56 protein-coding genes, 2 tRNA genes and 3 pseudogenes (1 of these 61 running past the window's edge) are annotated in these 55,910 nt (G+C 62.0%); 30 read left to right on the forward strand and 31 right to left on the reverse strand.

What is annotated here, in order from left to right; genetic code table 11:
• Nucleotides 1-255, reverse strand: a pseudogene (locus HAQ05_RS00005) (tyrosine--tRNA ligase); the annotation flags it as partial.
• Between the two features lie 216 nt (nt 256-471).
• On the opposite strand from HAQ05_RS00005, the gene HAQ05_RS00010 reads away from it, so the two are divergent.
• Together HAQ05_RS00010 and HAQ05_RS00015 are read left to right on the forward strand one after the other, a co-directional pair.
• On the forward strand, nt 472-1,890 hold the full coding sequence (locus HAQ05_RS00010; protein ID WP_190416534.1) for a peptidoglycan DD-metalloendopeptidase family protein: 1,419 nt from the start codon (nt 472-474) through the stop codon (nt 1,888-1,890).
• A gap of 1 nt (nt 1,891) precedes the next feature.
• Nucleotides 1,892-2,983 (forward strand): anhydro-N-acetylmuramic acid kinase, encoded by a 1,092-nt coding sequence (locus HAQ05_RS00015; RefSeq protein WP_190416535.1) that lies wholly within the window; start codon nt 1,892-1,894, stop codon nt 2,981-2,983.
• Between the two features lie 21 nt (nt 2,984-3,004).
• Here HAQ05_RS00015 and erpA read toward each other — a convergent pair whose 3' ends face one another.
• Entirely contained in the window at nt 3,005-3,355 is a 351-nt protein-coding gene (erpA, locus tag HAQ05_RS00020; protein ID WP_190416536.1) for an iron-sulfur cluster insertion protein ErpA, read from the reverse strand.
• Nucleotides 3,356-3,512: 157 nt separating this feature from the next.
• On the opposite strand from erpA, the gene hemJ reads away from it, so the two are divergent.
• The 5 genes from hemJ (at nt 3,513) to coq7 (ending at nt 6,489) form a co-directional block, all read left to right on the forward strand.
• Complete coding sequence (gene hemJ / locus HAQ05_RS00025; RefSeq protein ID WP_190416537.1) at nt 3,513-3,938, forward strand: protoporphyrinogen oxidase HemJ; 426 nt, start codon at nt 3,513-3,515, stop codon at nt 3,936-3,938.
• 69 nt (nt 3,939-4,007) lie between these two features.
• On the forward strand, nt 4,008-4,511 hold the full coding sequence (locus HAQ05_RS00030) for a DUF805 domain-containing protein (protein WP_190416538.1): 504 nt from the start codon (nt 4,008-4,010) through the stop codon (nt 4,509-4,511).
• Nucleotides 4,512-4,593: 82 nt separating this feature from the next.
• Nucleotides 4,594-5,367 (forward strand): SDR family NAD(P)-dependent oxidoreductase, encoded by a 774-nt coding sequence (locus tag HAQ05_RS00035; protein ID WP_190416539.1) that lies wholly within the window; start codon nt 4,594-4,596, stop codon nt 5,365-5,367.
• Nucleotides 5,368-5,439: 72 nt separating this feature from the next.
• Entirely contained in the window at nt 5,440-5,778 is a 339-nt protein-coding gene (locus tag HAQ05_RS00040; RefSeq protein WP_190416540.1) for an HIT domain-containing protein, read from the forward strand.
• 63 nt (nt 5,779-5,841) lie between these two features.
• Nucleotides 5,842-6,489, forward strand: a complete 648-nt coding sequence (gene coq7, locus HAQ05_RS00045; RefSeq protein ID WP_190416541.1) for a 2-polyprenyl-3-methyl-6-methoxy-1,4-benzoquinone monooxygenase — start codon at nt 5,842-5,844, stop codon at nt 6,487-6,489.
• 163 nt (nt 6,490-6,652) lie between these two features.
• On the opposite strand, the gene speD is transcribed toward coq7, so the two are convergent.
• Nucleotides 6,653-7,444: an adenosylmethionine decarboxylase gene (speD, locus tag HAQ05_RS00050; RefSeq protein ID WP_190416542.1), complete on the reverse strand. Its 792-nt coding sequence runs from the start codon at nt 7,442-7,444 to the stop codon at nt 6,653-6,655.
• Nucleotides 7,445-7,685: 241 nt separating this feature from the next.
• Entirely contained in the window at nt 7,686-8,108 is a 423-nt protein-coding gene (locus tag HAQ05_RS00055; RefSeq protein ID WP_190416543.1) for an OsmC family protein, read from the reverse strand.
• A gap of 156 nt (nt 8,109-8,264) precedes the next feature.
• Between HAQ05_RS00055 and crp the strand changes: the two genes are divergently transcribed.
• Complete coding sequence (crp, locus tag HAQ05_RS00060; protein ID WP_190416544.1) at nt 8,265-8,903, forward strand: cAMP-activated global transcriptional regulator CRP; 639 nt, start codon at nt 8,265-8,267, stop codon at nt 8,901-8,903.
• Here the strand turns inward: crp and HAQ05_RS00065 are convergent.
• The 7 genes from HAQ05_RS00065 to rpe form a co-directional block, all read right to left on the reverse strand.
• Nucleotides 8,888-9,604, reverse strand: coding sequence for a lipoate--protein ligase family protein (locus tag HAQ05_RS00065; protein WP_190416545.1), 717 nt, complete (start codon nt 9,602-9,604; stop codon nt 8,888-8,890). The two genes, crp and HAQ05_RS00065, sit on opposite strands and share 16 nt — an antisense overlap.
• 1 nt (nt 9,605) lies before the next feature.
• Nucleotides 9,606-10,439 (reverse strand): indole-3-glycerol phosphate synthase TrpC, encoded by an 834-nt coding sequence (gene trpC, locus HAQ05_RS00070; protein ID WP_190416546.1) that lies wholly within the window; start codon nt 10,437-10,439, stop codon nt 9,606-9,608.
• Entirely contained in the window at nt 10,436-11,485 is a 1,050-nt protein-coding gene (gene trpD, locus HAQ05_RS00075) for an anthranilate phosphoribosyltransferase (protein ID WP_190416547.1), read from the reverse strand. The genes trpC and trpD overlap by 4 nt, the downstream gene beginning before the upstream one ends.
• Before the next feature lie 9 nt (nt 11,486-11,494).
• On the reverse strand, nt 11,495-12,094 hold the full coding sequence (locus HAQ05_RS00080) for an aminodeoxychorismate/anthranilate synthase component II (RefSeq protein WP_190416548.1): 600 nt from the start codon (nt 12,092-12,094) through the stop codon (nt 11,495-11,497).
• A gap of 83 nt (nt 12,095-12,177) precedes the next feature.
• Entirely contained in the window at nt 12,178-13,659 is a 1,482-nt protein-coding gene (gene trpE, locus HAQ05_RS00085; protein WP_190416549.1) for an anthranilate synthase component I, read from the reverse strand.
• 67 nt (nt 13,660-13,726) lie between these two features.
• Entirely contained in the window at nt 13,727-14,545 is an 819-nt protein-coding gene (locus HAQ05_RS00090) for a phosphoglycolate phosphatase (RefSeq protein WP_190416550.1), read from the reverse strand.
• Entirely contained in the window at nt 14,542-15,216 is a 675-nt protein-coding gene (rpe, locus tag HAQ05_RS00095; RefSeq protein WP_190416551.1) for a ribulose-phosphate 3-epimerase, read from the reverse strand. The genes HAQ05_RS00090 and rpe overlap by 4 nt, the downstream gene beginning before the upstream one ends.
• Nucleotides 15,217-15,418: 202 nt before the next feature.
• Between rpe and HAQ05_RS00100 the strand changes: the two genes are divergently transcribed.
• Nucleotides 15,419-16,396, forward strand: coding sequence for an alpha/beta hydrolase family protein (locus HAQ05_RS00100; RefSeq protein ID WP_190416552.1), 978 nt, complete (start codon nt 15,419-15,421; stop codon nt 16,394-16,396).
• A gap of 125 nt (nt 16,397-16,521) precedes the next feature.
• Here the strand turns inward: HAQ05_RS00100 and HAQ05_RS00105 are convergent, their stop codons facing one another.
• From HAQ05_RS00105 to HAQ05_RS00115, 3 genes are read right to left on the reverse strand one after another with little or no spacing between them, the layout of a single operon-like run.
• Nucleotides 16,522-17,289, reverse strand: coding sequence for a TerB family tellurite resistance protein (locus HAQ05_RS00105; RefSeq protein ID WP_190416553.1), 768 nt, complete (start codon nt 17,287-17,289; stop codon nt 16,522-16,524).
• Complete coding sequence (gene murU, locus HAQ05_RS00110) at nt 17,289-17,960, reverse strand: N-acetylmuramate alpha-1-phosphate uridylyltransferase MurU (protein WP_190416554.1); 672 nt, start codon at nt 17,958-17,960, stop codon at nt 17,289-17,291. Before murU ends, HAQ05_RS00105 begins: the two co-directional genes overlap by 1 nt.
• Nucleotides 17,957-18,973 carry an aminoglycoside phosphotransferase family protein gene (locus HAQ05_RS00115; protein WP_190416555.1) on the reverse strand — a complete coding sequence of 339 codons (1,017 nt, stop codon included), beginning with the start codon at nt 18,971-18,973 and terminating at the stop codon, nt 17,957-17,959. Before HAQ05_RS00115 ends, murU begins: the two co-directional genes overlap by 4 nt.
• Nucleotides 18,974-19,101: 128 nt before the next feature.
• On the opposite strand from HAQ05_RS00115, the gene HAQ05_RS00120 reads away from it, so the two are divergent.
• The 11 genes from HAQ05_RS00120 (at nt 19,102) to HAQ05_RS00170 (ending at nt 32,899) form a co-directional block, all read left to right on the forward strand.
• Nucleotides 19,102-21,873, forward strand: a complete 2,772-nt coding sequence (locus HAQ05_RS00120; protein ID WP_190416556.1) for an LPS-assembly protein LptD — start codon at nt 19,102-19,104, stop codon at nt 21,871-21,873.
• Nucleotides 21,848-23,146: a peptidylprolyl isomerase gene (locus HAQ05_RS00125; RefSeq protein WP_190416557.1), complete on the forward strand. Its 1,299-nt coding sequence runs from the start codon at nt 21,848-21,850 to the stop codon at nt 23,144-23,146. The genes HAQ05_RS00120 and HAQ05_RS00125 overlap by 26 nt, the downstream gene beginning before the upstream one ends.
• The gene (pdxA, locus tag HAQ05_RS00130; RefSeq protein WP_190416558.1) at nt 23,143-24,129 is read left to right on the forward strand and encodes a 4-hydroxythreonine-4-phosphate dehydrogenase PdxA; all 987 of its coding nucleotides are present in this window, start codon (nt 23,143-23,145) and stop codon (nt 24,127-24,129) included. Before HAQ05_RS00125 ends, pdxA begins: the two co-directional genes overlap by 4 nt.
• Nucleotides 24,129-24,968 (forward strand): 16S rRNA (adenine(1518)-N(6)/adenine(1519)-N(6))-dimethyltransferase RsmA, encoded by an 840-nt coding sequence (rsmA, locus tag HAQ05_RS00135; RefSeq protein WP_190416559.1) that lies wholly within the window; start codon nt 24,129-24,131, stop codon nt 24,966-24,968. Before pdxA ends, rsmA begins: the two co-directional genes overlap by 1 nt.
• A gap of 85 nt (nt 24,969-25,053) precedes the next feature.
• Nucleotides 25,054-25,434, forward strand: coding sequence for a Co2+/Mg2+ efflux protein ApaG (gene apaG, locus HAQ05_RS00140; RefSeq protein WP_190416560.1), 381 nt, complete (start codon nt 25,054-25,056; stop codon nt 25,432-25,434).
• Nucleotides 25,434-26,243, forward strand: a complete 810-nt coding sequence (locus HAQ05_RS00145) for a symmetrical bis(5'-nucleosyl)-tetraphosphatase (RefSeq protein ID WP_190416561.1) — start codon at nt 25,434-25,436, stop codon at nt 26,241-26,243. Before apaG ends, HAQ05_RS00145 begins: the two co-directional genes overlap by 1 nt.
• Nucleotides 26,244-26,284: 41 nt before the next feature.
• A complete protein-coding gene (gene glpE, locus HAQ05_RS00150) occupies nt 26,285-26,614 on the forward strand; it encodes a thiosulfate sulfurtransferase GlpE (RefSeq protein WP_190416562.1) in 330 nt (109 codons plus the stop codon).
• Between the two features lie 282 nt (nt 26,615-26,896).
• The gene (locus tag HAQ05_RS00155) at nt 26,897-28,819 is read left to right on the forward strand and encodes a PrkA family serine protein kinase (RefSeq protein ID WP_190416563.1); all 1,923 of its coding nucleotides are present in this window, start codon (nt 26,897-26,899) and stop codon (nt 28,817-28,819) included.
• A gap of 112 nt (nt 28,820-28,931) precedes the next feature.
• A complete protein-coding gene (locus tag HAQ05_RS00160) occupies nt 28,932-30,206 on the forward strand; it encodes a YeaH/YhbH family protein (RefSeq protein ID WP_190416564.1) in 1,275 nt (424 codons plus the stop codon).
• Entirely contained in the window at nt 30,203-31,765 is a 1,563-nt protein-coding gene (locus tag HAQ05_RS00165; protein WP_190416565.1) for a SpoVR family protein, read from the forward strand. The genes HAQ05_RS00160 and HAQ05_RS00165 overlap by 4 nt, the downstream gene beginning before the upstream one ends.
• Nucleotides 31,766-31,807: 42 nt before the next feature.
• On the forward strand, nt 31,808-32,899 hold the full coding sequence (locus tag HAQ05_RS00170; RefSeq protein ID WP_190416566.1) for a multifunctional CCA addition/repair protein: 1,092 nt from the start codon (nt 31,808-31,810) through the stop codon (nt 32,897-32,899).
• Here the strand turns inward: HAQ05_RS00170 and folK are convergent.
• Both folK and folB read right to left on the reverse strand, forming a co-directional pair.
• On the reverse strand, nt 32,896-33,420 hold the full coding sequence (gene folK, locus HAQ05_RS00175) for a 2-amino-4-hydroxy-6-hydroxymethyldihydropteridine diphosphokinase (protein ID WP_190416567.1): 525 nt from the start codon (nt 33,418-33,420) through the stop codon (nt 32,896-32,898). The two genes, HAQ05_RS00170 and folK, sit on opposite strands and share 4 nt — an antisense overlap.
• Complete coding sequence (gene folB, locus HAQ05_RS00180; RefSeq protein WP_190416568.1) at nt 33,411-33,764, reverse strand: dihydroneopterin aldolase; 354 nt, start codon at nt 33,762-33,764, stop codon at nt 33,411-33,413. The genes folK and folB overlap by 10 nt, the downstream gene beginning before the upstream one ends.
• Nucleotides 33,765-33,839: 75 nt before the next feature.
• On the opposite strand from folB, the gene plsY reads away from it, so the two are divergent.
• A complete protein-coding gene (plsY, locus tag HAQ05_RS00185) occupies nt 33,840-34,409 on the forward strand; it encodes a glycerol-3-phosphate 1-O-acyltransferase PlsY (RefSeq protein WP_190416569.1) in 570 nt (189 codons plus the stop codon).
• Nucleotides 34,410-34,475: 66 nt separating this feature from the next.
• Here plsY and tsaD read toward each other — a convergent pair whose 3' ends face one another.
• Nucleotides 34,476-35,501 carry a tRNA (adenosine(37)-N6)-threonylcarbamoyltransferase complex transferase subunit TsaD gene (gene tsaD / locus HAQ05_RS00190; RefSeq protein WP_190416766.1) on the reverse strand — a complete coding sequence of 342 codons (1,026 nt, stop codon included), beginning with the start codon at nt 35,499-35,501 and terminating at the stop codon, nt 34,476-34,478.
• 199 nt (nt 35,502-35,700) lie between these two features.
• Between tsaD and rpsU the strand changes: the two genes are divergently transcribed.
• The 5 genes and pseudogenes from rpsU to HAQ05_RS00215 form a co-directional block, all read left to right on the forward strand.
• Complete coding sequence (rpsU, locus tag HAQ05_RS00195; RefSeq protein WP_002551877.1) at nt 35,701-35,916, forward strand: 30S ribosomal protein S21; 216 nt, start codon at nt 35,701-35,703, stop codon at nt 35,914-35,916.
• A gap of 186 nt (nt 35,917-36,102) precedes the next feature.
• Entirely contained in the window at nt 36,103-38,079 is a 1,977-nt protein-coding gene (gene dnaG, locus HAQ05_RS00200; RefSeq protein ID WP_190416570.1) for a DNA primase, read from the forward strand.
• Nucleotides 38,080-38,145: 66 nt separating this feature from the next.
• Nucleotides 38,146-39,993, forward strand: a complete 1,848-nt coding sequence (rpoD, locus tag HAQ05_RS00205; RefSeq protein WP_190416571.1) for an RNA polymerase sigma factor RpoD — start codon at nt 38,146-38,148, stop codon at nt 39,991-39,993.
• Nucleotides 39,994-40,219: 226 nt separating this feature from the next.
• Nucleotides 40,220-40,296 (forward strand) — tRNA-Ile (locus HAQ05_RS00210).
• Nucleotides 40,297-40,423: 127 nt separating this feature from the next.
• A pseudogene (locus tag HAQ05_RS00215) lies at nt 40,424-40,806 on the forward strand (site-specific integrase); the annotation flags it as partial.
• Nucleotides 40,807-40,842: 36 nt separating this feature from the next.
• Here HAQ05_RS00215 and HAQ05_RS00220 read toward each other — a convergent pair.
• Genes HAQ05_RS00220 through HAQ05_RS00260 form a run of 9 tightly spaced genes read right to left on the reverse strand, consistent with a single transcriptional unit; the run spans nt 40,843 to nt 49,586 of the window.
• Nucleotides 40,843-41,592, reverse strand: a complete 750-nt coding sequence (locus HAQ05_RS00220; RefSeq protein ID WP_190416572.1) for a fumarylacetoacetate hydrolase family protein — start codon at nt 41,590-41,592, stop codon at nt 40,843-40,845.
• Nucleotides 41,589-43,025, reverse strand: a complete 1,437-nt coding sequence (gene hydA / locus HAQ05_RS00225) for a dihydropyrimidinase (protein WP_190416573.1) — start codon at nt 43,023-43,025, stop codon at nt 41,589-41,591. Before hydA ends, HAQ05_RS00220 begins: the two co-directional genes overlap by 4 nt.
• Nucleotide 43,026: 1 nt before the next feature.
• A complete protein-coding gene (locus HAQ05_RS00230) occupies nt 43,027-43,755 on the reverse strand; it encodes a maleate cis-trans isomerase family protein (RefSeq protein WP_190416574.1) in 729 nt (242 codons plus the stop codon).
• On the reverse strand, nt 43,752-45,134 hold the full coding sequence (locus tag HAQ05_RS00235) for an amidohydrolase family protein (RefSeq protein WP_190416575.1): 1,383 nt from the start codon (nt 45,132-45,134) through the stop codon (nt 43,752-43,754). Before HAQ05_RS00235 ends, HAQ05_RS00230 begins: the two co-directional genes overlap by 4 nt.
• A complete protein-coding gene (locus tag HAQ05_RS00240) occupies nt 45,131-45,928 on the reverse strand; it encodes an SDR family NAD(P)-dependent oxidoreductase (RefSeq protein ID WP_202988022.1) in 798 nt (265 codons plus the stop codon). Before HAQ05_RS00240 ends, HAQ05_RS00235 begins: the two co-directional genes overlap by 4 nt.
• Nucleotides 45,925-46,923, reverse strand: coding sequence for an NAD-dependent epimerase/dehydratase family protein (locus tag HAQ05_RS00245; RefSeq protein WP_190416576.1), 999 nt, complete (start codon nt 46,921-46,923; stop codon nt 45,925-45,927). Before HAQ05_RS00245 ends, HAQ05_RS00240 begins: the two co-directional genes overlap by 4 nt.
• A 1-nt stretch (nt 46,924) precedes the next feature.
• Nucleotides 46,925-47,695 (reverse strand): ABC transporter ATP-binding protein, encoded by a 771-nt coding sequence (locus HAQ05_RS00250; RefSeq protein ID WP_190416577.1) that lies wholly within the window; start codon nt 47,693-47,695, stop codon nt 46,925-46,927.
• A 3-nt stretch (nt 47,696-47,698) separates the two neighbouring features.
• Nucleotides 47,699-48,544 carry an ABC transporter permease gene (locus HAQ05_RS00255; RefSeq protein ID WP_202988023.1) on the reverse strand — a complete coding sequence of 282 codons (846 nt, stop codon included), beginning with the start codon at nt 48,542-48,544 and terminating at the stop codon, nt 47,699-47,701.
• Between the two features lie 16 nt (nt 48,545-48,560).
• Nucleotides 48,561-49,586: an ABC transporter substrate-binding protein gene (locus tag HAQ05_RS00260; protein WP_190416578.1), complete on the reverse strand. Its 1,026-nt coding sequence runs from the start codon at nt 49,584-49,586 to the stop codon at nt 48,561-48,563.
• A 318-nt stretch (nt 49,587-49,904) separates the two neighbouring features.
• Between HAQ05_RS00260 and HAQ05_RS00265 the strand changes: the two genes are divergently transcribed.
• Complete coding sequence (locus HAQ05_RS00265; protein WP_190416579.1) at nt 49,905-50,636, forward strand: FCD domain-containing protein; 732 nt, start codon at nt 49,905-49,907, stop codon at nt 50,634-50,636.
• Nucleotides 50,637-50,686: 50 nt separating this feature from the next.
• Nucleotides 50,687-51,430, forward strand: coding sequence for an aspartate/glutamate racemase family protein (locus HAQ05_RS00270; protein WP_190416580.1), 744 nt, complete (start codon nt 50,687-50,689; stop codon nt 51,428-51,430).
• 259 nt (nt 51,431-51,689) lie between these two features.
• On the opposite strand, the gene HAQ05_RS29035 is transcribed toward HAQ05_RS00270, so the two are convergent.
• Nucleotides 51,690-51,815 carry a hypothetical protein gene (locus tag HAQ05_RS29035; RefSeq protein WP_274601954.1) on the reverse strand — a complete coding sequence of 42 codons (126 nt, stop codon included), beginning with the start codon at nt 51,813-51,815 and terminating at the stop codon, nt 51,690-51,692.
• A 247-nt stretch (nt 51,816-52,062) separates the two neighbouring features.
• Here HAQ05_RS29035 and HAQ05_RS00280 point away from each other — a divergent pair.
• Both HAQ05_RS00280 and HAQ05_RS28520 read left to right on the forward strand, forming a co-directional pair.
• Nucleotides 52,063-52,177 (forward strand) — tRNA-OTHER (locus tag HAQ05_RS00280).
• 126 nt (nt 52,178-52,303) lie between these two features.
• Nucleotides 52,304-52,654 (forward strand): annotated as a pseudogene (locus HAQ05_RS28520) (site-specific integrase); the annotation flags it as partial.
• Here the strand turns inward: HAQ05_RS28520 and HAQ05_RS00285 are convergent.
• The 4 genes in view from HAQ05_RS00285 to HAQ05_RS00300 are tightly spaced (at most 25 nt apart) and all read right to left on the reverse strand, a layout consistent with a single transcriptional unit that may run on beyond the window.
• Nucleotides 52,630-53,025 (reverse strand): RidA family protein, encoded by a 396-nt coding sequence (locus HAQ05_RS00285; RefSeq protein ID WP_190416582.1) that lies wholly within the window; start codon nt 53,023-53,025, stop codon nt 52,630-52,632. The pseudogene HAQ05_RS28520 and the gene HAQ05_RS00285 overlap by 25 nt on opposite strands.
• 9 nt (nt 53,026-53,034) lie before the next feature.
• Nucleotides 53,035-54,486, reverse strand: a complete 1,452-nt coding sequence (locus HAQ05_RS00290) for an NAD-dependent succinate-semialdehyde dehydrogenase (RefSeq protein ID WP_190416583.1) — start codon at nt 54,484-54,486, stop codon at nt 53,035-53,037.
• Nucleotides 54,486-55,868 carry an aspartate aminotransferase family protein gene (locus HAQ05_RS00295; RefSeq protein WP_190416584.1) on the reverse strand — a complete coding sequence of 461 codons (1,383 nt, stop codon included), beginning with the start codon at nt 55,866-55,868 and terminating at the stop codon, nt 54,486-54,488. Before HAQ05_RS00295 ends, HAQ05_RS00290 begins: the two co-directional genes overlap by 1 nt.
• A gap of 25 nt (nt 55,869-55,893) precedes the next feature.
• A protein-coding gene (locus HAQ05_RS00300; protein WP_190416585.1) for an ABC transporter ATP-binding protein crosses the window boundary here: on the reverse strand, nt 55,894-55,910 show its final stretch. 1,045 nt of this gene lie beyond the right edge of the window; only the last 17 of its 1,062 coding nucleotides appear in the window; its start codon lies beyond the right edge, outside the window; the stop codon is at nt 55,894-55,896.

Here is a 55,910-nt window from a genome sequence, read left to right on the forward strand (position 1 = left end):
CTTGCCGCTGGGGTCGCCGATCATGCCGGTGAAGTCGCCAATCAGGAAGATAACCTGGTGCCCCAACGCTTGGAACTGGCGAAGCTTGTTGATCAACACCGTATGGCCCAGGTGTAGGTCAGGCGCGGTAGGGTCGAAACCGGCCTTGATCCTTAGCGGCTGCCCACGCTTGAGCTTCTCGACCAGTTCGGCCTCGACCAATAGTTCATCCGCGCCGCGCTTGATCAGCGCGAGTTGCTCATCTACCGACTTCATAGGGGGCCCGCAAGGTTCAGACTCAAAGGGAGCAAACATACAAGATTGCCCCTTCAGGGCCAAGGCCTGCTCAAAATGTGACTTGGCGCATGCCCGGCGACGTCTGCGAGGGTTGCCTTAACGTGATTTTGGTTATATTTTATACAGTTATTTCATCATCTTCATCGTCATGTTCACCATTTCCCGTCCATCTATTTCATTTTCAAAGCCAAAATCATGACCAACGTATCGCCGAAAGCCCCCCCGTTTGACCCCAAAAGCCACCTCTTGGCCGCCAGCGGCATCGCCGCCTTACTCAGCTTGGCCCTGTTGGTATTCCCTACCAGCGAAGTAGAAGCCAAACGCACATCGAGGGCCTTGGACATGGAGTCCCCGGCCGACACCCTAAAGGACCAGCCCACGCCCGACGAAGGCGTGGCCAGCCCTAGCGAGCCGTCCCCGTTTGCACAGATAGAAGGCGACACCCCCGCCGATGACGGGAGCGCCGAGCAGGCGCCGGCGCAAAAGGCCATGGAGCAAGCCCAGGACGCCGGGCTGCACCGCCAGGTCTTGGTCGCCAAAGGCGACACGCTTTCCACGCTGTTCCAAAAGGTCGGGCTGTCGGCGGCAGAAGTGCAAGCCGCATTGGACAGCGACCCACAAGCCCGGAAGTTCACCCACCTCAAGCATGGGCAGGTTCTGCAGTTCGAACTCACGCCCGAGGGCCAATTACAAAGCCTGCACACCCAGTTGAGCCACTTGGAAACCATTCGCTTGCAGCGCAACGCCACCGGCTTTGCGTTCGAGCGCACGGTCGAAAAGCCGGTCATGCGCAATGCCTACGCGCACGGGGTGATCAACAGCTCATTATCGCTGTCGGCGCAAAAAGCCGGGCTTTCCCATGGGCAGATCATGGACTTGGCCAATATCTTTGGCTATGACTTGGATTTCACCCAGGACATTCACCCAGGCGACCAGTTCGACGTGATCTATGAGCAGCAGGTGCTCGACGGTAAGGTTATCGGCAATGGCAACATCGTTGCCGCGCGCTTCGCCAGCCGGGGGAAGAATTACACCGCCGTGCGCTATACCAACAAACAGGGTAATAGCAGTTACTACACGGCCGAAGGCAACAGCATGCGCAAAGCGTTCGTGCGCTCCCCGGTGGATTACGCCCGGATCAGCTCGCGCTTCTCCGGCGCGCGCCAGCACCCGATCCTCAATACCATCCGCGCGCACCAAGGCGTGGACTACGCCGCAGCGCGTGGCACGCCGATCAAGGCCACCGGCGATGGCAAGGTGATCCTCGCCGGTCGCAAGGGCGGTTATGGCAACACCGTAATCATCCAGCACGGCGCCACTTACCGGACCCTCTATGGCCACATGCAGGGCTTTGCCAGAGGGATTGGCAGCGGTGCTACGGTTAAACAAGGCCAGGTGATCGGTTATATAGGCACCACGGGGTTGGCCACCGGGCCTCACGTGCACTATGAGTTCCAGGTCAATGGAACCCACGTCGATCCATTGGGGCAAAAGTTGCCGATGGCTGAACCCATCGCCCGTAGCGAGCGTGGGCGCTTTACGCAGCTAAGCCAGACCCTGATGGCGCAGATGGACCAGGAGCGTGCAACGTTGCTGGCCTCGAACAAACGCTGAAATGGCACTGTATCTGGGCGTGATGTCCGGTACCAGCCTGGATGGGCTGGACATTGCCTTGGTTGATCAGCAAACCGGGCATTTACAGCTATTGGCCAGCCATTACCTGCCCATGCCGCCTACGCTCCGCCAGAGCCTACTGGCCTTATGCACCCCCGGTGGCGACGAAATTGCCCGTGCCGCACTTGCGGAAAACGCCTGGGCGCGCCTCGCCGCCCAGGGCATAAGGCGATTACTGGCGCAGCAGCAGCTTGAGCCTTCACACGTCCGCGCCATCGGCAGCCATGGGCAAACCATACGCCATGAGCCGGCCCGGGGCTTTACGGTGCAAATAGGCAACCCAGCCTTACTGGCAGAATTAACCGGTATCGACGTTGTGGCCGACTTCCGCCGCCGCGACGTGGCCGCCGAGGGCCAGGGCGCACCGCTGGCGCCCGCCTTCCATGATTGGCTGTTTCGTGACCTGGCCAGCCATGTGGCTGTGCTTAACGTAGGGGGCTTTACCAATGTGAGCCTCATCGATGACGGCCAAGCGGTCCGAGGTTTCGATTGCGGCCCCGGCAATGTGCTGATGGACGCCTGGATTCAACAGCAAAAGGGCGCGGCCTTCGACCAGGCTGGCCAGTGGGCCGCCAGCGGCCAGGTACACCCGCCCTTGCTGGCACGCTTGCTGGCCGCCCCGTTTTTTTCCGGTACCGGGCCCAAAAGCACGGGGCGCGAGGTGTTCAACCTGCCCTGGCTGCAACAGCAATTGAACGGGTTACAGGTGGCAGCGCACGACGTGCAAGCCACGTTGCTGGAACTGACCGCGCGCAGCGTAGTAGATGCACTGAAACGGGCGCAAAACGAAACTTCGCACGTGTTGGTGTGTGGCGGAGGGGCACACAACGGCGCATTGATGCAGCGGCTACAAACCCTGCTACCCGGCGCCCAAGTAGCCAGCACTCAGGCCTGGGGGGTGGACCCCGATTGGATGGAGGCCATGGCATTCGCTTGGTTGGCCCATTGCTGCCTGGAGCGCATCGCCGGCAATCGGCCGACAGTCACTGGCGCTAAGGGCCTGCGGGTGCTTGGCGCACTTTACCCCGCCTGACAACCGGGGTAACGCCGGCCCTCAGATCGAAAACGACTGGCCACAGCCGCAAGTGGTGGTGGCATTGGGGTTGTTGATCACGAAACGCGAGCCTTCCAAGCCCTCCTGGTAGTCCACCTCGGCACCGGCCAGGTACTGGTAGCTCATTGGGTCCACCACCAGGCTCACGCCCTCGCGTTCCACAAGGGTGTCATCCTCGGCAATGTCTTCGTCGAAGGTAAAACCGTATTGGAAGCCCGAGCAGCCGCCCCCCGTGACGAACACGCGTAACTTCAGGCGCTCGTTACCTTCTTCCTCGACCAGGGTCTTCACCTTGTGCGCGGCACCCTGGGTGAATTGCAAAGCCGTTGGGGTAAAGGACTCGACGCTCATGTTGACTCTCTCCCGGCGCTAGCCGACGTGTTGCGAAAAGGCTGGCATTATCCGCTTGCCTGAGTAAATTGGTCAAGAATCAACCACTCATTGAGAAGTGGCGCCCGCCGCCCGTGGCGTCTACCATCGGCGCACCGTGACCCTGGAATACACCACTATGCTCTATCTTTGGCTAAAGGCCCTGCATATCGTCGCCGTCGTTTGCTGGTTCGCCGGCCTGTTCTACCTACCCCGCCTGTTCGTTTACCACGCCATGAGCGAAGACGCCACCAGCCGCGACCGCTTCAAGGTCATGGAGCGCAAGCTTTACCGCGGCATCATGGGGCCTTCGATGATCGCTACCCTGCTGATCGGCGGCTGGATGCTCTACCTCAACCCTGGCTGGCTGAGCCAGGGCTGGTTGCACGCCAAGTTGGCGCTGGTGGTGGTATTGATCGGCTACCACCATGTGTGCGGTGCCCAGCTCAAGCGATTCGCCCGTGACGAAAACCGACGCAGCCACACCTTTTACCGCTGGTTCAACGAGTTGCCCGTGCTGATATTACTGGCCGTAGTCATATTGGCGGTAGTAAAACCGTTCTGACCGTCAGTGGAAAGCGGCGCTGCGACCTTGTATCTTGCGCCGCTCGTCAGATGACAAGGACTTGTCGACATGCAGCCTCCCTCCCCATTCGAGCCGCCCAAGGCCGACCTTGTAACGACCCCAGTGTACGCCGAACTCAACTGGACAACCCGCAACGGCCGTATTGGCAGGTTGCGCTACCTGGCCTGGACATTCGTCTTCATGCTGGTGGGGTTTCCCATCACATTGGCCCTATTGAAGGTGGTGTATTCGCTCAACGCCGCGGTAAGCCTGCTGCTCCTTGGCACGGTGGGGGTAGCCGCACTGGTTGTCGGGGTTCGCATCTGTGCCCAGCGGCTGCACGACATTGGCTGGTCTGCCTGGTGGTTGCTGCTCTATCTAGTGCCATTGGGTAACAATATCTTCGCGCTGGTGATGCTGGTGATGCCTGGCGACCCTGGGCGTAACCGTTTCGGCCCACCGCCGCCACCGAACAACACGGCAGTGAAGCTGTTGGCGGTACTGGGCCTGGCGGCGTTCATCGGCCTATTCTTGCTCGCGGTTCTTGGCGACCTACCTTCGCTCTTGCGCTGATGCCTGCGTGGGGCCGCCGTTGCGATTACACTGGCCGGGGTAGAGGCGCCGCTTCGGTAGCGCCCGGCTGGAGAACCTTGCAATGCCCCCTTACGCTTTGATCACCGGTGCGTCCAGCGGCCTTGGCCTGGCCTTGGCCGAGGCGCTGGCACGCCAGGGCCGCTCGCTGATCCTCGTCGCCCGCCAGCGTGATGCGCTGGAAACCATTGCCCTGGAGCTTACCCAACGCTTCGGTGTCGAGGTGCTGTTCCGGGCCTGTGACCTGGGCGAGCCGCTGCGCCTGTCGGGCTTCTTGCTCGAGCTTGAAGAAAACCAAACCCGCATCAACCTGCTGGTCAATTGCGCTGGGGTACGCTCCCATGGGCACTTCCTGGCGCAAGATTGGGGCCAGGAACAGGACCTGCTCGAGCTCAACGTGCTGGCCCTTGCCCGCCTGCGCCATGCCCTGGGTAACAGCATGGCGGTGCAGGGTGGCGGGCAGATTCTCAACGTTGCGTCGGCCGCCGCCTTCCAGCCGGGGCCGTGGATGAGCAGCTATGCGGCCAGCAAAGCCTTCGTGCTGCATTTTTCCGAAGGCCTTCGCGAGGAGCTCAAGCAAACGGGCATTCGGGTGTCGGTGCTTTGCCCCGGCCCGGTTCGGTCGCCGCTGCGCAACACCCCTCGATTAGAACGCAGCGCCTGGCCGCAGCGCGCCGACGAAGTGGCACTTTACACAGTGCGGGCATTGGCCAAAAATCGCGCGCTGATCATTCCCGGCTGGCGTAACCGTTGGCTGCTGCGTGCCGGGTGCCTTGGCCCACGCTGGCTGCGTCGCAAGCTGGCTGCCTGGGCCAACCGCCGGTACGCACCGTATTGACGCAAAGCACTGGGCGGCGCAGCCTGGGCTCAGTACACTGGGGGCACTAACATCCACCCTGGAGGACCCGCTGTGGATACTCTCTTCACCAAGATCATCAACCGGGAAATACCGGCGAAGTTCATCTACGAAGACGATCAAGTGGTCGCCTTCCACGATATAGCCCCACAGGCGCCGGTGCATTTTTTGGTCGTGCCGAAACAGCACATCAGAACCCTGGCCGACGTCACCGAGCAGGATATACCCTTGCTCGGCCATATCGTTTTTACCGCCCAGCGCCTGGCCAAAGAACTGGGTTGCGAAGAGGGCTTCAGGGTTGTGATGAATACCAACGAAGACGGTGGCCAAACGGTCTACCACATTCATATGCACGTGCTCGGCCAGCGCCAGATGCACTGGCCGCCGGGCTGACCGCCCTCTTCGCGCCGCGCATCGCTTGCGCGGCTTCGCCAGCCTTGCCCAACGGAGGTTCTCGTGGCCGTCGAACGCCAGTATTCCCCTCTCGATAAACTGCTGCTTCAGGCCGATACTGCGGCCCGCACACTGCTGCCCTTCAGTGGCCAGCCGGCACGGCCTTCACCGGCGGTGCTGCAACCCAACGCCGACATGAGCGAACGCGACAGCCGCCATGCGGCCGGCCTGATGCGCATCAACCACACCGGCGAGGTGTGTGCGCAAGCGCTGTACCAGGGCCAAGCCCTGACCGCCACGCTGCCCACCGTGCGCAACGCGATGGAGCATGCAGCCGCGGAAGAAGTCGACCACCTGGCCTGGTGCGAGCAGCGGATTCGCCAACTGGGCGGCCGCCCTAGTGTGCTTAACCCGCTGTTCTACGGTATGTCGTTTGGTCTCGGCGCGTTAGCCGGGTTGATCAGCGACAAGGTCAGCCTTGGGTTCGTGGCGGCCACCGAGCATCAGGTGTGCAAGCACCTGGATGAACACCTGCAAAAGCTGCCAGCCGAAGACCGCCAGTCGCGGGCGATTCTCGAGCAGATGCGCCTTGATGAAGCCCAGCACGCCGAAGTGGCACTGGGCGCCGGTGGCCTGCGCTTCGCCGCGCCGGTCAAGTTCGGCATGAGCTTGTTGGCCAAGGTGATGACCACCACCACCTACCGCGTATAACGTGGCGCCTCAGAAGTTGGCTGTGCCTTTTACTGCGAGGCCGCATCATCGCTGCCCTTGCGGCAGCAGCGTCACGCGATAACACCTGTGCGTGCTTCAAGGCGTGCCACGCATATGAAAAAAGCCCAGGGCAATGCCTGGGCTTTTTCGTTTGGGCGAGACGTCAGGCGACGTTGCGGCCATAAAAGATTTCGAGCATTTCGTGGCGTACACGTTCAGTGACCTGCTCGCGCTGCTGCGAGGATAAATTGTTGGTGGCATCACCAAACAGGTAGTTATCCAGTTCGAATTGCTTGAGCAGCATCTTGGTGTGAAACAGGTTTTCCTGGTACACGTTCACGTCAAGCATCTGGTAGGCGCCCCGGGTATCGTCCGAAAGGTAATTCTGAATAGAATTGATCTCATGGTCGATGAAATGCTTGCGCCCCTCGATGTCGCGGGTAAAGCCGCGTACGCGATAATCCACGGTAACGATGTCTGAATCGAATTGATGGATCAGGTAATTCAATGCCTTAAGCGGCGAAATCACCCCACAGGTCGACACATCGATGTCGACACGGAATGTGGCGATGCCGTTGTCCGGGTGAATTTCCGGGTAGGTATGAACGGTGATATGGCTTTTATCCAGATGCGCCAGAATAGTATCGGGCAATGGGCCCGGCGATTCCTCGATCTGGCTATCGGTCGGGGTGACCGGTTGCTCGGAGATCAGGATGGTCACACTGGCGCCTTGCGGTTCGTAATCCTGCCGGGCGATATTCAGGATATTGGCACCAATGATATCTACAACATCAGTCAGAATCTGCGTCAGGCGCGCGGCGTCGTACTCTTGGTTGATGTACTCCACATACGCCTGTTGGTCTTGCGGAGTTTGCGCATAGCAGATGTCATAGATGTTGAAGCTCAAGGTCTTGGTCAGGTTGTTGAACCCGTGGAGCTTGAGTTTGCTTTTCACCGTTTAAAACTCTCTGTGCAAGTGCGGCCTGGCCGCGTGATCGAGCATGCCCGTCAGGTGTGTACTGCACACCTGCGTAGGGCGATTTACACCTCTTCGCATTGGCGATTTTGGTTGTTTGGCCGGACACCGTCCGATCGGGGCCCGGCGTGCAACCGGGCCTCGAAAAAGGGGCGCATTATGCAGCCGCCGGCCACGCACTGCTAGAGCATCGGGTACTTTTATGACCGGTGTGTATCACTCAGCCCAATTCGACGATTTCGTAGGTGTGGGTAATCTCGACGCCGGCGCGGCCGAGCATGATCGAAGCCGAGCAATACTTCTCGGCAGACAACTCCACCGCACGCTTGACCTGGGCCTCTTTCAGGCCGCGGCCCTTGACCACAAAGTGAAGGTGCACCTTGGTGAACACCTTAGGGTCTTCGCCCGCGCGCTCGGCTTCGACGAACGCCTCACAGCTCTCCACCGGTTGGCGAGCCTTCTTGAGGATGCTCACCACGTCGAAGTTGCTGCAGCCGCCCAGGCCGATCAGCACCATTTCCATGGGCCGCACGCCGAGGTTGCGCCCGCCGGCTTCGGGCGGGCCGTCCATCACCACCACGTGGCCGCTGCCGGATTCACCCAAAAACATGGCCTCGCCGGCCCATTGAATACGCGCCTTCATATCGGCCTCCTCTGGGAAAAATGCGCCAGCTTAGCACAGCGCGCTCCCCGAGCATTTGCCCAGGCTCGCCGTATCGCATCGCGCATCGATTCTGATACAGTGGTGCCAATTTGATGGCGCCAAACATGCATACACAGCACTAGCCGAGACCCCGCGATGGCCCTCCCAGCTTCGAAGATCAAGTGCATCGATAAGTTATTGGCCTACAGCCAGCGCCGCCGGTATGCGGCCAAAAGCAACTTGATCTGCGCAGGGAATCAATCACAAACCCTTTCGTACATCATCAAGGGCTCGGTCACCGTGCTGATCGAGGATGACGAGGGCCGCGAAATGATTATCGCCTACCTCAATGCTGGCGACTTCGTAGGCGAACTGGGCTTGTTCGATCCGCCGCCAGGCGACGGACAGCGCAGCGCCTGGGTCCGCACCCGAACCGAATGCGAGGTGGCCGAGATCAGCTATGGGCGCTTTCGCGAACTGGCCGAGCAGGAACCTGACATGCTTTACGCCATCAGCGGTCAAATAGCCCAGCGCCTGCGCAACACCACCCGCAAGGTGGGCGATTTGGCGTTCTTCGATGTAACCGGCCGGGTCGCACGCTGCCTGCTCGAATTGTGCAAGCAGCCTGATGCCATGACCCACCCCGACGGTATGCAGATCAAAATCACCCGCCAGGAAATTGGCCGGATCGTCGGCTGCTCTCGGGAAATGGTCGGCCGGGTGCTAAAAGACCTGGAAATGCAGCGCCTGATCGCCGTGAAGGGCAAAACGATGGTGGTTTACGGCACGCGCTGAGGCATGGCCCGCAGTGTTTCGAGCAACGCCTGGTAGGCATGCGCTAAGGGTTGCACCACCTGGGCAGCGGGGAACCGTTCCCAGAGGCCAATGTGGCTGGCGGCGTTGCAGCGCTGGGGTAGCCCACACACGTGGTTGAAGCGGTTGACCGCCGCCACCATCGCTTGGCGCTCGTCGCCCATCAGCATGGCGCCGTGCGCTAATACCACCGGCCGTGAACCGCTGAGCCCCTGCCGCCAGCGCTGGGCCGTACCCACCCACTTGCGCCCGCCCAGGTTTACGTTGTAACGGCCGTCGCAAAAGGCTCCGGGCACCTCGCCCACGGTTGGCTCCCCACCCAGGCTGTGCAGCAGCTGGCACAGTGGTTGGCAGAGCCGTTCATAGGCGGCCTCGATACGGTTGCGATCACCCTCGCTGCGTGGGGCGGCATACACCAAGGCCACATTGATCGTCGCCGCCGACTGCGGTACCGGTTCACCGCCGGTTTCACGCAACAGCACCGGCCAACCGGTGGCTGCCACGGCGGCGCTGGCCGCATCGAAGCCCTCCAGCCGGCTCATACGCCGCGGCATCACCAGCGCCCGGTCCGTGGCTTGCCAGAACAACACGCCATCGGTGGCTTTACCGGCACACACGTCCGCCAGCAGCTGTTGTTCAGCAGCCAAGCCCGCCTCGGTGGTTACCCGCAGCACCGGCGCCATGTCAATCCAACGGCTTGGGCAGGGCCGAAGGCACCTGCTCGGGAAAGAACAAGCGCTGCAGTTCCAGCCCGGGGTTTTCTGCACGCATGAACGCCTCGCCTACCAGGAAGGCATACACGTCATTGATTTCCATCAGCTCGACATCGGCGCGGTTGACGATGCCACTCTCGGTGATCACCAGCCGATCACGTGGGATACGCGGCAGCAGATCGAGGGTGTTTTCAAGGCTTACATCGAACGTATGCAAGTTGCGGTTATTGATTCCCACCAGCGGCGTGTCGAGCTTGAGCGCACGCTCCAGTTCATCGCCATTGTGCACCTCGACCAACACGTCCAGGCCATGTGCCTTGGCAACGGCAGCGAGTTCGGCCATGCGTGCGTCTTCAAGTGCAGCCACGATCAGCAGAATGCAGTCGGCGCCCAGGGCCCGTGCCTCGGCAACCTGGTACGGGTCGATCATGAAATCCTTACGAATCACCGGCAAGTCGCAGGCGCCCCGCGCTTGCTGCAAGTAGGCATCGGCACCTTGGAAAAAGTCGATGTCGGTGAGCACCGACAAGCACGTCGCGCCGCCTTTGGCATAGCTTTGGGCAATGGCTTGCGGTACGAAATGTTCACGAATCACGCCTTTGCTCGGCGATGCCTTCTTCACCTCGGCGATCACCGCCGGCTGCTTGCGCGCCGCCTGGGCTCGCAGCGCCTGGGCAAAGCCGCGCACCGGGCTTGCCGCGGCGGCCAGGCGTTCGACTTCAGCCAGGCTGATCCGGCCGCGGCGCTCGGCGACTTCCTCAGCCTTGCGGGTGAGGATTTTCTCCAACACCGTGGGCACACTCATGCTTGGTTCTCCTGCTTGAATACGGCGGTGAATGCGCCTAGCTCTTCGAGTTTTTCCCGGGCAAGGCCGGTGTGCAACGCGTCATGGGCCAAGGCCACGCCTTCTTTGAGGGTTTTGGCATGGTCGGCGGCGTAGAGCGCCGCGCCGGCGTTGAGCACGATCATCTCGGCGGCCTTCTGCCCACTCGGCGTTTTGCGCCGGCCCAGGGCATCGCGAATGAGCGCCAGGGAAGCCTGCGGGCTGGCTACGTCCAGGCCGTAGAGGCTTTGGCTCTGGATGCCCAGGTCTTCAGGCTGCACCCAGTACTCGGCCACCTCGCCACCTTTGAGTTCCACCACAAAGGTGGGCGCCGCCAAGCTGAATTCGTCCAGGCCGTCTTTGGAATGCACCACCAGCACATGCTTGCTGCCCAGGCGCAGCAACACCTCGGCAACCGGGCGGCACAGCGCCTGGGTGAACACACCGACCACCTGATGCACGACCCCGGCCGGGTTGGTCAGCGGGCCGAGCATGTTGAACAGCGTGCGCAAGCCCAGCTCCCGGCGCGGCCCGGCGGCATACTTCATTGCGCCATGGTGGGCCTGGGCAAACATGAAACCCACCCCGACGCTTTCAATGCAGCGCGCCACTTGCACCGGTTCAAGGTTCAAGTACACCCCGGCAGCTTCGAGTAAATCGGCGCTGCCACTTTTACCCGACACCGCCCGGTTGCCATGCTTGGCCACGGTGCAGCCGGCGGCGGCAGCCACCAACGCCGACGCGGTGGACACATTGAAGATATTGGCCCCATCGCCACCGGTGCCCACGATATCGACCACGCGGTCCAGCGATTGCAAGTGAACCTTGCCGGCGAGCTCTCGCATGGCCGACACCGCACCGACGATCTCATCGATGCTTTCACTTTTCATCCGCAAGCCCATCAGCAGGGCGCCAACCTGCGCATCGGTGCATTGGCCGGTCATGATCTGGCCCATTACATCGCGCATTTCGTCCGTGCTCAGGTCCAACTGCTCGACGACACGGGCCAGGGCGCTCTTGATATCCATGCTCGCTCCTTAAGCTTGGCGTGCGCCGCCGGCTTGCTTGAGAAAATTGGCCAGCAGGGCGTGGCCCTGCTCGGTCAGAATCGACTCGGGGTGGAATTGTACGCCCTCGACGTTAAGCGTTTTGTGGCGCAGGCCCATGATCTCGTCGAAGCTGCCATCGGCGTGCTGGGTCCAGGCGGTCACCTCCAGGCACGGGGGCAAGGTGCTGTGCTTGACCACGAGCGAATGGTAGCGCGTCACGGTCACGGGGTTGTTCAAACCGCTGAACACGCCCAGGCCCTTATGGTAAACGGGGCTGGTTTTGCCGTGCATCACTTGGCGCGCACGCACCACCTCGCCACCGTAGGCCTGGCCAATGGCCTGGTGGCCCAGGCATACACCCAGGATCGGTAGCTTGCCGGCAAAGTGCAGAATGGCCTCTATGGAAACGCCCGCCTCGGTGGGCGTGCACGGCCCAGGAGACACGACGATGCGCTCCGGCGCCATGGCCTCGATGTCGGCAATGCTCACCTCATCGTTGCGCACTACTTTCACCTCGGCCCCTAGCTCGCCCAGGTACTGCACCACGTTGTAGGTAAAGGAGTCGTAGTTGTCGATCATCAGCAACATCGGGTTAACCTCTTGAATCGTCTGACTGTGGCTTGGCGCCTTCGAATACGTGCGGCGGGCGATGCCCCGTGCCGTGTTCGGATTCAACCACCCGGGGTTTGCTCGGCCAAGGCCACGGCACGGAACATCGCCCGCCGCTTGTTCAGGGTTTCTTCCCATTCCAAGGCCGGCACCGAGTCGGCGACGATACCCCCACCGGCCTGCACGTGCAGTTGCCCTTGCTTGATGACCGCGGTGCGAATCGCGATCGCGGTATCCATGTTGCCGTTCCACGCGAAGTACCCCACCGCACCGCCATAAACCCCACGCTTGACCGGCTCGAGCTCGTCGATGATTTCCATTGCGCGGACTTTCGGCGCGCCCGACAGCGTACCCGCCGGCAAGATCGCCCGCAGCGCGTCCATCGCCGTCAACCCCGCCTTGAGCTTGCCGGTCACGTTCGACACGATGTGCATCACGTTCGAGTAACGCTCGATCACCATCTTCTCGGTCAAACGCACGCTGCCCACTTCCGATACGCGGCCCGTATCGTTACGGCCCAGGTCGATCAGCATCAGGTGCTCGGCGATTTCCTTATCGTCGCTGAGCAGGTCCACCTCCAGCGCTTGGTCGGCCTCCTCGGTGGCGCCGCGTGGGCGGGTACCCGCGATAGGACGCACCGTTACATCGCCCTCTTCCACCCTTACCAATACCTCCGGCGAGCTTCCCACTACGTGGAAGTCGCCGAAGTTGAAGAAGTACATGTACGGGGTGGGGTTAAAGCAACGAAGCGCCCGGTACAGGTCGATGGGCGCGGCGCTAAAGTCGATCGACATCCGCTGTGAAGGCACCACCTGCATGCAGTCGCCAGCGAGGATGTACTGCTTGATCGTGCCCACCGCGCGCTCGTAGTCGGCCTGGGTAAAACTCGAACGGAAGGCCGGTTCGGCCGCTGCGGCCTTGGCAAAGTCCAAGCCCAGCCGTGGCGCCATCGGCTGGCGCAGTTGTTCCAGCAAGCCGTCCAGGCGTGCCTGGCCCGCCTCGAAGGCGCCAGCCTCGGCGGGGTCGGCCAAAACGATCGCATGCATCTTGCCGGCCAGGTTATCGAACACCACCACCGCGTCAGACACCATCAGCAGAATATCAGGTACGCCGATCGGGTCTGGGTTCGGGCATTTACCCAGGCGGGTTTCCACGTAACGAACGCAGTCGTAACCGAAGTAGCCCACCAACCCACCATTGAAGCGCGGCAAGCCGGGCAGGGACGGCACATTGTAACGGGCCTTGAACTGCTCGACGAATGCCAACGGGTCGGCCACCTCGGCGTGCTCGATCACTTCGCCGTCGCGGCTCACTTCGATACGGTGGTCGTTAACCCGCAATACCGTGCGGCATGCCAGGCCGATGATCGAATAACGGCCCCACTTTTCACCGCCCTGCACAGACTCCAGCAGATAGGTGTTGGGTTGGTCTGCCAGCTTCAAGTAGATGGACAGCGGGGTGTCGAAGTCAGCGAGAGTTTCGCGGGCGAGCGGAATGCGGTTGTAGCCGGCCTCGGCCAGGTGCAGGAATTCTTCGCGGGTCATGATCTGCCTCGTGGCGGATAAAAGGGACAATCAGGCAAACGCGCCGGCCAGGCCGGCAAGGCAAACGTCAAGCGCGCCAGCGCCAACGGGCCAGAGCCTTGATCACTTTCATCCAGAGTTTGCAGGTGCCCGCCACGATAGGTTCCCGGCCAGGTTGAGCATTGAGGTCGGCCAACGTTACCTGAGTGGGCGAGGCCAGGCAACCGGGCAACAACTGGCGCAGGTCGCCGAGCACCAGCGCCGGCCCCTCTTCGGCAATCGGCCGACCATGGTTATAGCCATAGGTAAGCCCGACACTGGCCACGCCCGCGGCCTTGGCAGCGAGGATGTCGTTGCGTGAATCGCCTACGAACAACGACTGCTCGGGGGTAACGCCGGCCATTTTCATCACGAAGAACAACGCTGCCGGGTCTGGCTTTTGCTGTGCCAAGGTATCGCCGCCGATGATCCAACGGAAATACCGCCCCAGCTTGAGCTGGTCGAGCAAAGGCGCTACAAATTGTTCCGGTTTGTTGGTGATCAGGGCCATTTCCACACCCTGGCCCTTCAACCACTTGAGGGTTTCGCGCACGCCGGGGTACACCTCGGTGTGCGCATGGTCGCCGGCGTATGCCTGCATGAACAGCGCCAGCGCCTGCTCGGCCTCGGCATCATCTACGGCGCTGTGGTCGAGACCTCCGGCCAGGGCGCGGCGTACCAGCACCTTGGCGCCATTGCCGATCCACAGTTTGACCCGCTCGATACCCGCGGGCTCGCGGCCCATTTGCCGTAAGGTGGCATCCACGGCGGCGGCCAAATCCGGCACCGAATCGACCAGTGTGCCATCGAGATCGAACATCACCAGGCGCGGCAACTGCCCGGCACACAACCGCTCGAAGCCGCTCATTGGCGCGCCAGAGCCAGTTCGGCATGCATGCTGGCGATCACCGCCGCGTAATCCGGGGCGGTGAAAATCGCCGAGCCGGCCACGAAGGTGTCGGCACCTGCTTCGGCAATGTCCCGGATGTTGTGCAGGTTCACCCCGCCGTCGATTTCCAGGCGAATATCGCGCCCGCTGGCGTCGATGAGTGCGCGCGCTTCGCGCAGCTTGTTCAACATGCCGGGAATGAACTTTTGCCCGCCAAAGCCTGGGTTGACGCTCATGATCAGGATCATATCGACCTTGTCCATCACATATTCAAGCAGGCCCAACGGCGTTGCCGGGTTGAACACCAACCCCGACTTGCAGCCGCCCTCACGCACCAACTGCAGCGAGCGGTCGACATGCTGGGTGGCCTCAGGATGAAAGGTGATATAGCTGGCGCCCGCTTCGATGAAGTCGCCGACGATGCGGTCAACCGGGCTGACCATCAGGTGCACGTCGATCGGTGCCGTTACGCCATATTTGCGCAGCGCCGAACATACCATCGGGCCGATGGTGAGGTTGGGCACGTAGTGGTTGTCCATCACGTCGAAATGGATAATGTCGGCGCCAGCGGCAAGAACGTTGTTCACTTCCTCGCCTAAACGGGCGAAGTCAGCGGAAAGAATGGACGGAGCAATGGCATAAGGTTGCATGACGCACCTGCTGGCTAGGTTCACAGTGCCGCGCATTGTACCCCAGCCACCCACCTGGGGCGATGACGCACCTCGACCGGCCATGCGGGCAAACCGCGGCAAGACTGCTGCCCGGCCAAAGGCAGCGCAACAGCGTTTTGGGTTGTCTCATTTATCAATAGCCGTAGTAGGCTCGGCAAACCAAGTTGACCAGGAAAGCTCGATGCCCCCCATTCGACGTTTGACCCTTTGCGCGGTATGCCTGGGCTTGGCCCTCCCGCTGCCCCCGCTGGCACTGGCCGAAGACGCCCCGGCCAAGCCCGCTACCGAAGTGCCCGTGCCACGCGCACCGCTGGCCGAACGCAGCGATGAACAGGCCCAAGACCTCACCCGCTTGCTGCCCAGCGACGAACAGCAGCAGTTGCAAGCGGGGGGCGACACCTTCCTGGCCCTGTGGAAACCGGCCAACGCACCCGACAGCGATGGCGTTGTGATCATTCTGCCTGGCGCGGGCGAAAGCGCCGACTGGCCAGCGGTGGTGGCACCGATGCGTAATCGCCTGCCTGATGTGAAATGGGCCAGCCTCAGCCTGAGCCTACCCGACGCGCTCAACGACGCGGTACAACCGCGCGGCGCCGACACCCAGCCGGCACCACCGAAGGCGGCCAGCACCGCCTCCCCACCCGATGCCAATGCGCCAATCGAAGCCGCGGCGGCGGCGGGCAGCGAAGGCAGCCCCAGCAGCGGCGGCGAAAGCACCGACGAGCAACTGCAAACCGATGCCCAACGCATTTTCGCTCGCATCGATGCGGGCATTGCCTTTGCCGGCCAGCAAAAAGCCCGCAGCATCGTATTGCTCGGCCATGGCACCGGTGCTTATTGGGCAGCCCGCTACCTCAGTGAGCGCCAGCCCTCTCGGGCACAAAAGCTCGCCCTGGTAGAGCCTCGTACCCCTGGCTCCGCGCCCCAAGGCCTGGATGCCCTGGTAGGCGGGCTGAAGCTCCCAGTGGCCGACTTCTACTACCCCAGCAGCCCAACGCTGACCAACGCCGCCAAAGCCCGCTTGCAAGCCAGCCGCCGGCAACAGGGCAGCCATTACACCCAGGTAGAAATGACCGCCATGCCTGGAAACCCAGACGCGCAAGAGCAATTGTTCCGCCGGGTACGGGGCTGGCTCACGCCAAAAGCCAACACGGACTAATGGGCGGTTTCAGGGCTCGCCGCACCACTTTGTGTGCGTGCTTTTGCGCCCAGGCCGCGTCGCAACGCCTTACCCGGCAGCAAGGTTTACACGCCAAAGCGTGTGTAAGCCCCAAGGGCGCCGCCTCAAAACCCCTCCCGCTCGCGAATCAGCGCATAGGCGTCGTGCAACCGGCGGGTGTATTCGGTGGCCTCGCGCACGCGGCCGTCGCTGGCGCCGGCCCCTTCGAGCTTGTCGGGGTGGTGCTTACTGAGCAGGCGGCGATAGGCGCGCTTAACCTGGTCGGGCTCTGCCGCCGCCGGCACGCCCAGCAGCCGCAGCGCAGCCTGGTATGGTTCGTCGCGCCGCGCCAATGGTTGGCGTTGCTGCGGTTCGTAATCGGCACTGAGGGCATGCACCTGGGCGGTCGACCAGCCCATGCAGTGGCCACAGTCTACCAACCACTCACACTCCACCGGGTGGGCGCGGTAATCCGCCCATACCATCCGCCAGCCAGCGCGCAACAAGCCCTCGGCGGCGGTCGGCTTGCGCTGCAAGGCACGCAAGTAAGGCCGCAGCGACCGCTTGCCGTCACGCCCGCGGTTGAATGCCTCGATGGCCCGTGCGGTGGCGGCTGCGTTCAGGCCCAGGCGCTGCATTTCCAGGCGCGCCTGCTCGATATGGCTTTGATCCACCCGGCCATTGACCTTGGCCAACCGGCCCAAGAAGGTGAACAACAGCTCGTCCTGCTCCATCGCCGGCTTGCCGCCCAGGCGTTCGCGTAGCTGCGGCCAGCTGTATAGCTCTAACCGGCGATCGACCACCTGGCCAAGCAGGGCCCCGAGAATAGCACCGGGGATATTCGCCACGGCAAAGCCGAGCAGCAGCCCCAACAGAGTCACTGGCCACAACATCAGGGGCGCTCGCTCAACACGGTTTCGACCTCGGCCAGCCGTTCATGGGTACCCACATCGACCCAGCGCCCAGCAAAACGTTCACCGCTGACCTGGCCATGGGCCATGGCCCGGCGCAGCAGTGGGGCGAGCTTGAAGGCGCCGGGCGCGCAGCCTTCGAATAACCGCGGGTGCAGTACGGCGATGCCGCTGTAGGTTAGCCGCGGCGCTGGCGCAAGCGGGTCGCTGACCTGTCCATCGACCAGGGCGAAGTCACCTTGGGGATGATGTGCGGGGTTGTCGACCAGCACCAGGTGCGCCAGCCCTGGCGCCGGTGCACGCAATCGGGCGAAGTCGAATTCGCACCATATATCGCCGTTGACCACCACGAATGGCTGCGCGCCCAGCAAGGGCAACGCATGCTGGATACCACCGCCGGTTTCCAATGGCTCGCTTTCAGGCGACCAAGCGATACGCACGCCGAACCGCGCGCCGTTGCCCAGGTAGGTTTCGAGCTGCTGGCCCAGCCATGCATGGTTGATCACCAACTCGGTGAAGCCGGCGCCGGCCAGTGCCCTGATGTGGTACTCGATCAGTGGCACCCCGCCGGCACGCACCAAGGGCTTGGGGGTATGCAGCGTCAACGGGCGCAGGCGTTCGCCTTTACCGGCGGCCAAGATCATCGCCTTCATTCGCCGGCCTCCAACAGGCTACCCAATAACCAACTCAGCTCGGCCAATTCTGGCCGGCGTGCCAGCACCGCTCGAATATAGTCGAGAAAACGCGGCACATCGGCCACGTAACGCGGCTTGCCATCTCGGTGGCAAATCCGCGCGAAAATACCGATCACCTTCAGGTGGCGCTGCACGCCCATCAAATCGCTGGCACGCAGAAAGTCACCTAACTGGGCTTGCACCGGTATGCCACGCTCCCGCGCTTTGTGCCAATAACCTTCGAGCCACTGGCGTACTCGCGGCTCTGGCCAACTCAAGAAGGCATCCTTGAACAGGCAGGTAATGTCATAGGTGACCGGGCCATATACCGCGTCCTGGAAGTCAAGCACCCCAGGGTTAGGTTGGCTGAGCATCAGGTTGCGCGGCATGAAATCGCGGTGCACCAGCACCGTGGGCTGGGCCAGGGCGCTGTCGATAAGCACTGCGCAGACACGCTCCCAGGCCGCCTGCTGGTCGGCGTCGAACACCTTGCCCAGATGCTGGCCGACGTACCACTGCGGGAACAACTCCAGCTCGCGGCGCAACAACGCCGCATCGTAGGTAGGAAGGGGCGCCTCCATCGGCAGTTGCTGGTACACCAACAGCGCCTCGATGGCCACCTCGAACAGGGCGCCGGCGTTGTTTTCGTCGAGCACCTCCAGGTAGGTTTGCCGGCCCAGGTCGCTCAGCAGTAAAAAGCCGTTTTCCAGATCTTGGGCATGGATGCACGGCACATGCACACCGGCGCCCCCGAGTAACTGCGCAATGGCGACGAATGCCCGGCAGTTCTCTTGCGGCGGCGGGGCATCCATTATGATGAAACTTTGCCCAGCACCCTCCCAGCGAAAATAACGGCGAAAACTTGCGTCGCTGCTGGCAGGGGTCAATTGGCCCTGCGGCACATCGCCCAAGCCCTCACGGGCAAAGCGTTGCAGCAATTGCTCGGCCAGCCAGGGCTTGAGCATTTCCAGGCGTACATCATGTTGTGGCATTTATACAGGTCTCCGACGGCGCTAGCCGTCAAGCGGGGCATGCTTTATTATCCAGCATCTTTTTCAGACCATCGAGAGGCGTGCACCCCGCGCGGGAAGATGGCACGCAGGAAGCCCGGATTATAAAGATGGCATTGAAATCGCCCGCGTTTCGTAGAAAGTTCCCGTTGCTCATTACCGGCAGTTTGCTGGCGATGCAACCCCTGGCCGTGTTGCATGTGGCCGCCGCTGAGCAGTATGACTGCCAGGTAGCCGCCGGAGGCGGCTGGGCCTGCGCTACCAAGGATACTGCCGCCGCCCTGCCACCACGCCCTGCCCATGATGCCAGTTCGGTCAGCACGCTGTCTCAGCCCGTCGACGGCCAAGTCGTCGACAGCAACGGCAAAGCCCAAGGCCCGTTGCTGGTCACTGAGAGCAAAGGCCGCGGCCTGAGGTCGCGCAGCGCCGACTACAGCCACCTGGACTGGGTGCCTCGGGAAAAACTCACCCCCGCGCAACTGGCCGAAACCGGCCCGTACTGCTCAGGCACCTACGTCGAGCCCATTCGCCCGGGCATGAACGACACCACGTCCAAGCAGGACGCGCCAACCTACCTGAACGCCAAGGCGTCGCGCTACCAGCAGGCAGAACAGGTCGCGACGCTGGCCGGCGATGTGGTGATGCGCCAGGGCAGCATGCAGGTCGAAGCCGACGAGGCTAGCTTGCACCAAGCCGAGAACCGCGGTGAGCTCAACGGTAACGTGAGGCTGCGCGACAACGGCGCGCTGCTCGTGGGCGACCACGCCGAGGTACAACTCGACAGCGGTGCCGCACAGATCGACAACGCCGAATACGTGCTGCACAAGCAACGTGTGCGGGGTAACGCGTTGTATGCCAAGCGCGCGGAAGACGCCATCATTCGCTTGAAAGACGGCACCTACACCAGTTGCGAGCCGTCGAGCAACGCCTGGATGGTCAAGGGCAACAACATCACGTTGAACCCGGCCACCGGTTTCGGCACGGCGACCAACGCCACGCTGCGGGTCAAGGACGTTCCAATCTTCTACACCCCGTATATTTACTTCCCGATCGATGACCGTCGACAGTCCGGTTTCCTGCCGCCCAGCTTCTCGACCAGCAGCGATAACGGCTTCACCCTGGTCACGCCGTACTATTTCAACCTGGCGCCGAACTACGACGCCACACTGTACCCGCACTTCATGGCCAAGCGCGGCACCCAGCTCGAAGGCGAGTTCCGCTACCTGACCCCCACCAGCGAAGGGCAGCTCGGCGGTAGTTTCCTGAGCGACGAGAGCGATGAACGCGACAAGCAGTCCGATTACAACAAAGACCGCTGGATGGTGAACTGGCAGCACAAGGGGGGCCTGGACTCCCGGCTGTCCAGCTTCGTCGACTACACGAAAATCAGTGACCCGTATTACTACCAAGACCTGCAATCCGACCAGATTGGCATCGAAAGCCGTGACTTCGTCAACCAGCAGGGCATGCTCACCTACCGTGGCGAGCAGGGCTATACCGCGCAGTTGAACGTACAGCAGTTCCAGTTGGCCAGCGTCTCGGACATCACGCCCTATGGCCGGTTGCCGCAGCTCACCCTGGATGGGAGCTTGCCCTTCAACCCAGGCGGCTTGAAGTTTGACTATCATACCGAGTTGGTGCGCTTCGACCGTGATCTGCGTAACGGCAACTATTTCGACCAAGACGGGGTGGGTACACCACGTCTCGACCAAAATATCGCCGGTTTGAACCGCGCCAATGGCGACCGCTTCGACGCGGAGCCGGCGGTGAGCCTGCCCATGAACTGGGCCTGGGGTTTCATCACACCGAAGCTCAAGTACAAGTACACCCAGTACGAGCTAGACCTCGACAGCCGCGGCAAGCAGCAACTCGGTGGCGACTATGACAAGTCGCCCAGCATTAGCGTCCCGATCGCCAGCGTAGACAGCGGCCTGTACTTCGACCGTAACACCACGATGTTCGGCACCCCCTACCGGCAAACCCTCGAACCGAGGCTGTTCTACCTCTACGTGCCGTATAAGAATCAGGACGACATCCCCGCTTTCGACACCGGCGAGACGCCGTTCAGCTTCGCCTCGCTGTTCCGTGACAACCGCTTCAGCGGCTCGGACCGCATCGGTGACGAGAACAAGCTGTCACTGGGGGTAACCAGCCGCTGGATTCAGGAAAACGGCTTCGAACGCCAGCGCTTCAGCATCGGCCAGGCGTATTACTTCAAGGACCGCAAGGTTCAGTTGCCAGACATGTCATACCGCGACCGCGACGATTCGCAGTCCGACGTGTCACCCTATGCGCTGGAGTATGAATATCACTTCAACCGCGACTGGCGCTTCACCTCGGACTTCAACTGGGACCCCGACAGCCGCAGCACCCGTTCGGGCAGCGGGATGTTCCATTACCAGCCTGAAGACAACCCGAACAAAGTGGTCAACTTCGGCTACCGCTACCGTGATGACATCGTTCACTACGACAGCGCCACCGGCCGTTGGCAGTATGGCGGCGACTATGGCACGCCAGGCCAAGCTAACTACGTGAAGGACTACTACAAGATCCAGCAGCACGACTTCTCGGTGATGTGGCCGATCGTCCCGCAATGGAGCCTGATCAGCCGCTGGCAGTACGACTACAACCGCAACCGCACGTTGGAAGCCTTCGGCGGGTTCGAGTACGACAACTGCTGCTGGAAGCTGCGGCTAATCAACCGTTACTGGGTCGATTACGACGAGTACAGCCAAGACGCCCCGGAAAACGAAAAAGGCGACCATGGCGTCTTCCTGCAAATCGTGCTCAAAGGCCTTGGCGGCGTTGTGGGCAACAAGGTCGAGGGTTTCCTCGATAAAGGCATTCAGGGTTATCGTGAACGTGAAGACCAAGCTATGTAATCTGTTGCGCCCAGCCTTGCTGGGCGCCTTGCTCGCCACTGGCAGCGCTCATGCGCAGCTTCAACAACTGGATCGCGTAGTGGCCATCGTCGATAACGACGTGATCATGCAAAGCCAACTCGACCAACGCATGAGCACCATCGAACAAGACCTCGCCAAGCGTGGCGGCCCTCAGCCGCCGCGCGACGTGTTGCAAAAGCAGGTGCTCGACCGGCTGATCCTCGACAATCTGCAACTGCAGATTGGCGAGCGCTCCGGCATCCGCGTCACCGACGAAGAGCTCAACGACGCCATTGGCACCATCGCCCAACGCAATAACATGACCGTGGATCAATTCCGCGCAGCCCTGGCCCATGACGGCTTGAGCTACGAACAAACCCGCAGCCAGGTACGCGATCAGATCATCATCAGCCGCGTACGCCAACGCCGCGTGGCCGATCGTATTCAAGTGTCGGAGCAGGAGGTAAAAAACTTCCTCGCCTCCGACCTGGGTAAGGCGCAGTTGTCCGAGGAATACCACTTGGCCAACATCACCATCCCGCTGCCGCAGAACGCCAACTCGCAGCAGATCCAGGAAGCCGCGCAGCAGGCGACGGATACGTACCAGCAGCTCAAGCAAGGCGCCGACTTCGGCCAGATGGCCCTGGCACGCTCGGCGGCGGACAACGCACTGGACCGCGGCGACATGGGCTGGCGCCAGGCCGCTCAATTGCCACCGCCCTTCGATCGCCTGCTCGCGACCCTGCAGCCGGGCGACATCACTCAGCCGGTGCGGGCCCCCGGTGGCTTCATCATCGTCAAGCTGGTTGAAACCCGTGGCAACTCCGCCGAAGTTCGCGATGAAGTGCACGTTCGCCACATTCTGATCAAGCCCAGCGAGATCCGCAGTTCCACCGAAACCAAGGTACTGATCGATCGCATCTACCAGCGCCTGATGGATGGCGAAGACTTCGCCGCGCTGGCCAAGGCCTTCTCCGAAGACCCAGGCTCCGCGCTCAACGGCGGCGACATGGGCTGGATCGACCCGGCCTCGGTGGTGCCACAGTTCCGCGACGTGATGGCACAAACCGCTACCGAGGAAGTGTCCAAGCCGTTCCAGTCGCAATATGGCTGGCACATCTTGCAGGTGCTGGGCCGCCGCGCCACAGACATGACCCAGCAGGCGCGGGAGCAGCAGGCCATGAATATCCTGCGCAGCCGCAAGTACGATGAAGAGCTGCAGAATTGGCTGCGTCAGATCCGTGACGAGGCCTACGTAGAAATCAAGCAGTGAAGCCATTGCGCTTTGCGTTGACCCCCGGCGAGCCAGCGGGGATAGGGCCCGACCTGTGCCTGCTGCTCGCTTCGCAACCCCAGCCATACCCGTTGGTCGCCATCACCAGCCGTGACCTGCTCACCGAGCGGGCAGCGCAGTTGGGCCTGGCCGTTACCCTGCTGGCGGTCACGCCCGGCCAACTACCCGACCAACCAGCCCCCGCCGGTTGCCTTTATGTCTGGGACACCCCCCTGGCGGCCCCGGTGCAGGCCGGCGTGCTGAACCGTGCCAATGGCCCGTTCGTGATCGAAACCCTCACCCGCGCCGGCCTGGGCTGCCTGAACGGCCAGTTCAACGGGATGATTACCGCACCGGTGCACAAAGGCGTGATCAACGATGCCGGGGTTCCGTTCTCTGGGCATACGGAGTTTCTCGCCGAACTTACCGGCACCGAGCAAGTGGTGATGATGCTCGCCACCGGCGGGCTGCGTGTGGCCCTGGTGACCACGCACCTGCCGCTGCGCGAGGTGGCCGACGCCATCACCGGCGAGCGCCTGCTGCGCGTGGCGCGCATTCTGCATGCCGACCTGGTGCACAAGTTCGGCCTGGCACAGCCGCGCATTCTTGTTTGCGGCCTGAACCCCCATGCCGGCGAAGGCGGCCATCTGGGCCGGGAAGAGATCGACGTCATCGAGCCAGCATTGGCCCAACTGCGCGCCGAAGGCATCGACCTGATTGGCCCGCTGCCGGCCGACACACTGTTCACCCCGAAATACCTCGAGCACTGCGACGCGGTACTTGCCATGTACCATGACCAGGGCCTGCCGGTGCTCAAGTACAAAGGCTTCGGCGCCGCGGTCAACGTCACCCTCGGGCTGCCCATCGTGCGCACCTCGGTCGACCATGGCACTGCCCTGGACCTGGCCGGCACCGGCAAGGTCGACACCGGCAGCCTGCAGGTCGCCCTTCACACTGCCTACCAAATGGCCGAGACACCCTGATGAGCGAGCGAGACCGCGAGCACCACCGCGAGCGAAACCCCGAACAATACCAACACCGGGCGCGCAAGCGCTTCGGCCAAAACTTCTTGCACGATGCCGGCGTGATCGATCGCATCTTGCGCGCCATCCGCCCGCGCGAAGGCGAGCGGCTGTTGGAGATCGGCCCAGGCCAGGGCGCCCTCACCGAAGGGTTGCTAAGCAGTGGCGCACAATTGGACGTCATCGAACTGGACAAAGACCTGGTGCCGATTTTGCAGCACCAGTTCGCGGGGCATGGCCATTTCAACCTGCACCAGGGCGACGCGCTGAAGTTTGACTTCAATACCTTGGGTGCCGCACCCCGCAGCCTGCGGGTAGTCGGCAACCTGCCATACAATATTTCCACACCGCTGATTTTCCACTTGCTCAGCCACGCCGCGCTGATCCGCGATATGCATTTCATGCTGCAGAAGGAAGTGGTCGAACGCCTGGCCGCGGGCCCTGGCGGTGGCGACTGGGGCCGGCTGTCGATCATGGTGCAATACCATTGCCGGGTCGAGCATTTGTTTAACGTAGGCCCAGGTGCATTCAACCCGCCGCCGAAGGTCGAGTCGGCTATCGTAAGGCTGGTACCGCACACCACCCTGCCCCACCCCGCCAAAGACCATCGGCTGCTTGAGCGGGTGGTGCGCGAAGCGTTCAACCAACGCCGCAAAACCTTGCGTAATGCGCTCAAGGCCCTGCTCGGCGCCGACCAGATCGAAGCCGCCGGGGTAGACGGCAGCCTGCGCCCAGAGCAATTGGACCTGGCCGCCTTCGTGCGCCTGGCAGACAGCCTCGCCCAGCCCACCAACGCCTGACCCACTTCCTGCTGCTTGGCGGCGGCGCAAAGTGGCCTAGACTCATGCATGCCGCCTGCAGCGCCGCTGATAAGAAGGTTCCACCATGTCTGACCCGCGTTACCGCATCGATGTCAGTGTCACTACCCGTTTTCTTGAGGACCAGTCCAGCCCGGAGCAGGGGCGCTACGCCTTCGCCTACACCATCACAGTCAACAATAATGGCCAATTGCCTGCGCAGCTGCTTTCGCGCCATTGGGTCATCACCGACGGCGACGGCAAGGTCGAACAGGTGCGTGGTGCCGGCGTGGTAGGCAAACAACCGCTGATCGGCGTAGGCGAAAGCCACACCTACACCAGCGGTACCGTCATGCCCACCCCGGTCGGCACCATGCAGGGCACCTACCAGATGCGCGCGGCAGATGGCACGCGCTTCGATGCACTCATCGAGCCATTCCGCCTGGCCGTGCCGGGGGCACTGCACTGATGGCCAGCTACGCCGTGGGCGACCTGCAGGGCTGCCTTGATCCACTCAAATGCCTGTTGGAACGGGTTCACTTCGAGCCCGCCCACGACACCCTGTGGCTGGTGGGTGACCTCGTGAACCGTGGGCCTCAATCGCTCGAAACCTTGCGCTACCTCTACAGCATCCGCCAGGCGCTGGTGTGCGTGCTGGGCAACCACGACCTGCATTTGCTGGCGGTGGCGCACGGGTGCCAACCGCTCAAGCGCGGCGACACCCTTAAAGAAACCCTCGATGCGCCCGACGCTGGCGACCTGCTACAGTGGCTACGCTTGCAAAAACTGTTGCACTTTGACGCACCACGCAACCTGGCGATGGTCCACGCGGGCATCCCACCCCAATGGAACATCGCCCAGGCCCTGCGCCTGGCGGCAGAAGTGCACGCCACCCTGCGCGATGACGGGCAATTGGAGGCTTTCCTGGCCGGCATGTATGGCAACGAACCCAGCCAATGGGACGACCAACTGCATGGGGTGGAGCGCCTAAGGGTAATCACCAACTACTTTACCCGCATGCGCTTCTGTACCGCCGACGGGCGCCTGGAGCTCAAGGCAAAGGAAGGTGCCGATACCGCCCCGCCAGGCTTCGCCCCTTGGTTCAGCCATGCTGGGCGCAAGGCGGCCGAGGTGAACATTATCTTCGGCCACTGGGCGGCGCTCGAAGGGCGCTGCGATGCACCTGGCGTGTTCGCCCTCGATACCGGCTGCGTATGGGGCGGCAAGATGACCTTGATGGACCTTGACACCCGGCAGTTGCATCAGTGCAGTTGCTGACCCACCTTTGCAATGCCGCGAGGCAACACCCGGAGCCCACGATGCCCGAATTCAAACATATCACCCCGGCCGATGCACAAGCACTACGGGAAAACGGCGCGGTGTTCGTCGATATCCGCGACCCGCAAACTTTCGCCAGCGGCCACATCAGTGGGGCGCGCCACCTGGACAACCACTCGGTGCAAGCCTTTATCGACGCGGCCGACCTCGACGCCCCGCTGGTGGTGGTGTGCTACCACGGGAATTCAAGCCAAAGTGCTGCTGCTTACCTGGCCAGCCAAGGTTTCTCCGAGGTGTACAGCCTTGACGGAGGTTTCGAACAGTGGCGTAGCACCTTCGCCCAGCACATCGAACAAGGCACGCCCGAATAATTTTTTTAGGGCCACGGTGGCCCGTGCCAAGCGGCCCTGAGCACACCTGACGAACGGTTGGGCGCACTTTAATGTGCGCAAGCCCTTGAACTCCTGGATAACCATCTATTCTTAAGCTCAGGCCATCCAGAATAGGGGAGAGCCGGTACACCGGCGCGCGGGTCATCGGTAGCAATTATAGGTGCATTGGGGGATAACGAATGGGTGGAGGACTCACCCATTCGCCAGCATCAGCTGTGTGACCCGGCGTCGGCTCCACGTATCGAGCGAGGTGACGCGTCCATGAGTATTTTTAGCCACTTCCAGCAACGTTTCGAAACTACTCGGCAGGAAGAACTCTCCCTGCAAGAGTATCTCGAGCTCTGCAAAAAGGACCGCAGCGCTTACGCTTCTGCAGCCGAACGTATCCTTATGGCCATCGGGGAACCCGAATTGGTCGATACGTCGGTCGATTCACGGCTGTCGCGGATCTTCTCCAACAAGGTGATCCGCCGCTACCCTGCGTTTCAGGACTTCCACGGTATGGAAGACTGCATCGAGCAGATCGTTTCTTACTTCCGCCATGCGGCACAGGGCTTGGAAGAAAAGAAACAGATCCTTTATCTACTTGGCCCGGTGGGTGGTGGTAAATCTTCGCTGGCCGAAAAACTCAAGCAACTGATGGAGAGGGTGCCCTTCTACGCCATCAAGGGCTCACCGGTGTTCGAATCGCCGTTGGGGCTGTTCAATCCGGCCGAAGACGCCGACATCCTCTATGAAGACTTCGGTATCGATCGCCGCTACCTGACCTCGATCATGTCGCCGTGGGCATCCAAGCGCCTGGCCGAATTTGGTGGCGACATCAGCCAGTTCAGAGTCGTCAAGCTATTCCCTTCGATCCTCAACCAAACCGCGATCGCCAAAACCGAACCGGGGGACGAGAACAACCAAGACATCTCTGCCCTGGTGGGCAAGGTGGATATTCGCAAGCTCGAGGAATACCCGCAAAACGACGCCGATGCCTACAGCTACTCCGGCGCGCTATGCCGTGCCAACCAAGGCATGATGGAATTCGTCGAAATGTTCAAGGCACCGATCAAGGTGCTGCACCCATTGTTGACGGCCACCCAGGAAGGCAACTACAACAGCACCGAAGGCCTTGGGGCCATCCCCTATTCCGGCATCCTGCTGGCACACTCGAACGAATCGGAATGGCACACCTTCCGCAATAATAAGAACAACGAAGCGTTCATCGACCGGATCTACATCGTCAAGGTGCCCTACTGCCTACGGGTGAGCGACGAAATCCGCATCTACGAGAAGCTATTGACCAGCAGTTCGCTGTTGAACGCCCACTGCGCCCCCGATACGCTGAAAATGTTGGCGCAATTTACCGTGCTGTCTCGGCTCAAAGAGCCCGACAACTCCAACATCTACTCCAAGATGCGCGTGTACGACGGCGAAAACCTCAAGGATACCGACCCCAAAGCCAAATCGATCCAGGAATACCGTGATACCGCCGGGGTAGACGAGGGCATGAACGGCCTGTCGACCCGCTTCGCGTTCAAGATCCTCTCGAAGGTGTTCAACTTCGACCCCCATGAGGTGGCGGCCAACCCGGTTCACCTGCTGTACGTGCTGGAAAACCAGATCGAACAGGAGCAATTCCCGGCCGAGGTTCGCGAGCGTTACGTACGGTTTCTCAAGGAATACCTGGCCCCGCGTTACATCGAGTTCATCGGCAAGGAGATCCAAACCGCCTACCTGGAATCCTACAGCGAGTACGGCCAGAACATTTTCGACCGATACGTGCTGTATGCCGATTTCTGGATCCAGGACCAGGAATATCGCGACCCGGAAACCGGCGAAATCCTCAACCGGGTGGCCCTTAACGAAGAACTGGAAAAAATCGAGAAACCGGCGGGCATCAGCAACCCGAAGGACTTCCGCAACGAGATCGTCAATTTCGTGTTGCGCGCCCGTGCCAACAACAATGGCAAAAACCCCGCTTGGCTCAGCTATGAAAAACTACGGGTGGTAATCGAGAAGAAAATGTTCTCCAACACCGAAGACCTGCTACCGGTGATCAGTTTCAACGCCAAGGCCAGCAAAGAGGACCAGAAGAAACACAACGACTTCGTGACGCGCATGGTCGAACGCGGGTATACCGAGAAACAGGTTCGCCTGCTTTCCGAGTGGTACCTGCGGGTGCGTAAGTCGCAATAAAGCTTCAAGCGGCAAGCATCAAGCGGCTACTGGCCAGCCAGGCTGGCCCGTTGCTGCCTGAACCATACTTGCAGCTCGAAGCTTGCGCTTCGAGCTGCCCCCGGAGGGGCCCATGAGCTACGTGATCGACCGACGCCTTAACGGCAAGAACAAAAGCACGGTGAACCGCCAGCGCTTTTTGCGACGGTACCGTGAACACATCAAGAAGGCAGTCGAGGAGGCCGTCAGCCGGCGCTCCATTACCGACATGGAACACGGCGAACAGATCAGCATTCCCGGCCGGGACATCGACGAGCCGGTGCTGCATCACGGCCGTGGCGGCAACCAGACCATCGTCCACCCTGGCAACAAGGAATTCACCGCCGGCGAGCATATCGCTCGCCCACAGGGCGGCGGTGGCAGCGGCGGTGGCAAGGGTAAGCCGGGCAACTCCGGCGAAGGCATGGACGAGTTCGTGTTCCAGATCACCCAGGAAGAGTTCCTCGAATTCATGTTCGAAGACCTCGAATTGCCCAACTTGGTCAAGCGCAACCTGGCCGGCATGGACACCTTTAAAACCGTGCGTGCCGGTATTGCCAACGAAGGCAACCCGTCACGGATCAATATCGTTCGCACGTTGCGTTCGGCGCACGCCCGGCGCATCGCCCTGACCGGCAGTAGCCGCGCGAAACTGCGGGAAGTGAAAGCTGAACTTGAGCGCCTGCGGCGTGAAGAGCCCGACAATTTTGGCGACATCAAGGCCCTTGAAGCCGAGGTCGAGCGGTTGTCGGCGCGAATTCACCGGCTGCCCTTCCTTGATACCTTCGACCTTAAGTACAACCTGCTGGTGAAGCACCCCAACCCCAGTTCCAAGGCCGTGATGTTCTGCCTGATGGACGTGTCCGGTTCGATGACGCAGGCCACCAAGGACATCGCCAAGCGCTTTTTCATCTTGCTGTACCTGTTCCTGAAGCGTAACTACGACAAGATCGAGGTGGTGTTCATCCGCCACCACACCAGTGCCCGCGAGGTCGATGAAGAGGAATTCTTTTATTCACGGGAAACGGGCGGCACCATCGTTTCCAGCGCCTTGAAGCTGATGCAGGAAATCATGGCCGAGCGTTACCCCGCCAACGAATGGAACATCTACGCCGCACAGGCCTCGGACGGCGATAACTGGAACGACGATTCGCCCATTTGCCGGGATATCCTGGCCAAACAGATCATGCCGTTCGTGCAATATTACACTTACGTCGAAATCACCCCCAGGGAACACCAGGCGCTGTGGTTCGAATATGAGCGCATCGGCGAACAATTCGCCGATGCCTTCGCCCAGCAGCAACTGGTTACGGCCGCGGACATCTACCCGGTCTTCCGTGAACTCTTCCAGCGCAGGTTAGTGACATGACCGCTCAAGAGCAAAAACGCCAACCGTTGTCCGTTGGCTCGGAATGGACCTTCGAGCTTATCCAAACCTACGACCGCGAGATCAGCCGTATCGCCGAGCGTTATGCGCTCGACACCTACCCCAACCAGATCGAGGTCATCACCGCCGAGCAGATGATGGACGCCTACGCGTCGGTGGGCATGCCGCTGGGCTACCATCACTGGTCGTATGGCAAGCACTTCCTCAGCACGGAAAAGTCCTACACCCGCGGGCAAATGGGGCTGGCCTACGAGATCGTGATCAATTCCGACCCGTGTATCGCCTATTTGATGGAAGAAAACACCATGTGCATGCAGGCACTGGTGATCGCCCATGCTTGCTATGGCCATAACAGCTTCTTCAAGGGCAACTACCTATTCCGCACGTGGACCGACGCCAGCTCGATCATCGATTACCTGGTGTTCGCCAAGCAGTACATCATGCAATGCGAGGAGCGCCACGGCGTCGATGCTGTAGAAGAACTACTCGACTCCTGCCATGCCTTGATGAACTACGGCGTAGACCGCTACAAGCGGCCTTACCCGATATCGGCCGAAGAAGAGCGGCGCCGGCAAAAGGACCGCGAAGAGCACCTGCAGCGGCAGATCAACGACCTGTGGCGAACCATCCCCCGCAGCGCCGGGAAAGCCCATGATGCCGACGAAGGCCGCTTCCCCGCCGAGCCCCAGGAAAACATCCTGTACTTCATCGAGAAGCATGCGCCACTGCTGGAACCCTGGCAGCGCGAGGTGGTTCGCATCGTGCGCAAGATCGCCCAGTATTTCTACCCGCAGCGCCAAACGCAGGTGATGAACGAAGGCTGGGCTACCTTTTGGCATTACACGCTGCTCAACGACCTGTACGACGAAGGTTTGGTCACCGACGGCTTCATGATGGAGTTTCTACAATCGCATACCAGCGTGGTGTACCAACCGGGCTATGACAGCCCCTATTACAGCGGCATCAACCCTTACGCACTGGGTTTCGCCATGTTTCGCGACATCCGCCGCATTTGCGAGCACCCCGACGAGGAAGACCGCCAATGGTTCCCCGATATCGCCGGCAGCGACTGGCTTTCGACGCTGAAGTTCGCGATGGGCAGCTTCAAAGATGAGAGTTTTATCTTGCAGTTCCTCTCGCCCAAGGTGATCCGCGACCTGAAGTTGTTCAGCATCTTGGATGACGACCAGCGCGATGACCTGCTGGTACCGGCCATTCATGACGAAACGGGCTACCGGCAAATCCGCGAGGCGCTGGCGGCGCAGTACAACCTCGGCAACCGTGAGCCGAACATACAGATTTGGCGCGTCGACCGCCGTTGTGACCGGTCGCTGACGCTGCGCCATACCCAATACAACCGCAAACCGCTGGGCGAGTCGACCGAAGACGTGTTGCGCCACCTGCACCGGCTATGGGGCTTCGATGTACACCTGGAAACCGTGCAAGGCGACCAGGTGGTGAAAACTCACCACATGCCGCCGCGCAGTGATGCCAGTGAGGGCGACTACGGGCGCATGGACATGGCCGTGGTTCATCTCTGAGCGGCCGTAGGGGTATCCTGTCGCCCCTACGGAGGTATCCCCATGCAAATCTACAAAGTCGGCGGGGCGGTGCGTGATCGCCTGCTCGGCCTGCCTGTCACCGATATCGACTGGGTAGTGGTGGGCGCGAGCGCCGAACAGATGCAAGCGCTGGGCTATCGCCCAGTGGGCGCTGACTTCCCGGTGTTCCTCCACCCCCGCAGTGGTGATGAATATGCCTTGGCCCGAACCGAACGCAAGAACGGCCGCGGCTACGCAGGTTTCACCTTCCATGCCAGCCCTAGCGTAACGCTGGAAGAAGACCTGGCACGGCGCGACCTTACCATCAATGCCATGGCCGAAGACGAACATGGCCAACTCATCGACCCCTACAACGGCCAACGTGACCTGCAACAGCGCGTGCTGCGCCATGTAGCGCCAGCCTTTGCCGAAGACCCGCTGCGAGTGCTGCGGGTGGCCCGCTTCGCCGCACGGTATGCCTCGCTGGGCTTTACCGTCGCCGCGCCCACCCTGGAACTGATGCGCCAACTCAGCGCGTCCGGGGAGTTACAAGCGTTGACCGCCGAGCGCTGCTGGAAAGAAATCTCCCGCGCGCTCATGGAGACCAGCCCGCAGGTGTTCATCGACGTGTTGCAGGCCTGTGGCGCGCTGGCGCAGCTGATACCGGAACTGGCGCCGCATTGGGGGCCTGAGCGTGCGCAGGTGCTGGCCCGTGCGGCCGCCGAACGACAGCCGTTGCCGGTGCGCTGGGCGTGCCTGCTGCATGGGCTGGGAAACCCCGTGCAGCCTGTGTGCGAACGCCTCAAGGTGCCGCGCGAATGCCAAGCGTTGGCCCAGCTGCTGGAACGCTACCTTGGCACCGCGCAACGCGCCGCCAGCCTCGCCCCCGGCGAGTTGGTCGAGCTGCTTCAGCATTTCGATGTGCTGCGCAGGCCACAGCGCCTGGAAGCCTTCTTAGCCGCCGCGACGCTGCTGCAGCATGGCCCGTTCCCTGGGGCCGAACGCCTGCGCCAGGCGGCGCGGGCCATGCAGGCGGTGGATGCCCAGCCGTTGATCGCCCAGGGGTTCAAGGGCCAGGCCCTGGGCGATGCATTGCAGCAGGCGCGGTTGCAGGCCGTCGGCGCTACGCGCTAAACGGCTTGGAGGCCGGCTGGCGTCAACTGGCGCCCTTGCCAGTTAAAGGGCACCGGCGCCAGTTGTTGATCGATATGCGCCTGTTGCCATAACTGCGCGAACGTTTCGCCAACGCCCGGATGCACTTGGGTGGGTGCCAGCAGGCTCAACGGCCAGAGCACGAAGGCATTCTTGAGGATTTCCGCGCGCGGCAGCACCAACCCATCGAAGTTGCCGACCTGCTCGCCAAACATCAGCACGTCGATATCGAGCGGCAAACCTACCCGGCTGGGTGCATAACGGCCATTATCGGCCTCGATGAACTTGAGTTTGCGATCGAGCGTCATCAGCGGCAGGTCGGTCAGGCCGGTGACCACCAAGTTGTAGAAAGGCCCGCTACGAATGCCCACCGGCTGGCTTTCGAACACCGGCGAACAGGCCATGGTTTGAAGAAACTGCGCCAACGCATCGAGCCCTGCGCATACATGGCGATGGCGGTCGATGTTACTGCCGACCCCCAGGTAAACCCGTGTCAGCGGCATCCGCGCTCGATCTCCACGCCCACACCCCGGGCAGCGGCCACTGCGCCGGGCTTGGTGAGCTTAACCCGCAGCCAGGTAATGCCAAACTCTTGCATCAGCACCTCGGCCAACCGCTCGGCGAAGGTTTCGACCAGTTGGAACCGAGCCTGCCCGGCGAACGCTTGGACTCGCTCGGCCACCTTGGCGTAATCGAGGGCCTTGGCCAAGTCGTCGGCGGCCGCCGGCGCGCGGTTATCCCAGGCAAAAACGAGGTCCAGGCACAAGCATTGGCGGATCTCCCGCTCCCAGTCGTAGGCACCGATCACGGTGTCGACTTCCAGCCTTTCGATGAACACTTTGTCCAAACACTTAACTCCACTGCACGACACAGGCGCCAGGCGCCGTTAGAATCGGGGCGTACCCTGCCCGGAATAGTACGCATGTTTTGGCTACTGGCACTGATCGCCTACCTGCTCGGCTCGCTGTCCTTTGCCATACTGTTGAGCCGCCTGGCTGGGATGCCCGACCCCCGCGACGCCGGCTCCGGCAATGCCGGCGCCACTAACATGCTGCGCCTGGCCGGCAAGCGCCTGGCCATTCTCACATTGTTCGGCGACTTGGCCAAAGGTTTACTGCCGGTGCTGTTTGCCAGGTTATGCGGCTTGCCGCTGCAAGCGCAGGCCTGGATTGGCCTGTGCGCGGTACTCGGGCACATGTTCCCGGTGTATTTTCGCTTTCGCGGTGGCAAAGGCGTGGCCACCGCCGCCGGCATGCTATTGGGCCTATACCCGCCGGCATTGCTCCTGGCCGTGGCCATCTGGCTATTGGCGTTCTACCTGCGCCGCACCAGCTCGCTGGCCGCGCTGCTGGCCATCCCTCTGACCCTGCCCTTACTGGCGTGGCAAGCGCCCCAGGCGCTGGTGCCAATGACCGTGCTCACCGCGCTGATCGTGTGGCGGCACCGGGCCAACCTGCGGGACCTGTTCGCCGGGCGCGAACGGCACTTCTAAACCCGGCCCCAGGCGTATCCAAGGCCCCAGGCCGAACCCGCCGCGTCTACCCGCCAGGGCGGCTATTCATACCGGCGGCAGCTGTTCCATGGGCCAACGCGCCTGCACGTGAATCCCCAGCCCTTCGCGCTGCCCCGCCATAAGGCGCTGGCAACCGGCATAGGCGATCATCGCGCCGTTATCGGTGCAAAACCGCGGGCGGGCATAGAACACGCTGCCCTCCAACGCCGCGGTCACCCCTTCCAGCGCGGTGCGCAGGGCTTGGTTGGCGCTGACGCCGCCGGCGATCACCAAGTGTTTCAAGCCGGTTTGCTTGAGCGCGCGCCGGCATTTGATGGCCAAGGTGTCGACCACCGCCTGCTGGAACGCCAACGCGATGTCACAGCGCGTCTGCTCACCGTTATCGCCAGCCGCCTGGCAGGCCTGCCAGGTATTGAGGGTAAAGGTTTTGAGGCCACTGAAGCTGAAGTCCAGGCCAGGGCGGTCGGTCATCGGCCGTGGAAACACAAAGCGCCCGGCCTCACCCTGTTCGGCCAAATGGGCGATTTCCGGCCCCCCCGGGTACGGCAGGCCCATCAGCTTGGCGGTTTTATCGAAGGCTTCACCGGCTGCGTCGTCCAGGCTTTCGCCGAGCAATTGGTATTGGCCAATGCCGTCGACCCGCACCAATTGGGTATGGCCACCCGATACCAATAGGGCGACGAACGGAAACCGCGGCGGTTGCGCTTCGAGCATCGGCGCCAACAGGTGGCCCTCCATGTGGTGCACACCCAACGCCGGAATACCCCAGGCAAACGCCAGCGCCTGTGCACAGCAAGCCCCTACCAACAGCGCACCCACCAGCCCAGGGCCGGCCGTGTAAGCTACCGCGTCGATATCGCCGGCCACACGGCCGGCGTCGCCCAAGACTTGGCGGATCAGCGGCAGCATGCGCTTGGCGTGATCACGCGAAGCGAGTTCCGGCACCACACCGCCGTAGACACGGTGCAGGTCGATCTGGCTGAATAATGCATCTGCCAACAGGCCGCGCTCACTGTCGTATAGCGCGACACCGGTTTCATCGCAGGATGTTTCCAAACCCAGTACTAGCATGGGGTGTGTGGCCTTGGCGCGCTTGGTGTCGAAGGCGCGCATGATAGTCGCCGCCCACCGCGCCGACCAGTGGTTTTCGATCAGAGGCTTTGCAAAGCCCTGGTTCTAAGGGTACTATTCGCAACCCTTAAAAACCGACGTATCCAGAGCGAGTCCGCCATGGGGTACGTTGCCCCGGAATGAATGAAGGTAGCTCTGGATGCCAGCCGTCAAAGTTAAAGAGAACGAACCCTTCGACGTAGCTCTGCGTCGTTTCAAGCGCTCCTGCGAAAAGGCCGGTGTACTGGCCGAAGTGCGTAGCCGCGAGTTTTACGAAAAGCCCACCTCTGAGCGCAAGCGCAAAGCCGCTGCCGCGGTGAAGCGTCACGCTAAGAAAGTCCAGCGCGAACAGCGCCGCGCCGTTCGCCTGTACTGATTACAGCCGCACGTCGCAAGCCTTTGCTTGGCCCGGCCCTCAAAAGCCGGGCCGTTGGCAATTGTGCCGAAAAAATACGACACTAGACCTATCGCCAGCCGCCGAACCTTTTTCTTCAGCTTTATTCGCCTCGCCCGATAATACTGCACCCGACAGCTCCACGCCTCGCTGCCTGAAGGAACCCCCATGGCCGGGCTGATTCCCCAAAGCTTCATTGATGACCTGCTCAACCGCACCGACATCGTCGACGTGGTCAGCGCGCGGGTGCAACTGAAGAAAACCGGCAAAAACTACGCGGCCTGCTGCCCGTTCCATAAGGAAAAAACCCCTTCGTTCACGGTCAGCCCCGACAAACAGTTCTATTACTGTTTTGGCTGCGGCGCTGGGGGCAACGCCTTAGGCTTCGTGATGGACCACGACAACCTGGAGTTTCCCCAGGCCGTCGAAGAATTGGCCAAGGCGGCGGGCATGGAAGTGCCGCGCGAAGAAAGCCTGCGCGGCAGCAAGCCCCGCCAGCCCGTCGATTCACCGCTGTACCCCTTGCTGGCCAACGCCGCCGACTTCTATCGCCAGGCGCTCAAAAGCCACCCGCAACGCCGCGCGGCGGTGGAGTACCTCAAGGGCCGTGGGCTGTCTGGCGAGGTTGCCCGCGATTTTGCCCTCGGCCTTGCACCGCCTGGCTGGGACAACCTGCTCAAGCACTTCGGCGCCGACAACCTACAGCAAAAAGTCATGATCGATGCCGGGCTGTTGATCGAGAACGCCGAAACCGGCAAGCGCTACGATCGGTTCCGCGACCGGGTGATCTTCCCCATCCGCGACAGCCGCGGGCGCGTGATCGCCTTTGGCGGGCGGGTGCTGGGCGACGACAAGCCCAAGTACCTGAATTCGCCGGAAACCCCGGTGTTTCACAAGGGCCAGGAACTATACGGCCTCTACGAGGCACGCAAACACAACCGCAACCTCGATGAAATCATCGTGGTCGAAGGCTACATGGATGTCATCGCCCTGGCCCAGCAGGGGCTGCGCAACGCCGTTGCCACCCTGGGCACCGCCACCAGCGAGGAGCACCTCAAGCGCCTTTTTCGCCTAGTGCCTAGCGTGCTGTTCTGCTTCGACGGCGACCAGGCTGGCCGCAACGCCGCCTGGCGGGCGCTGGAAGCCACGCTGCCGAGCCTGCAGGATGGGCGCAAGGCACGTTTTTTGTTCCTGCCTGAAGGCGAAGACCCGGATTCGCTGGTGCGGGCCGAGGGCCTGGATGCCTTCCGCGCACGCATCCATCAACATGCGCAGCCGCTGGCCGATTATTTCTTCCAGCAGCTCACGGCCGAGGCCGACCCGCGCTCCTTGGAAGGCAAGGCGCACATGGCCACGCTGGCGCGCCCGCTGATCGAGCGCGTTCCCGGTGCGAACCTCAAGGCACTGATGCTAGGCCGCCTGGCGGAAATCACCGGCCTTTCGCCCGGCGCCATGGACCGCTTGTCGCAAAACGCGGGGCCGACAGCGCCGGGGCCCGGGCCGGATTACGACGGTCACATCGACTTCCACGGGCCCGGCGATTACAGCCCGGCCTACGCCGACCCGGCCGGCCCTTCGCAACGCCATGGAAGCTGGCCGCGCGACGAGCAGGGCGGGAAAAAACAATGGGGCCGGGATGGCAGTAAGCCTTGGCAGCGCGGTAACCGCCGGCGCGAGTTCGAGCCACGTGCCCCGCGGCCGCCGGCGAGCGTCGAACCCCCGGTACTCAGCGCGCTGCGCAGCTTGCTGCACCACCCACAATTGGCCACAAAGGTAGAAGATGCCAGCCATTTTGCGGACGAAAACCAAGTTTATTCGCAGTTGCTGGTGGCGCTGCTCGAGGCCCTGCAGAAGAATCCTCGGCTACGCTCATTACAACTTATCGCACGTTGGCACGGCACCGACCAGGGCCGCCTGCTGACCGCATTGGCAGAAAAGGAGTGGTTGATCGATGCCGACAACCTTGAACAACAATTTTTCGACACCATAACCAGTTTGTCGGCGCGCCAACGTGAGCGCGCCCTCGAGCTGCTGCTCAACAAGGCCCGGCAGGGCCAGCAACTCAGTGCAGAGGAAAAAACCCATCTGCGCGACCTCTTGAACAGCAAGGCGAACGCACAAACCCCGACCTCAACTGGCGTGTGAGGTCACAGCTCAGGTATAATCCTCGGCTTGTTTTTTGCCCGCCAAGACCTAAGTGGATAGGGTGTTATGTCCGGAAAAGCGCAACAGCAATCTCGTATCAAAGAGTTGATCACCCGCGGTCGTGAGCAGGGCTACCTGACTTACGCGGAGGTCAACGACCACCTGCCTGAGGATATTTCAGATCCGGAGCAGGTGGAAGACATCATCCGCATGATCAACGACATGGGGATCAACGTATTCGAGAGTGCCCCGGATGCGGATGCCCTACTACTCGCCGAGGCCGATACCGACGAAGCCGCCGCCGAGGAAGCCGCCGCGGCCCTCGCCGCGGTGGAAACCGACATTGGCCGCACCACGGACCCAGTGCGCATGTACATGCGCGAAATGGGCACCGTGGAACTGCTGACTCGCGAAGGCGAAATCGAAATCGCCAAACGCATCGAGGAAGGCATCCGGGAAGTGATGGGCGCGATCGCGCACTTCCCTGGCACGGTCGATCACATCCTCGGCGAATACGACCGCGTGACCACCGAAGGTGGCCGCCTGTCCGACGTGCTCAGCGGCTACATTGACCCCGACGACGTCATCGCCGAGCCGGCCGACCCGCCACCTCCCGTCGACCCTAAAGCGGCCCCAGCCGCCGAAAAAGACGACGAAGACGAGGCCGAGGAAGCCAGTGACGACGAAGAAGAAACCGACAACGGCCCCGACCCGGAAATAGCCCGCCAACGCTTCGGCGCCGTGGCCGAGCAACTCGAGGTGACCCGCAAGGTCATCAAGAAGCATGGCCGCAACAGCAAGGAAGGTATGGCCGAGCTGCTGGGCCTGGCCGAGCTGTTCATGCCGATCAAGCTGGTGCCCAAGCAGTACGAAGCGCTGGTCGAGCAAGTGCGCGGTTCCCTGGACCGAGTGCGTGCCCAGGAACGCGCGATCATGCAACTGTGTGTGCGGGATGCCCGCATGCCCCGTGCTGACTTCCTGCGCTCGTTCCCTGGCAACGAAGTCGACACCGGCTGGGCCGAGGCCCTGGCCAATGGCAAGGCCAAATACGCCGAAGCCATCGCTCGGCTGCAAGCCGACATCCGCCGCTGCCAGGAAAAACTTGCGGCCCTGCAGCAGGAAACCGGCCTGTCGATCGCCGAGATCAAGGACATCAACCGGCGCATGTCCATCGGTGAGGCCAAGGCCCGCCGTGCCAAGAAGGAAATGGTCGAGGCCAACCTTCGCCTGGTGATTTCCATCGCCAAAAAGTACACCAACCGTGGCTTGCAGTTCCTCGACTTGATCCAGGAAGGCAACATCGGCCTGATGAAGGCGGTGGACAAGTTCGAATACCGGCGCGGCTACAAGTTCTCGACCTACGCAACCTGGTGGATTCGCCAAGCGATCACTCGCTCGATCGCCGACCAGGCACGCACCATCCGCATTCCGGTGCACATGATCGAAACGATCAACAAGCTCAACCGCATTTCCCGGCAGATGCTTCAGGAAATGGGCCGCGAGCCGACGCCGGAAGAGCTGGGTGAGCGCATGGAGATGCCAGAGGACAAGATCCGCAAGGTGCTGAAGATCGCCAAGGAGCCGATCTCCATGGAAACCCCGATCGGCGACGACGAAGACTCCCACTTGGGTGACTTCATCGAAGACTCCACCATGCAGTCTCCGATCGACGTGGCCACCGTCGAAAGCCTCAAGGAAGCGACCCGCGAAGTGCTTTCGGGCCTCACCGCACGCGAAGCCAAGGTGCTGCGCATGCGTTTCGGGATCGACATGAACACCGACCACACCCTCGAGGAAGTGGGCAAGCAGTTCGACGTGACCCGTGAGCGTATCCGCCAGATCGAAGCCAAGGCACTGCGCAAGCTGCGCCACCCCACCCGCAGCGAACACCTGCGCTCGTTCCTCGACGAGTAACCCAGGCCAGCCCCTCCCCGCCCGGGGAGGGGTGTTCGTTTCGCCTCCCCTAAAGCTTCCGCCGGCACCTCAGCGCGCATGCGGATAATCTCAGTGCCTCCTGCCCCATCCTGCACAGCCCCAGCTATCGCCGCGAAAGCGTTCGAAACCGCTTCGTGCAACCTCCTGTTACGCCTTTTTAAGATGGCGTAGCAAGCCAACCGTCGTTATAATCCGCGGCCAGTCAGGGCCTATAGCTCAGTTGGTTAGAGCAGAGGACTCATAATCCTTTGGTCCACGGTTCGAGTCCGTGTGGGCCCACCAACTCCAAAGCCGCGCATTGCGCGGCTTTCGTGTTTCTGGGTGGTTCCTCACAATTACAGTCCTATGGTCCAAAGGTACAAAATCGGTGCAGTGCTGGTGCGCCAGTACACCTTTGGAGTCCGCTCAGATGGCAACACTAGTCAAAACTCCTTGCGGCACTTGGAAGGCTTTGATCCGAAAACCGGATGGCCAACAGTAGCCAAAACCTTTCTTACCAAGCGTGATGCGGAGGACTGGTCGCGACGTACCGAAGACGAAATGGTCAGAGGTGTGTATATCCAGCGCAGCGGATCTGAACGGCTGACACTCGAAAATGCCCTGCGGCGGTATATACGTGAAGTCCGCCCGACCAAAAAGCCCACCACGCATAGGGCCGGGGCGACCAAAGCTCAGCAATTGACCAAGCACCTGGGTAGGTACTCTCTGGCCGCCCTGTCGTCTGAGGTGATTGCGAACTATCGCGATACCCGCCTGGGCTCACTGACCAACCGCGGCCAACCCACGAGCAACAAGCCATCCTGCAGTCCACGTTTCACCGCTGATATATCACTTCAGCACCAGCACCCCCCGCCCCATTCCGAAAAACTCTATCTCAACCCGCGCGCCCGCTGGTGCCCAGTAAAGCCCGGTCCAACTGCCGGTTGCCACCAGATCTCCGGCACGTAATGGATTGCCCTGCCCGGCTGCATGTCGGGCGAGCCATGGCAGGGAGTTCAACGGGTCGCCAAACGGATGGCTGGCGCTGCCGCTGAATTTCGTTTCGCCGTTCACCCTTAACTCGACGCGTTGCTGCGTCCAGTCAAGTCGCTGCTCAAACGTCCGTGGCGCGCCGAGAATCAATGCGCGATTGAGCTGCTGGTCGGCCAGGCGCAGCAGCGGCGCGGCCTGATCACCCGACAGCCAGCGTGTATCGCAAAGCTCGATACCCGGCATCCACGAATCGATGGCCGCATACGCCTCGACCAGATCGGCGTGCCCATCCAAGTCGCGGGACAAGCGCACGATTACCTCGCCTTCGATGCCGAAGCCAAAGCAATAACCCGGCGGGACCTGCCACCCCGATAGTTGCACTGCGCCGGCCGGCACCGCCGCAGCGCTGATTAACCCGCCCGGCGCGCCCCCCAGCTTCCAGGCGCGCGGCGGCGCGCTGTCAAACCAGCCAATGGCGTCGGCTACCTGACGCTGCACCTGATACGCCTCGGCTTCGCTGGCCAGGTTCAGGTCTGGCAAGGCTTGCTGACGCCCCTCACGCCAGCTGCGGATCAAGCTGGATGCCACTTGTTGTACGGCGCTCACAGCGGCAGCTCGGTCTTGCGCCGACGAATCTGCGCGGGTGCCGGACGCTCGCACGGCAGGAATTGACCTCGGCCAACCGCGCCGCGCGGCTCTCCATCCCAGACTACCTCGCCACGGGACAAGGTCATCGCGGGCCAGGCGCTCAGTTGCATGCCTGCGTAAGGCGTGTAGTCGACGTTGTGGTGCAGCATCTCGTTGCTGATGGGCACGGCATGCCCTTCGTCCCAAATCACCAGGTCGGCGTCGGCACCAATCGCGATGCTGCCTTTGCGTGGGTACAGTCCGTACATCTTGGCGGCATTGGTGGATGTCAGCGCCACAAAGCTTTGCGGGGTAATGCGCCCGGTGCGCACGCCTTCGGACCAGAGCAAGGCCATGCGGGTTTCGACCCCGGGAATGCCGTTGGCAATCTGATCAAACGAAACCTCTTCGCCGTGGGCCTTTTTGCCGTCCGGGCCATCGAAGCGAAACGGGGCGTGATCCGAGGAAAAAATCTCAAACGAACCGTTTTCCAGCCCATCCCAGATCACTTGCTGATTGGCGGCGTCACGCGGCGGCGGGCTGCAGATGCATTTGGCACCCTCAAAACTGTCATCACAGCCCAGCGAGTCGGCGGTCAAAAACAGGTACTGGGGACACGTTTCGGCATAGACCTTCAAGCCGTGGCTCTGGGCCCAGCGGATCTGCTCGACGGCCTCCCGGCCTGACACATGCACGATCAGGATGGGCACGTCCACCAGCTCGGCAAAGGCGATGGCTCGGTGGGTCGCTTCACGCTCTACCAGCATTGGCCTTGAGCTGGCGTGGTAACGCGGCGCGCTCAGCCCGGCGGCGAGCAGACGCTCGGTAAGCCAGGCGATGCAGTCACTGTTCTCGGCGTGGAGCATCACCATGGCACCCTCGCGACGGGCAACCGACAAGGTTTCGAGGATCTCCCGATCACCCAGCTTGAGCGCATCGTAGGTCATGTAGATCTTGAACGAGGTGTAGCCTTCGGCGATCAACGCCGGCAACTCGTCACGCAGCACCTGTGGCGTGGGGTCGGTGACGATCAGGTGGAAGGCATAGTCGATCACCGGCTTGTTACCTGCCCGCTGATGGTAATCGTCGACCGCAGCGCGCAGGCCTTCACCTTTCTGCTGGCAGGCAAACGGGATGACCGTGGTGGTGCCCCCACAGGCTGCCGAGACAGTGCCACTGAAAAAGTCATCCGCCATCACCGAGCCGTCGCCCGTCGGCTGGTCTAGGTGTACGTGGCTGTCGATACCGCCTGGGGTGACATGGCGGCCGGCCGCATCGATTTCCTGGTGGCCTCGCGGCAGGTCCAGGCCAAGGGCGGCGATGCGCCCGTCACGAATGCCGATGTCGCTGGTGAACATGTCCGCAGCGGTGACCACGCGGGCGTTGCGGATGACCGTATCGAAAGTTTGCATATCAGGCCTCTTCAACCAGTAACCGACCCCAGCCGGCTAGGCCGCGCGCGTCTACGCCGGTGATTTTCAACATATCCCAGACCACCGTGGTCACGGTGTCAAACACTGGCACGCCATGCAGGCGCTCCCAGTGCTCGGCGCGGTGCGCGGCGTGCAGGTTGGTGCAAAAGGTGCTGATGGCCTGGACTCCGGCCGCCGCCACTTTACTCACCTGGAGGTCCAGGGTGGCCTCGCTCACCTCGGCGAACGAGAAATTGTCCTGTAATGAGAGGTGGCTCTCGCAGGACGCGTCAATTCCCAGCGCTGCGTAATTGGCGATGATCTTCGCCTGCACATCCGCCAGGTACGGCGACACCAGCCCCAGGCGCTGGATACCGAAGGCCTGCAAGGCGCGGTTCAGGGCCAAGACCGAGGTGGTGGCCGGCACGCCGGTCGCGTCGTTGATGGCCGCACATAAATCGATATCGGCGTCAAAGCCCAGCCACCCGGCCGACGTTCCGCTCCAGCCGATCACATCCACATGGGCATCGGCCAGCAAGCGCGCCGCCTCAAGAATCCGCTCGCGCTGAAACTGCCCTAGCGCATCGGCGCTGAGGGCAATCTGGGTGACGCTGAAGCGCGAAAAATGCACGCTGACTTCCGGCAGGCCGGCAACCAGCGCCTGGGTCAGCGGTTCTAGCGCGGTGTTGGAAGAAGGCGTCAATACGCCTAGGCGAATACGACGGGTCATGCAGGTACTCCACTGTCAAAACTCGAAGAGGGATAGGCGCGCAAGGGATTGGGGCAGCGTTGCCAGAGGGCGCGGCACACGCTGGCGGCTTCGGCGCGCACCTGCGCCTCGTCCACCCGCGTCGAGCGGCCCTGCTCGATCACTATCTGGCCGTTGACGATGACCGTTTCGACATCGGCGCCGGTAGCGTTGTGCACCAGGCTGCCGAGGGCGTCGATGCACGGGGTGAGGTGCAACTGGCGATAGTCCAGAATCGCCAGGTCGGCCAGTTGTCCGACCTTCAGGCTGCCCAGCCGGTCGCCCCAGCCCAGCGCGGCGGCGCCGTTTGCCGTGGCCATGCGCAGCACATCGGCGGGCTGCCAGTCATCGGCGACCTTACCCGCCTGGAGCCGACCGACCGCCAGAGCCCAGCGCATGACTTCGATCATGTCGCCGTGCATGGTGTCGGTCGCCAGGCACATCGCAGCGCCAGCTTCGAGCAGCTTGCGGGTGGGCGCGGTGCGCCCGGACATCGCATTGCCCAACGGAATATGCACCACGTGAGCACCCGAACGGCCGATGCGCGCGATGTCGTCGTCGCTGACATGGATACAGTGGCCGGCCAGCAGACGCGCATTGAGCATGCCCTGCTCGTCGAGCAACTGCACCGGAGTACGGCCATACTTCGCTTGCACCCAGTCCAGTTCATCCTGGCTCTGGGCGAGATGGGTGCTGATTTGCAAACCCAGCCGATGCGCCAACGCGTTGATCTGGCGCAGGAAATCCACCGAACAGGTGTCCGGCGCGTGCGCGGTCAGGTGCGCTTGGATACGCCCTTCGGCCTGCCCCGCCCAGCGCTGCACAAAGGTTTCGGCGCGTTCGAGCTGGCGTTCTCCGCGCTGACGATCAAAGCGCCGATCACCTTGCAGCACCGAGGCGAAATCGACATCGGCCAGGCGCTGGCTGGCGAACAGCCGCACACCGGTTTCGGCCATACCCGCCACGGTATCTTCGGCATGCACAAAGCTGTCTACCAACGTCGTGCAACCGGCTCGCAAGGCCTCCAGAGCGCCGAGCCGCGACAGCGCCAAGGCTTCTTGCGGGTCCAGCCAGGAAGCCTGGGGCAACCCGGGCGTATAAGACGGCGCGAAACCGCAGTCGGGCGCCACGCCCCGCACGAAGTTCAGCCCGGCGTGGTAGTGCGTATTGATGAAGCCCGGCACGATCACTCGGCCCGGCAGATGCAAATGACGGGTCGCAGGCGGCGCTGCGCCGGTGTCCGCGCCTAGGTAAGCGATGCACTGTCCGACGATACCCAGCCTGGCCGGGCGCGCTACGCCGTCGATTGGGTCCAAGGCCAGGGCACCGGTGATCAGCAGGTCAAAAGCGCGCTGGTTCATGCGGCCATCCACCCACCGTCGACCATCAAGGTGGTGCCGGTGATAAAGCTGGCGTCGGGGCTGGCCAGAAACACTACGGCTTTGGCTATATCGTCGGGGAGCCCGAGCCGAGGCCAGGGGGTGCGCCGTATCGCACGCTCCATCACCACCGGGTCGAGGGCGCGGCCGCCAGCCCCGGTCTGCACCTTGCCCGGGGCGACAGCGTTACAGATGATCTGCTGCTCGGCGTAATCGCAGGCCAACTGCCGGGTCAGATAATCAATGGCCGCCTTGCTTACACCATAGGCGAGGTCTTGCGGCGCCGCGATCATGCCGTGCTGGGACGACAGGTTGATGATGCGCCCACGCGCTTCGTCCAGGGGCGCTTGCCGGACCATTTGCCGGACCGCCGCGCGACAGCAGCGATACACCCCGCTCAGGTTGACATCGAGTACCCGGTGCCAGTCGACCTCCTCCAGTTCGAGCAACGGCCGCGCGTGGCGGATGCAGGCGTTGTTGACCAATACATCCAAGCGTCCGAAGCGCGCGGCGGTGGTCTCGATCAAGTCGTCGACCTGGGCCGTGTCGGCCACATCTGTCTGCACGAAATAAGCCTGCTGACCTGCCTGGGTAATCAGCTCGGCGGTAGGCTGGCCGCCTTCGATCACCTCGCTGGTGACATCGGCGACCACCACGACGGCACCCTGAGCCGCCAATTGACGGGCGATGGCGCGCCCGATGCCAGAGGCGGCGCCAGTGACGATACATACCTTGCCGGCCATCTTCAGTCCTGACGCTGCAAACGCTGGATTCATTGCTGCACCTTTTGTTCGATGCCCGCAGTGCACGCGAGCCAGTGGTGAAAATCGTGGTCGGCCGCGGCCAGGTCGAAGCGCGGCACGAAGCCCGTGTCGTCGCGCAGGCGCTGGATATTCATGCTGGCGCGGTCGTAATCGGCGTACATGTCGATGCTGGCGGCTTCGCCAGGCGCTGCCAGCCGCCAGCGGAAACCGGGGTGGCGCGCTTCAAGCCGCTCGCACCACTGGCCCAGTCGCCACTCGAAACCGGCCGCCAGGTTGTAGATCGGGAAGTTCCAGTGCTCATGTTCCAACAGGCAGGCGATAGCCTGCGCGGCGTCGCGCACGTAAAGCCAATCGCGCTGGCTATCGCCGGGCAGCACAGCGGTACCGCCTCGACGGGCCGCTTCAAGCAACTGCAACGGCGCGCTGAGCGTGTCGCGCAAACCACTGTCGGCTTCCCATGGGCCGAAGCAGGTGCCCAGCCTGCCGATCGCCAGCGCCAGGCCGCACAGACTCGCCAACCGCAGCGCCGCTTCTTCGGCCGCGCGCTTGGACATGCCGTACAGCCCTTCAGGCGCCAGTGGCGAGTTGGCCTCATCGAGCATGGCCGGCTCACGCCCGGTGGCCCCATAGACCGAACCGGAGCTGATATGCAGCAGCCGGGACACGCCACAATCGGCTGCCGTGCCGATGGCCGCCAGAACGCCGCCTACGTTTACGTCAAAGATCGCCTGGGGCGTCAGGCGCTCACGGCGCGCATCCGCCGTAATGGCCGCCAGGGTGACCACTCGCTGCGGCCTCGACTCGCTCATCACTCGGCGCAGCGCCGTGGCGTTGCGTACGTCCCCCTGCTCCTCGCTGAAGCGGCCTGGCAACGCGGCGAATATCGCCAAAGCCGCAGGGGGGATGGGGCTGATGTCGAAGCCCACTACATCCTCGCCCTTTGCCAACAGAAGCTCGGCCAGCGCCAGCCCGACAAAGCCACTACAGCCGGTGATCAGGGTTTTCATATCAGATCGCTTCCCCTACCGGCTCCGGGCGCAGCAGCGACAGGATGTGCCGTTTGTAGTCGTTGAAGACCTTGCTGGTAGGATCGCGCGGGCGCTCCAGATCAATCGGCAGCAGCTCGCGGATGCGGCCCGGCCTCGCCGACATCACCGCCACGTGGGTGCCCAGGGCGAGAGACTCGTCGATGCCGTGGGTGACGAAGACGATGGTGCTCTGGCTTTCGCGCCAGATACGAATCAACTCGGCGTGCATGTCCATCTTGGTCTGCTCGTCCAGCGCGCCGAAGGGTTCATCCATCAGGATCACTTCGGGGTTCATCAGCAGCGCCCGAGCGATACCCACCCGTTGGTTCATGCCACCTGAAAGCTCGCTGGGAAAGTGATTTTCGAAACCTTTGAGGCCGACCATTTCGATGAACTTATGCGCCTTTTCGCGGCGGATATCCTTGCCCACTCCGCGCATTTTCAGGTGGAACGCAACGTTCTCCCACACCGGTAGCCAGGGCATCAAATTGGCCTGCTGGAACACCACCCCCCGGTCAGCGCCGGGCGCGGTCACTGGTTGACCGCCAACCGTCACCGCGCCCTCGGTGGGATGATCGAAACCGGCAATCATATTCAGCAAGGTTGACTTGCCGCAGCCACTGGGGCCCAGCAGGCAAAGAAATTCATTGCGCGCGACGGTCAGGCTGACATTGTCCAGGGCACGGATGCCGTTAGGCCGCTTGGGGTCATCAAATATCCGGGAAACACGGTCGATGGTAATCAGCGCCATGGTTCAACCCTCCTTCTGCAAAGTGGAACCGCGCTGCCAGCGCAGAAGATAAGCGCCCACGCGCTTGATCACGTAGTCGCTGAGAAAACCCAACAGACCGATGCTCACCATGGAGGCGATGACGATGTCGTAGCGCAGAAAGTAATAAGAATCCCACAGCACGTAACCCACGCCACTTTTGACCGCGACCATTTCTGCGGTCACCGTGAGCATCCAGGCTGAACCAATGGCGATTCGCAGGCCGGAAAAGATGCTCGGCAGCGCGGCCGGGAAAACGATGTAGCGCAGCAGCTTGCTCGGTGTGCCGCCGGTCATGGCGCCAGCGCGCAGCAGGTTTCGATCACAGTTTTTGACGCCGTGGATGGTGCTGAGCAGCACCGGGAAAAACGAGCCCATGAATACCAGGAAGATGGCTGGCTTATCGGCGATGCCAAACCAGATGATCGCCAGTGGGATCCACGACACCGGGGGCACCGGGCGCAGTATTTGCAGCACGGGCTCGAAGAGGTTTTCCACCGTACGCGACCAGCCGATGGCCATGCCTGCGCCAATCCCCAGCACCGCTGCCAAGGCAAACCCGGAGAACACCCTAAACGAACTCGCTGCCACATCGAACAACCAGTGCCCGCTGTAGCTCTGGGTATTGCCGTCGGTGGCAAAGACCCAATCGGCCCATGCGATCAATACTTGGGACGGCGCGGGCAGCAATGCCCGGGGCAAGATCCCTGAGCGGGAGAATACCTCCCAACCTACGATCAGCAGCACCGGGACGATGCCGCGTTCGATACTCTTGTAGAGCCGCCACATCATGGACGGGCCCTGCTTGCGCCCGGCCTCGTGAACTTTCATGGCAGTGCTCTTCATCTCAATACCCCAGCTCGGTCTTCGACTTACCTGTAACGGTTTCCAGGAAGCTGTAGTCCATGTTTTTTTCCACCGCATCGCTGACATCGGTGCTGGTGTACTTGAGGTCACGCATCATTTGCGCGATAGCCACCGCCGAAGCGCGGTGCATGTCGTAATCGGGGTACAGGTTCTCGACGGCGCCGGTGGCGATTGCCTTATCCAGCCCGGTGACTTTCTGGATCGTGTCGATGAACAAGGGTTTGTCGCTGGCCATCAGGTCGTTAACCTTGACGATGGCACGTACCGTTTCTTCCACACCCTTGCGATTGTCTTCGATGACGTCCGAGCGGGTGACTATGAGGTTGGTCAACTTGCCAGCCGCCTGGTCATAGGGAAAATCGAAGAATTTGGCGGCTTTGACTTCACGGATCTGGGTGGCGAAGGGCTCTACCGACGTGATCAACTCCACTTCTCCACGTCGCAGTGCCTGCACATGGTCGGAGGGGTTGGGGATGTTGATGAACTGCACATCCTTGTTGATATCGATGCCATGCTTGAGGAAAGCCCCACGCATATGGATGTCCTGAGCATTGCCACGGGAGGCGGCCACCCTGAACGGCTTGCCCTCGGCTTTGTATTGGCCGATGAGTTTTTTCAGGCCTTCCCAGTCACCTGCCTGAACGGGTAGATCGTTACCGACCAGAATCTGCGAACCCCCGTTGATCTGGCCGGAGATCGCGACCACATCGAACCCCTTATCCAAGGCAGTGGCGTAGTGCAGGTAAGTCACCTGGGCAACGTCGATGCTTTTTGACAGCAGCGCGGTGAGCACATCATTGCCAGTGTTAAAAGCAATGGCTTCCAGCTTTACGCCTGTGGCGTTCTGCGGGGTCAGCGACAACGGCGTGCAATGGGCGCATTTGGCGTAGCCCAGTTTCACCGGCTTTGCCTCGTCGGCATGGGCCATGGTCATGATACCGAGGCTCAACAGCAGTGCCGAAGCAGCGCGTTTGAGTACGTTTACAGACGAGCAAGTCACTGGCATCGGGCTTCTCCAATTGTCACTAAAGGCTAAGGCTTTGTCACAAACTGTTTGCAACCGTTGTGCCATGTTTAGTGCCCCCGCGCATTGACACGGCGTTCATAAGGCGATGAACCGCGCTCACCCCCAGCTGCTAACGCTCGGCGCCTTACGCCAGGTGAATCGCCAGGCTGCCCAGGGATGCACTCCCACAGCTTCGCAACTGCGCAATGAAAGTGCAGCGCATCAAATAGTGACCACCGAAGGTGCAGCCTTGGACAATTCAGATTCACTTTGTGACAATAGGATCAACAACTGTAGTAAGTAGCGAGGACTGCCTACGTGCTGACTGAAGAAACCCCGACTTCTCGCCCACGCAAGGTCCGCACCAGGGACCAGATACTGGGCGCCAGTGACAAGCGTGACGGCATTTATGAACGCATCCTCAACGCAGTGATGGAACATCGACTCATCCCGGGTACCAAGCTGGTAGAAGAGAAGCTTGCGGGCGTTTTCCAAGTAAACCGCACGCGTATTCGCGAAGTGTTGGCGCGCCTGGCCTATGAAGGCATTGTCACGACCATCCCCAATCGCGGAGCCTTTATCGCCAGCCCTTCGGTGGAGGAAGCGCGGCTTATTTTCCAAGCACGGCGAATCCTCGAGCCGGCGTTGATCCGCAGCCTTGTTGCCAAGGCAGACGGTGAGCAGTTCCAGCGGCTGCATGCGCACGTAGCCCAAGAACGCGCCGCACGGGAAGCCGCAGACACGCGCGCGGTCATACGCCTCTCCGGAGAATTCCACCTGCTGATCGCGCAGATGGTCGATAGCCCGCCACTGATCAAGCTGATGCGTGAGCTGTCGTTACTGACCTGCCTGATCATCCTGCTGTATGACTCGCCCAACGTACCCGCCTGCCCTAATCACGAACACACCGAGGTCATCCAGGCCATGGAACAGGGGCAGGTAGACGAAGCGGTGCGCTTGATGCTCGGTCACCTGGATCATATTGAAGCGACCCTGGATCTCTCGTTGGAAGAAGACACTGAAGTGGACCTGGAACACATCTTCGGCTGAAACCGGCCGCAACCTCATCCTTTACAGCAACCTGCCCGCCAGGAATCGCCATGAGACTGCTGATCATCAACCCGAATATCTCGCAAAGCGTCACCGACCTCATCGAAGCCGAGGCTCGACGCACTGTGGCGCCTGATACGCAGATCTTGATGGCCACTGCCCAGAACGGCGTCGCCTACATCGAGACGCGGTTCGAAGCATTACTTGGCGGGCACGCGGCGGCCGTTATTGCGGGTGAACAACTGGGCAACTATGATGCGGTGATCGTCGCCGCGTTCGGCGACCCGGGCTTGCTGGCGCTCAAGGAGGTGCTGGATGTGCCGGTGGTGGGCCTGACCGAGGCCGCGCTGATGACGGCTGCACAACTGGGCCAGCGCATTTCCATCATCGCCATTTCTCATCGAATCACCAGTTGGTATCGCGAGTGCGTGGAGCAAAATGGCCTGCTCGGTCGTCTCGCCAGCATCCGGCATCTAGATCGCCCGTTACGCGACGCTGGCAGCGTGCAGCAGGACCATGCCCAACGGCTACTGGAGTTAAGCCAGCTGGCGATACGGGAGGACGGCGCCGACGTGCTGATTCTCGCCGGTGCGCCGCTGGCCGGCCTGGCTCGTGGCCTGGCGGGCCAGTTGCCGGTACCGGTGGTGGACGGGGTGTCCTGCGCAGTGGCGCAGGCTCAGTTGCTGCACCGGTTGCAAGCTGGCCTGGCACGCGAAGGCAGCTTCGCGCGGCCCCCGGCGAAACCGAACCAAGGACTGCCGGCTGGCTTGCAGGCCCTGTTGACGCAGGCGTGAGGCGATTCAACCCAGCAGCATGGGCGCCTCGAGGCACAGCCCCAGCGAACGCTTCATGGCTGCCGCTGCGTGCAATACGCGCGCATCCTCATAACGCGCAGCCACCACCTGCATCCCTATGGGCAGCCCGCTGCGGCCGACACCGCAAGGCAATGACAAGGCGGGCACCGCACATGTTGAATATCGGCGTGTACCCCGCATGGCCCCGAGGGCCCGCAGGCTGCCCGCCGAACGTCGCGGGGCCGAGCTGATCCGCCAGCTACGCCTCCCCAGGCGCACTAGGGCACAGCAGCAGGTCGTAGTCGCCGAAAAAACCGGCCAGCGTACTCGAGAGCTCATTGCGCAACTGCAGCAACTGGGCGGTGACTACGCCTGGAATCGTCAAGCCGGTTTGTACCTGGGCACGGTGTAGAAGCTCAGACTTGATCAAACGAAATTGGACTATCTTTTCGATCGAATTCAGCAGAAGTGCCAAAATGGGTCAAACCATGAAGCGTTTATGCCGTTGTAGACCATAGAGCCCGTTAGCGAGCTAAGTTACAGGGCACTCGGGGAGCGAAATCAGTACATCTACAGTACAATGCCCAGCTTAAGCAACCTTCTCAAAACTACGCTCAACACCTCGTACTACGGGGCCTACAGCTATGCCGACCTACATTCACCTACGAACGAATTCTCTAGGCATAGCACGTCGCCTAGCAACTCATAATCCTTTGGTCCACGGTTCGAGTCCGTGTGGGCCCACCAACTCCAAAGCCGCGCATTGCGCGGCTTTCGTGTTTCTGGGTGGTTCTTCACAATTACAATCCTATGGTCCAAAGGTACAAAATCGGTACAGTGCTGGTGCGCCAGTACACCTTTGGAGTCCTTCAGATCGCCACAATCGTTAAAACCCCTGCCGGCACCTGGAGGGCCGCCATCCGCAAAACCGGATGGCCTACGAACGCCAAACCTTCCGCACCAAACGCGACGCCGAGGATTGGTCACGGCGTACCGAAGATGAAATGGTGCGCGGTGTGTATATCCAACGCAGCGGGTCTGACCGACTGACGCTCGAAAGTGCCTGCAGCGATATCTGCGCGAAGTCAGCCCGACTAAAAATCTCCCCATGCAGAAGGCTGAGGCGACCAAGGCTCAGCAATTGATTCAGCACTTGGGGAATACCCCCTCGCCGCCCTATCGTCCGAAGTTATTGCCAATTATCGCGATACCCGTTGTGGTTCACAAACTGCTTGAGCAATGAGTTCGATGCGTGCACCAGCCGACAATAGCTCCTTGACCACAACCGTAGCCCGACAGGGATACGGTTCATCAAAAAACTCTGCATACACCTTGTTCATCGCCGCAGCATCGCTTCGTTCAACAAGGAATACCTGGACCTGCACGACATTGGCTAGGCTGCCGCCTGCCGCTTGCATCGCCTGGCGCAGGTTGCTCAATGCCTGGCGTGTCTGCTGCTCAATATCCCCGTCGACGAACATGCCGCTGGAAGGGTCCTTGGAAATGTGCGCCGTGAATATCTGGTGGCCGGCACGCACAGTGCCGTTCAGCGGTGCCGCGGACCGGGCGATACCCGTATCAATGACTTCAAGCATGCGAATTCCTCAACAAGGGAGTGGGTCAAGCTGGGTGATGAACTTGGTGTTCAGGTAGCCTGCAAAGGTTTCGCTACCACCTTCGCTGCCATGGCCGCTGTCATTGATGCCGCCGAAGGGCGTTTCCGGCAGCGCCAGGCCAAAATGGTTGACGCTGACCATGCCCGCGCCCAGCGCACGGGCGGCATGGTGCGTGCGGGCCGCGTCGCGGCTGAACACGTAGGCGGCCAGGCCGTACGGCAGAGCGTTGGCCTGCTCGATGGCATCGTTGAACCGTTTGAACGGCGCCACCACTGCCAGCGGCCCGAATGGTTCTTCATGCAGCAGGCGGCAATGGGCGGGGGCGTCGTGCACCACCGTTGGTGCGAAGAAATGCCCCTGGCGACCCAAGCGCTCGCCACCACAGGCCAGGGTGGCGCCACATTGGCGGGCATCGTCCACCAGGCTCTGCATGGCCTCCACGCGTCGGCCGTGGCACAAGGGCCCCATCTGCACGCCTTCGTCCAGGCCGTGACCGATACGCGCCGCGGCGATAGCCGGGACAAAACGCTCCAGGAACCGCTCATACACACCGCACTGCACAAAGAAGCGGCTGGGCGACACGCACACCTGCCCGGCATTGCGCAGCTTGTTGGCCGCCAGGGCGTCGGCGGTGGCCTCGACATCGGCGTCGTCGAACACCAGCACCGGCGCGTGCCCACCCAGTTCCAGGGTGCTGCGCTTGAGGTGCTGACCGGCCAAGGCAGCGATCTGCCGCCCTACCGGCACGGAGCCAGTGAACGACACCTTGCTGACCCGCGGGTCGCCGATCAGCGTACGGGAAATGTGCGCCGGCTCGCCCCACACTAGGTTCAGGCAACCATCGGGCAGCCCGGCCTCCTGCAGCAGCCGGGCGATGGCCATCACCGCCGATGGCGTATCTTCCGGGCCCTTGAGGATCAGGGTGCAGCCGGCCCCCAGGGCCGCGCAGACCTTGCGCAAGGCCTGGCTGAACGGGAAGTTCCAAGGTGTGAACGCTGCGCATACCCCCACCGGTTCCAGCACCACGCTTTGCTGCACGCGCAGATCACGGGCGGGGATCACCCGGCCATACAGGCGGCGGCACTCCTCAGCGTGCCATTGAGCATGTTCGGCGGCAAAGCGCACTTCGCCCAGGGCCTCGGCCAAGGGCTTGCCCTGATCCAAGGTCAGGTGCCGGGCGATGGTCTCGGCCTGTTCGCCGATCAGGACGGCGAAACGCTGCAGAGTCTGCGCGCGCACCATGGGTGAGCTCAGGCGCCAGCTGCCAAAGGCGCGGTAGGCGGCAGCCAGGGCCGCCTCTAGGTCACGGTCGTCGGCGTGGGGCAGTTCGCCCAACTGCGCGCCGGTACCGGGGTCGTATACCGGCTGCCCGGCACGGCCGTCGTGCAACCACTGGCCGTCAATGAACAGCGCCAGCGGCGGATAGGCAGGGGCATTCATCACATCTGCACTCCCTGTTCAGCACGGGCCCACACCAGCGTATCGTCCAGGGCGCGTTCGATGCGGGCGAACAGGTCGTCGATCTGCGCCTCGTCGATGATCAGCGCCGGGCACAGGCTCAACGTGTCACCCAGGCCGCGAGTGATTACGCCATGGGCCTGGGCGCGACGGCCGGCGTAGGCCGCCGCCGAATGCTGCGGGCTGAAGGGCTCGCGCGTAGCGTTGTTGCGCACGAACTCCAGGCCGCCCACCAGCCCCACGCCACGGGCTTCGCCGATCAACGGGTGCTCGCCCAGGCGTTGCAGGCCGGCCTGGAAACGCGGCGCCACGCGGCGCACATGACCGAGGATGTCGCGCTCCTGATAGATCTTCTGTGTCTCCAGCGCCACGGCCGCCGCCACCGGGTGGCCGCCATAGGTGAAACCATGGGAGAAGCTGCCGATTTTCTCGCTCTGTGCGCGAATCGCCTGGTCGATGCGCTCGTTGATCATCAGCGCCGAGATCGGCATATAGGCCGCTGACAGTTGTTTGGCCAGGCTGATCATGTCCGGCTTGAGGTCGTAGGTCTGGCTGCCGAACATGTTGCCGGTGCGGGCGAAGCCGCAAATCACTTCGTCCACCACGAATAGAATGCCATGGCGATGCAGCAGCGCCTGGACCTTCTCGAAATAACCCGCCGGCGGCAGGATCACGCCGCCGGACACCATCACCGGTTCGGCGAAGAACGCAGCAATGGTCTCGGGCCCTTCGCGCTCGATTAGCGCTGCCAGGTTGCCCACGCAGCGATCGACGAACTGCGCTTCGCTCTCGCCGGGCAGGGCGTTGCGGTAGTAGTGCGGGCAATCGGTGTGCAGGATGTTGGCGATGGGCAGGTCGAAGTCGCGGTGGTTGTTGGGCAGGCCGGTGAGACTGGCCGAGGCCACGGTGACGCCGTGGTAGCCACGCTGGCGGGCAATGATCTTCTTCTTCTGCGGTTGGCCGATGGCGTTGTGGTAATACCAGGCCAGTTTGATGGCGGTGTCGTTGGCTTCGGAGCCGGAGTTGGCGAAGAACACCTTGCTCATGGGCACCGGCGCCATGGCCAGCAGCCGTTCGGCCAGTTGAATGGACGGTTCGGTCGATTTGTGCGCGAAGCCGTGATAGAAGGGCATGCGCTTGAGCTGGGCGTAGGCCGCCTCGGCCAGGCGCGGCTCGTTGAAGCCCAAGGCGGCGCAGAACAGCCCGGCGAGGCCTTCAATGTAGCGGTTGCCCTGTTCGTCGATGACATAGATGCCGTCGCCACCGGTGATCACGTGCGGGCCCTGGGTTTGGTGCAGGTGATGGTTGCTGTAGGGGTGCAGCAGGCTGTCGATATCGCTTTGTTGCAAGGCGCTGTGGGTCATGATGGGTTCCAGTTGCGAAGAGGGGTCAGGCGCGCGCCGCGG

It is taken from the genome of Pseudomonas typographi (assembly GCF_014694385.1).
Classification (GTDB): domain Bacteria; phylum Pseudomonadota; class Gammaproteobacteria; order Pseudomonadales; family Pseudomonadaceae; genus Aquipseudomonas; species Aquipseudomonas typographi.

Coding starts and splice junctions, on each gene's coding strand:
- HAQ05_RS00055 (WP_190416543.1), bottom strand. CDS start 8,108: ATGAAGGCGCGTATTCAATGGGCCGGCGAGGCCATGTTTTTGGGTGAA.
- HAQ05_RS00270 (WP_190416580.1), top strand. CDS start 50,687: ATGAGACTGCTGATCATCAACCCGAATATCTCGCAAAGCGTCACCGAC.
- HAQ05_RS00160 (WP_190416564.1), top strand. CDS start 28,932: ATGAGCTACGTGATCGACCGACGCCTTAACGGCAAGAACAAAAGCACG.
- HAQ05_RS00015 (WP_190416535.1), top strand. CDS start 1,892: ATGGCACTGTATCTGGGCGTGATGTCCGGTACCAGCCTGGATGGGCTG.
- trpC (WP_190416546.1), bottom strand. CDS start 10,439: ATGAGTGTGCCCACGGTGTTGGAGAAAATCCTCACCCGCAAGGCTGAG.
- glpE (WP_190416562.1), top strand. CDS start 26,285: ATGCCCGAATTCAAACATATCACCCCGGCCGATGCACAAGCACTACGG.
- trpE (WP_190416549.1), bottom strand. CDS start 13,659: ATGACCCGCGAAGAATTCCTGCACCTGGCCGAGGCCGGCTACAACCGC.
- HAQ05_RS00165 (WP_190416565.1), top strand. CDS start 30,203: ATGACCGCTCAAGAGCAAAAACGCCAACCGTTGTCCGTTGGCTCGGAA.
- HAQ05_RS00115 (WP_190416555.1), bottom strand. CDS start 18,973: ATGCCACAACATGATGTACGCCTGGAAATGCTCAAGCCCTGGCTGGCC.
- rpsU (WP_002551877.1), top strand. CDS start 35,701: ATGCCAGCCGTCAAAGTTAAAGAGAACGAACCCTTCGACGTAGCTCTG.
- tsaD (WP_190416766.1), bottom strand. CDS start 35,501: ATGCTAGTACTGGGTTTGGAAACATCCTGCGATGAAACCGGTGTCGCG.
- murU (WP_190416554.1), bottom strand. CDS start 17,960: ATGAAGGCGATGATCTTGGCCGCCGGTAAAGGCGAACGCCTGCGCCCG.
- crp (WP_190416544.1), top strand. CDS start 8,265: ATGGCCCTCCCAGCTTCGAAGATCAAGTGCATCGATAAGTTATTGGCC.
- hydA (WP_190416573.1), bottom strand. CDS start 43,025: ATGCAAACTTTCGATACGGTCATCCGCAACGCCCGCGTGGTCACCGCT.
- HAQ05_RS00120 (WP_190416556.1), top strand. CDS start 19,102: ATGGCATTGAAATCGCCCGCGTTTCGTAGAAAGTTCCCGTTGCTCATT.
- HAQ05_RS00170 (WP_190416566.1), top strand. CDS start 31,808: ATGCAAATCTACAAAGTCGGCGGGGCGGTGCGTGATCGCCTGCTCGGC.
- HAQ05_RS00255 (WP_202988023.1), bottom strand. CDS start 48,544: ATGAAAGTTCACGAGGCCGGGCGCAAGCAGGGCCCGTCCATGATGTGG.
- HAQ05_RS00100 (WP_190416552.1), top strand. CDS start 15,419: ATGCCCCCCATTCGACGTTTGACCCTTTGCGCGGTATGCCTGGGCTTG.
- HAQ05_RS00295 (WP_190416584.1), bottom strand. CDS start 55,868: ATGACCCACAGCGCCTTGCAACAAAGCGATATCGACAGCCTGCTGCAC.
- HAQ05_RS00230 (WP_190416574.1), bottom strand. CDS start 43,755: ATGACCCGTCGTATTCGCCTAGGCGTATTGACGCCTTCTTCCAACACC.
- HAQ05_RS00090 (WP_190416550.1), bottom strand. CDS start 14,545: ATGAGCGGCTTCGAGCGGTTGTGTGCCGGGCAGTTGCCGCGCCTGGTG.
- folK (WP_190416567.1), bottom strand. CDS start 33,420: ATGCCGCTGACACGGGTTTACCTGGGGGTCGGCAGTAACATCGACCGC.
- HAQ05_RS00145 (WP_190416561.1), top strand. CDS start 25,434: ATGGCCAGCTACGCCGTGGGCGACCTGCAGGGCTGCCTTGATCCACTC.
- plsY (WP_190416569.1), top strand. CDS start 33,840: ATGTTTTGGCTACTGGCACTGATCGCCTACCTGCTCGGCTCGCTGTCC.
- HAQ05_RS00240 (WP_202988022.1), bottom strand. CDS start 45,928: ATGAATCCAGCGTTTGCAGCGTCAGGACTGAAGATGGCCGGCAAGGTA.
- HAQ05_RS00250 (WP_190416577.1), bottom strand. CDS start 47,695: ATGGCGCTGATTACCATCGACCGTGTTTCCCGGATATTTGATGACCCC.
- apaG (WP_190416560.1), top strand. CDS start 25,054: ATGTCTGACCCGCGTTACCGCATCGATGTCAGTGTCACTACCCGTTTT.
- HAQ05_RS00010 (WP_190416534.1), top strand. CDS start 472: ATGACCAACGTATCGCCGAAAGCCCCCCCGTTTGACCCCAAAAGCCAC.
- HAQ05_RS00080 (WP_190416548.1), bottom strand. CDS start 12,094: ATGTTGCTGATGATCGACAACTACGACTCCTTTACCTACAACGTGGTG.
- rpoD (WP_190416571.1), top strand. CDS start 38,146: ATGTCCGGAAAAGCGCAACAGCAATCTCGTATCAAAGAGTTGATCACC.
- HAQ05_RS00245 (WP_190416576.1), bottom strand. CDS start 46,923: ATGAAAACCCTGATCACCGGCTGTAGTGGCTTTGTCGGGCTGGCGCTG.
- rsmA (WP_190416559.1), top strand. CDS start 24,129: ATGAGCGAGCGAGACCGCGAGCACCACCGCGAGCGAAACCCCGAACAA.
- HAQ05_RS00065 (WP_190416545.1), bottom strand. CDS start 9,604: ATGGCGCCGGTGCTGCGGGTAACCACCGAGGCGGGCTTGGCTGCTGAA.
- dnaG (WP_190416570.1), top strand. CDS start 36,103: ATGGCCGGGCTGATTCCCCAAAGCTTCATTGATGACCTGCTCAACCGC.
- HAQ05_RS00260 (WP_190416578.1), bottom strand. CDS start 49,586: ATGCCAGTGACTTGCTCGTCTGTAAACGTACTCAAACGCGCTGCTTCG.
- HAQ05_RS00105 (WP_190416553.1), bottom strand. CDS start 17,289: ATGTTGTGGCCAGTGACTCTGTTGGGGCTGCTGCTCGGCTTTGCCGTG.
- HAQ05_RS00035 (WP_190416539.1), top strand. CDS start 4,594: ATGCCCCCTTACGCTTTGATCACCGGTGCGTCCAGCGGCCTTGGCCTG.
- erpA (WP_190416536.1), bottom strand. CDS start 3,355: ATGAGCGTCGAGTCCTTTACCCCAACGGCTTTGCAATTCACCCAGGGT.
- HAQ05_RS00290 (WP_190416583.1), bottom strand. CDS start 54,486: ATGAATGCCCCTGCCTATCCGCCGCTGGCGCTGTTCATTGACGGCCAG.
- rpe (WP_190416551.1), bottom strand. CDS start 15,216: ATGCAACCTTATGCCATTGCTCCGTCCATTCTTTCCGCTGACTTCGCC.
- HAQ05_RS00235 (WP_190416575.1), bottom strand. CDS start 45,134: ATGAACCAGCGCGCTTTTGACCTGCTGATCACCGGTGCCCTGGCCTTG.
- hemJ (WP_190416537.1), top strand. CDS start 3,513: ATGCTCTATCTTTGGCTAAAGGCCCTGCATATCGTCGCCGTCGTTTGC.
- HAQ05_RS00030 (WP_190416538.1), top strand. CDS start 4,008: ATGCAGCCTCCCTCCCCATTCGAGCCGCCCAAGGCCGACCTTGTAACG.
- trpD (WP_190416547.1), bottom strand. CDS start 11,485: ATGGATATCAAGAGCGCCCTGGCCCGTGTCGTCGAGCAGTTGGACCTG.
- HAQ05_RS00285 (WP_190416582.1), bottom strand. CDS start 53,025: ATGCTTGAAGTCATTGATACGGGTATCGCCCGGTCCGCGGCACCGCTG.
- HAQ05_RS00155 (WP_190416563.1), top strand. CDS start 26,897: ATGAGTATTTTTAGCCACTTCCAGCAACGTTTCGAAACTACTCGGCAG.